At 71.3% G+C, this 57671-nt stretch carries 48 protein-coding genes (1 of these 48 running past the window's edge); 20 read left to right on the forward strand and 28 right to left on the reverse strand.

Translation table 11 applies throughout. From position 1 onward, the window contains the following. The coding region (locus ACWIFB_RS03465; protein WP_454057333.1) for an amidohydrolase family protein at positions 1 to 738 on the forward strand (738 nt) is incomplete at its 5' end. Between the two features lie 126 nt (positions 739 to 864). Here ACWIFB_RS03465 and ACWIFB_RS03470 read toward each other — a convergent pair. From ACWIFB_RS03470 to ACWIFB_RS03520, 11 genes are all read right to left on the reverse strand, one after another. Continuing rightward, positions 865 to 2418, reverse strand: a complete 1554-nt coding sequence (locus ACWIFB_RS03470; RefSeq protein WP_452099822.1) for an acyl-CoA carboxylase subunit beta — start codon at positions 2416 to 2418, stop codon at positions 865 to 867. Beyond that, on the reverse strand, positions 2415 to 7433 hold the full coding sequence (pks13, locus tag ACWIFB_RS03475) for a polyketide synthase Pks13 (RefSeq protein WP_454057334.1): 5019 nt from the start codon (positions 7431 to 7433) through the stop codon (positions 2415 to 2417). Before pks13 ends, ACWIFB_RS03470 begins: the two co-directional genes overlap by 4 nt. Before the next feature lie 90 nt (positions 7434 to 7523). Further along, entirely contained in the window at positions 7524 to 9479 is a 1956-nt protein-coding gene (gene fadD32 / locus ACWIFB_RS03480) for a long-chain-fatty-acid--AMP ligase FadD32 (protein WP_452099820.1), read from the reverse strand. A 164-nt stretch (positions 9480 to 9643) separates the two neighbouring features. Next, a complete protein-coding gene (locus ACWIFB_RS03485; RefSeq protein WP_454057335.1) occupies positions 9644 to 10609 on the reverse strand; it encodes a cutinase family protein in 966 nt (321 codons plus the stop codon). Between the two features lie 139 nt (positions 10610 to 10748). Next, on the reverse strand, positions 10749 to 11240 hold the full coding sequence (locus ACWIFB_RS03490) for a DUF732 domain-containing protein (RefSeq protein WP_454057336.1): 492 nt from the start codon (positions 11238 to 11240) through the stop codon (positions 10749 to 10751). Continuing rightward, positions 11237 to 13180: an alpha/beta hydrolase-fold protein gene (locus tag ACWIFB_RS03495; RefSeq protein ID WP_454057337.1), complete on the reverse strand. Its 1944-nt coding sequence runs from the start codon at positions 13178 to 13180 to the stop codon at positions 11237 to 11239. The genes ACWIFB_RS03490 and ACWIFB_RS03495 overlap by 4 nt, the downstream gene beginning before the upstream one ends. A 270-nt stretch (positions 13181 to 13450) precedes the next feature. Then, a complete protein-coding gene (locus ACWIFB_RS03500) occupies positions 13451 to 14593 on the reverse strand; it encodes an alpha/beta hydrolase (RefSeq protein WP_452099816.1) in 1143 nt (380 codons plus the stop codon). Positions 14594 to 14778: 185 nt separating this feature from the next. Continuing rightward, positions 14779 to 16842 (reverse strand): arabinosyltransferase, encoded by a 2064-nt coding sequence (locus ACWIFB_RS03505; protein WP_454057338.1) that lies wholly within the window; start codon positions 16840 to 16842, stop codon positions 14779 to 14781. Between the two features lie 13 nt (positions 16843 to 16855). After that, positions 16856 to 17890 carry a decaprenyl-phosphate phosphoribosyltransferase gene (locus ACWIFB_RS03510; RefSeq protein WP_454057339.1) on the reverse strand — a complete coding sequence of 345 codons (1035 nt, stop codon included), beginning with the start codon at positions 17888 to 17890 and terminating at the stop codon, positions 16856 to 16858. Next, complete coding sequence (locus tag ACWIFB_RS03515; protein WP_454057459.1) at positions 17890 to 18456, reverse strand: phosphatase PAP2 family protein; 567 nt, start codon at positions 18454 to 18456, stop codon at positions 17890 to 17892. Before ACWIFB_RS03515 ends, ACWIFB_RS03510 begins: the two co-directional genes overlap by 1 nt. 82 nt (positions 18457 to 18538) lie before the next feature. Continuing rightward, positions 18539 to 20539 (reverse strand): glycosyltransferase, encoded by a 2001-nt coding sequence (locus tag ACWIFB_RS03520; RefSeq protein WP_454057340.1) that lies wholly within the window; start codon positions 20537 to 20539, stop codon positions 18539 to 18541. 171 nt (positions 20540 to 20710) lie between these two features. On the opposite strand from ACWIFB_RS03520, the gene ACWIFB_RS03525 reads away from it, so the two are divergent. Then, entirely contained in the window at positions 20711 to 21433 is a 723-nt protein-coding gene (locus ACWIFB_RS03525; protein WP_452099812.1) for a peptidylprolyl isomerase, read from the forward strand. A 132-nt stretch (positions 21434 to 21565) separates the two neighbouring features. Here ACWIFB_RS03525 and ACWIFB_RS03530 read toward each other — a convergent pair whose 3' ends face one another. Beyond that, positions 21566 to 23017 carry a DUF5129 domain-containing protein gene (locus ACWIFB_RS03530; protein ID WP_454057341.1) on the reverse strand — a complete coding sequence of 484 codons (1452 nt, stop codon included), beginning with the start codon at positions 23015 to 23017 and terminating at the stop codon, positions 21566 to 21568. A 79-nt stretch (positions 23018 to 23096) separates the two neighbouring features. Here ACWIFB_RS03530 and ACWIFB_RS03535 point away from each other — a divergent pair, with 79 nt between their 5' ends. Continuing rightward, positions 23097 to 24371 carry a hypothetical protein gene (locus ACWIFB_RS03535; RefSeq protein WP_454057342.1) on the forward strand — a complete coding sequence of 425 codons (1275 nt, stop codon included), beginning with the start codon at positions 23097 to 23099 and terminating at the stop codon, positions 24369 to 24371. 151 nt (positions 24372 to 24522) lie between these two features. Here ACWIFB_RS03535 and glf read toward each other — a convergent pair whose 3' ends face one another. After that, entirely contained in the window at positions 24523 to 25722 is a 1200-nt protein-coding gene (glf, locus tag ACWIFB_RS03540; protein ID WP_295650709.1) for a UDP-galactopyranose mutase, read from the reverse strand. Between the two features lie 559 nt (positions 25723 to 26281). On the opposite strand from glf, the gene ACWIFB_RS03545 reads away from it, so the two are divergent. Continuing rightward, positions 26282 to 28279, forward strand: a complete 1998-nt coding sequence (locus ACWIFB_RS03545; protein ID WP_454057343.1) for an N-acetylmuramoyl-L-alanine amidase — start codon at positions 26282 to 26284, stop codon at positions 28277 to 28279. Between the two features lie 302 nt (positions 28280 to 28581). On the opposite strand, the gene ACWIFB_RS03550 is transcribed toward ACWIFB_RS03545, so the two are convergent. Together ACWIFB_RS03550 and ACWIFB_RS03555 are read right to left on the reverse strand one after the other, a co-directional pair. Next, the gene (locus tag ACWIFB_RS03550) at positions 28582 to 29472 is read right to left on the reverse strand and encodes an HAD family hydrolase (RefSeq protein ID WP_452099808.1); all 891 of its coding nucleotides are present in this window, start codon (positions 29470 to 29472) and stop codon (positions 28582 to 28584) included. Beyond that, positions 29469 to 30335 (reverse strand): lysophospholipid acyltransferase family protein, encoded by an 867-nt coding sequence (locus ACWIFB_RS03555; RefSeq protein WP_452099807.1) that lies wholly within the window; start codon positions 30333 to 30335, stop codon positions 29469 to 29471. The genes ACWIFB_RS03550 and ACWIFB_RS03555 overlap by 4 nt, the downstream gene beginning before the upstream one ends. A gap of 67 nt (positions 30336 to 30402) precedes the next feature. On the opposite strand from ACWIFB_RS03555, the gene ACWIFB_RS03560 reads away from it, so the two are divergent. After that, complete coding sequence (locus ACWIFB_RS03560) at positions 30403 to 30918, forward strand: PaaI family thioesterase (protein WP_452099806.1); 516 nt, start codon at positions 30403 to 30405, stop codon at positions 30916 to 30918. Between the two features lie 151 nt (positions 30919 to 31069). Here the strand turns inward: ACWIFB_RS03560 and serS are convergent, their stop codons facing one another. After that, entirely contained in the window at positions 31070 to 32332 is a 1263-nt protein-coding gene (serS, locus tag ACWIFB_RS03565; RefSeq protein ID WP_452099805.1) for a serine--tRNA ligase, read from the reverse strand. A gap of 88 nt (positions 32333 to 32420) precedes the next feature. Then, on the reverse strand, positions 32421 to 32768 hold the full coding sequence (locus tag ACWIFB_RS03570) for an ankyrin repeat domain-containing protein (RefSeq protein WP_230931205.1): 348 nt from the start codon (positions 32766 to 32768) through the stop codon (positions 32421 to 32423). A 205-nt stretch (positions 32769 to 32973) separates the two neighbouring features. Between ACWIFB_RS03570 and ACWIFB_RS03575 the strand changes: the two genes are divergently transcribed. Next, positions 32974 to 34029: a septum formation family protein gene (locus tag ACWIFB_RS03575; RefSeq protein WP_454057344.1), complete on the forward strand. Its 1056-nt coding sequence runs from the start codon at positions 32974 to 32976 to the stop codon at positions 34027 to 34029. A gap of 22 nt (positions 34030 to 34051) precedes the next feature. Continuing rightward, complete coding sequence (locus tag ACWIFB_RS03580) at positions 34052 to 34402, forward strand: metallopeptidase family protein (RefSeq protein WP_295650728.1); 351 nt, start codon at positions 34052 to 34054, stop codon at positions 34400 to 34402. Positions 34403 to 34414: 12 nt separating this feature from the next. Here the strand turns inward: ACWIFB_RS03580 and ACWIFB_RS03585 are convergent, their stop codons facing one another. Genes ACWIFB_RS03585 through ACWIFB_RS03595 form a run of 3 tightly spaced genes read right to left on the reverse strand, consistent with a single transcriptional unit; the run spans position 34415 to position 36617 of the window. Then, on the reverse strand, positions 34415 to 35074 hold the full coding sequence (locus ACWIFB_RS03585; protein ID WP_454057345.1) for a histidine phosphatase family protein: 660 nt from the start codon (positions 35072 to 35074) through the stop codon (positions 34415 to 34417). After that, on the reverse strand, positions 35071 to 36003 hold the full coding sequence (pheA, locus tag ACWIFB_RS03590; RefSeq protein ID WP_452099803.1) for a prephenate dehydratase: 933 nt from the start codon (positions 36001 to 36003) through the stop codon (positions 35071 to 35073). The genes ACWIFB_RS03585 and pheA overlap by 4 nt, the downstream gene beginning before the upstream one ends. Positions 36004 to 36023: 20 nt before the next feature. Further along, positions 36024 to 36617 (reverse strand): hypothetical protein, encoded by a 594-nt coding sequence (locus tag ACWIFB_RS03595; protein ID WP_452099802.1) that lies wholly within the window; start codon positions 36615 to 36617, stop codon positions 36024 to 36026. 82 nt (positions 36618 to 36699) lie between these two features. On the opposite strand from ACWIFB_RS03595, the gene ACWIFB_RS03600 reads away from it, so the two are divergent. The 3 genes from ACWIFB_RS03600 to ACWIFB_RS03610 all read left to right on the forward strand — a co-directional run bounded on the left by ACWIFB_RS03600 (position 36700) and on the right by ACWIFB_RS03610 (position 39949). Then, positions 36700 to 37392 carry an APA family fibronectin-binding glycoprotein gene (locus tag ACWIFB_RS03600; protein ID WP_454057346.1) on the forward strand — a complete coding sequence of 231 codons (693 nt, stop codon included), beginning with the start codon at positions 36700 to 36702 and terminating at the stop codon, positions 37390 to 37392. A gap of 82 nt (positions 37393 to 37474) precedes the next feature. Continuing rightward, positions 37475 to 38275, forward strand: a complete 801-nt coding sequence (locus ACWIFB_RS03605; RefSeq protein ID WP_454057460.1) for a CPBP family intramembrane glutamic endopeptidase — start codon at positions 37475 to 37477, stop codon at positions 38273 to 38275. A 108-nt stretch (positions 38276 to 38383) separates the two neighbouring features. Continuing rightward, positions 38384 to 39949: an LCP family glycopolymer transferase gene (locus ACWIFB_RS03610; RefSeq protein WP_454057347.1), complete on the forward strand. Its 1566-nt coding sequence runs from the start codon at positions 38384 to 38386 to the stop codon at positions 39947 to 39949. A 39-nt stretch (positions 39950 to 39988) separates the two neighbouring features. Here the strand turns inward: ACWIFB_RS03610 and ACWIFB_RS03615 are convergent, their stop codons facing one another. The 4 genes from ACWIFB_RS03615 to ACWIFB_RS03630 all read right to left on the reverse strand — a co-directional run bounded on the left by ACWIFB_RS03615 (position 39989) and on the right by ACWIFB_RS03630 (position 43807). After that, entirely contained in the window at positions 39989 to 41020 is a 1032-nt protein-coding gene (locus tag ACWIFB_RS03615; protein ID WP_454057348.1) for a hypothetical protein, read from the reverse strand. Between the two features lie 161 nt (positions 41021 to 41181). After that, entirely contained in the window at positions 41182 to 42090 is a 909-nt protein-coding gene (locus ACWIFB_RS03620) for a DUF5926 family protein (protein ID WP_452099798.1), read from the reverse strand. Further along, positions 42083 to 42958, reverse strand: a complete 876-nt coding sequence (locus ACWIFB_RS03625) for a glycerophosphodiester phosphodiesterase family protein (protein ID WP_452099797.1) — start codon at positions 42956 to 42958, stop codon at positions 42083 to 42085. Before ACWIFB_RS03625 ends, ACWIFB_RS03620 begins: the two co-directional genes overlap by 8 nt. 3 nt (positions 42959 to 42961) lie before the next feature. Beyond that, positions 42962 to 43807 carry a DUF4328 domain-containing protein gene (locus tag ACWIFB_RS03630; RefSeq protein WP_454057349.1) on the reverse strand — a complete coding sequence of 282 codons (846 nt, stop codon included), beginning with the start codon at positions 43805 to 43807 and terminating at the stop codon, positions 42962 to 42964. A gap of 77 nt (positions 43808 to 43884) precedes the next feature. On the opposite strand from ACWIFB_RS03630, the gene ACWIFB_RS03635 reads away from it, so the two are divergent. Next, the gene (locus ACWIFB_RS03635; RefSeq protein ID WP_452099795.1) at positions 43885 to 44271 is read left to right on the forward strand and encodes a DUF488 domain-containing protein; all 387 of its coding nucleotides are present in this window, start codon (positions 43885 to 43887) and stop codon (positions 44269 to 44271) included. A 204-nt stretch (positions 44272 to 44475) separates the two neighbouring features. Continuing rightward, complete coding sequence (locus ACWIFB_RS03640; RefSeq protein WP_230930860.1) at positions 44476 to 44679, forward strand: cold-shock protein; 204 nt, start codon at positions 44476 to 44478, stop codon at positions 44677 to 44679. Positions 44680 to 44791: 112 nt separating this feature from the next. On the opposite strand, the gene msrA is transcribed toward ACWIFB_RS03640, so the two are convergent. Further along, positions 44792 to 45469 carry a peptide-methionine (S)-S-oxide reductase MsrA gene (gene msrA, locus ACWIFB_RS03645; RefSeq protein WP_452099794.1) on the reverse strand — a complete coding sequence of 226 codons (678 nt, stop codon included), beginning with the start codon at positions 45467 to 45469 and terminating at the stop codon, positions 44792 to 44794. A 102-nt stretch (positions 45470 to 45571) separates the two neighbouring features. Here msrA and ACWIFB_RS03650 point away from each other — a divergent pair, with 102 nt between their 5' ends. Beyond that, entirely contained in the window at positions 45572 to 45745 is a 174-nt protein-coding gene (locus ACWIFB_RS03650) for a hypothetical protein (protein ID WP_230930861.1), read from the forward strand. Positions 45746 to 45770: 25 nt separating this feature from the next. On the opposite strand, the gene ACWIFB_RS03655 is transcribed toward ACWIFB_RS03650, so the two are convergent. Further along, entirely contained in the window at positions 45771 to 46211 is a 441-nt protein-coding gene (locus ACWIFB_RS03655) for an NUDIX hydrolase (RefSeq protein ID WP_452099793.1), read from the reverse strand. A 205-nt stretch (positions 46212 to 46416) separates the two neighbouring features. Between ACWIFB_RS03655 and ACWIFB_RS03660 the strand changes: the two genes are divergently transcribed. The 3 genes from ACWIFB_RS03660 (at position 46417) to ACWIFB_RS03670 (ending at position 50217) form a co-directional block, all read left to right on the forward strand. Continuing rightward, on the forward strand, positions 46417 to 47019 hold the full coding sequence (locus tag ACWIFB_RS03660; RefSeq protein ID WP_452099792.1) for a superoxide dismutase: 603 nt from the start codon (positions 46417 to 46419) through the stop codon (positions 47017 to 47019). A gap of 243 nt (positions 47020 to 47262) precedes the next feature. Next, positions 47263 to 49356 carry a neutral/alkaline non-lysosomal ceramidase N-terminal domain-containing protein gene (locus tag ACWIFB_RS03665; protein WP_454057350.1) on the forward strand — a complete coding sequence of 698 codons (2094 nt, stop codon included), beginning with the start codon at positions 47263 to 47265 and terminating at the stop codon, positions 49354 to 49356. 93 nt (positions 49357 to 49449) lie between these two features. Further along, entirely contained in the window at positions 49450 to 50217 is a 768-nt protein-coding gene (locus ACWIFB_RS03670; protein ID WP_230930865.1) for an SDR family NAD(P)-dependent oxidoreductase, read from the forward strand. A 249-nt stretch (positions 50218 to 50466) separates the two neighbouring features. Here ACWIFB_RS03670 and ACWIFB_RS03675 read toward each other — a convergent pair whose 3' ends face one another. Beyond that, the gene (locus ACWIFB_RS03675; RefSeq protein WP_454057351.1) at positions 50467 to 52161 is read right to left on the reverse strand and encodes a TM0106 family RecB-like putative nuclease; all 1695 of its coding nucleotides are present in this window, start codon (positions 52159 to 52161) and stop codon (positions 50467 to 50469) included. Between the two features lie 124 nt (positions 52162 to 52285). On the opposite strand from ACWIFB_RS03675, the gene ACWIFB_RS03680 reads away from it, so the two are divergent. Both ACWIFB_RS03680 and ACWIFB_RS03685 read left to right on the forward strand, forming a co-directional pair. Next, complete coding sequence (locus tag ACWIFB_RS03680; RefSeq protein ID WP_454057352.1) at positions 52286 to 53128, forward strand: DUF6474 family protein; 843 nt, start codon at positions 52286 to 52288, stop codon at positions 53126 to 53128. Further along, positions 53125 to 53739 (forward strand): copper resistance CopC family protein, encoded by a 615-nt coding sequence (locus ACWIFB_RS03685; protein ID WP_454057353.1) that lies wholly within the window; start codon positions 53125 to 53127, stop codon positions 53737 to 53739. Before ACWIFB_RS03680 ends, ACWIFB_RS03685 begins: the two co-directional genes overlap by 4 nt. A gap of 280 nt (positions 53740 to 54019) precedes the next feature. On the opposite strand, the gene ACWIFB_RS03690 is transcribed toward ACWIFB_RS03685, so the two are convergent. After that, complete coding sequence (locus ACWIFB_RS03690) at positions 54020 to 55585, reverse strand: succinic semialdehyde dehydrogenase (protein WP_454057354.1); 1566 nt, start codon at positions 55583 to 55585, stop codon at positions 54020 to 54022. A gap of 125 nt (positions 55586 to 55710) precedes the next feature. Here ACWIFB_RS03690 and ACWIFB_RS03695 point away from each other — a divergent pair, with 125 nt between their 5' ends. Next, positions 55711 to 56505, forward strand: coding sequence for a MerR family transcriptional regulator (locus ACWIFB_RS03695; RefSeq protein WP_454057355.1), 795 nt, complete (start codon positions 55711 to 55713; stop codon positions 56503 to 56505). A gap of 117 nt (positions 56506 to 56622) precedes the next feature. Then, positions 56623 to 57671, forward strand: the start of a protein-coding gene (locus ACWIFB_RS03700) for a heavy metal translocating P-type ATPase (protein ID WP_454057356.1). It continues 1087 nt past the right edge of the window; the window shows 1049 of its 2136 coding nt (coding positions 1-1049); the start codon lies at positions 56623 to 56625; the stop codon falls past the right edge of the window.

Below are 57671 nucleotides of genomic sequence, written 5' to 3' on the forward strand. Positions count from 1 at the left end.
GACTCGGTCGACGAGGCCCGCCGCCACGTGCGCGGGCTGCTGCGCGATGGCATCGACGTGGTCAAGGTCGCCTCCTCCGGCGGCGTCACCTCCCCCTCGGACGACCCGGACTGGCTGGGTGCCCGCGTCGACATCGTCTCCGCGCTGGTGGAGGAGGCCCACAACTACGGTGGCCGCAAGGTCGCCGCCCACGCGATCGGCTTCGCCGGCATCCAGGCCGCGGTCCAGGGCGGCGTGCACAGTGTCGAGCACGGCTACGCCCTCAACGACGACCTGCGCCAGGAGATGGTCGAGCGCGGACAGTTCCTCGTTCCCACGCTGATCGAGACCCTCAAGCCCGACACCGCCACCCCGCAGGCCAAGGCCAAGAGCGACAAATGGCACGCGCTCGCGCACGAGTCGCTGCAGGCCTCGGTCGAGGCGGGCATCAAGGTCGCCGTCGGCACCGATGCCGGTCTGGTCCCCGATCACGGCGCCACCCTCGGTGAGCTGGGCGCCCTGGTCAAGTTCGGCGGCATGTCCCCGATGGACGCCATCGTCGCGGGCACCTGCACGTCCGCGGAGCTGTGCGACCTGGGCGACAAGCTCGGCACCCTGGAGGCGGGAAAGCTCGCCGACGTCGTCGTCGTCAAGGGCGATCCCCTCGCCGACATCGACTCCCTGGCCGACCACAGCAACATCCTCCTGGTCCTCAAGGAGGGCCGCACCGCCAGCAACCGCGGCGCCTACGCCCTCTGACCCACGCAACCCCGCACCGACGCCACGAGCCGGTGACCGCCCCACGCGATCACCGGCTCCCGGCGTTGGTGCATGTCCCTGCGACTCGGCGCCCACCCGGCGGGCCGGATCGCGCGCGAAGACCGATCAGAGCGGCGCGATGGGGTGCTTGCGCGGCGGCTCGTTGCGGATCTTGTCGCGGAGCTGCTTGAGGGCACCACGCAGGATCAGACGCGTCTCGGACGGCTGGACCACGGCGTCGATGTAGCCCCGCTCGGCAGCGGTGTACGGAGTCGCGATGAACTCGTTGTACATGTCGATGAGCTGCTGACGGAGCTTCGGGCCCTCCTGCGGGCCGGCCTCCTCGATCTGCCGACGCTGCAGCAGATCCACCGCGCCCTCGGCACCCATCACCGCGATACGGGCGGTCGGCCACGCGAAGTTGAGGTCGCCGCCGAGGTTCTTGGAGCCCATCACCGCGTACGCGCCGCCGTAGGCCTTGCGCACGACGAAGGTCACCTTGGGAACCGAGGACGCCGCGACCGCGTAGCCCATCTTGGCGCCGCGGTGGATGATGCCGAGCTTCTCCTGCTGGACGCCCGGCAGGTAGCCCGGGGTGTCCACCACGTAGACGATCGGGATCGAGTAGGCGTCACACAGCATCATGTGCCGGGTGGCCTTCTCGGAAGCGTCGATGTCCAGGGCACCGGACAGGTGCAGCGGCTGGTTGGCGACCACGCCGACCGGCTCGCCGTCGACCCGGGCGAACCCGGTGATCATGTTGGGCGCGAACTGGCCGGAGGTCTCGACGAACTCGCCGTCGTCGAACATCCGGATCAGGACGTCGTGCATGTCGTAGGCCGCGTTGTCCGAGTCCGGGATGATCTCGTCGAGCGCCAGGTCCGACTCGGTGATCTCCGGCTCGAGACCCGGATTGATCAGCGGTGCCTTCTCCGCGGCCGAGGACGGCAGGAAGCTGAGCAGGTTGCGCACGTACATGAACGCCTCGTGTTCGCTCACCGCGACGTGGTTGACGTTGCCGTTCTTGGCCTGCTGCAGCGCCGAGCCGAGATCTTCCATGGAGATCTCCTCGCCGGTGACCTGCTTGATCACGTCGGGGCCGGTGACGAACATGTACGCCTGGTCCTTGACCGCCACCACGAAGTCGGTGGTCACGGGTGCGTAGACGGCACCGCCGGCGCACTTGCCGAGCATGATCGAGATCTGCGGGATGTACCCGGACGCCGGGTACTGACGCTTGGAGATCTCCGAGTAGTAGGCCAGCGAGGTGACGGCGTCCTGGACGCGGGCGCCGCCCGAGTCGTTGATCCCGATGATCGGGCACCCGACCTTGAGGGCGAAGTCCATGATGGCGCAGACCTTCTTACCGAAGCCCTCGCCCACCGAGCCGCCGAATACCGTGTTGTCGTGCGCGTACACGACCACCGGGCGGCCGTCGATGGTGCCGCGGCCGGTCACCACGCCGTCGCCGTACGGGTTGTTCGGGTCACCGGGCGCCTTGGCGAGCTGCCCCATCTCCACGAAACTGCCCGCGTCCAGGAGCTCGGAGATGCGCACCCGCGGCGGGGTCAGCCCGGCGGCATCCCGCTTGGCCTTGGCCCGCTCACTGCCCGGGTCCTGAGCCTGCTCGGTCTTGACCCGCAGTTCCGCGAGCTTGTCCGCGGTGGTCTTCGCCGTCACGCGTGGGATCCCTTCAGTACTTCGGAGTCGAGCTCGGAGAGCCGACGTGCCAGATGCTTACCGACCGTACCGACCACCGGCTCGTCCACCACCGCCAGGTGGTCACCGGACAGAGGAACGATCTCGAGATCGGTCACGATCGCGGCCCAGCCGCCGTCCGGGTCCACGTGCGCGTAGCGGGGCTCGAGCTCGATCGCGCCGTCGTGCATGCGCTCAGCCCGGTAGATGACGAACGGCACCTCTGCACCGGTCCCGGACCAGGAGGCCAGGTCGGCGCTCTGCAGGATCCGGTTGTCGACGAAGCTCGCCCGCTGGTGCTCGATCACGCCGCCGCCCATGGCGTTGGCCTCCGAACCGAGCGCCTCCAGCAGCATGGTCAGGACGCCGTCCTCGCCGTGCTCCTCGAGGAACTCACGCGGGACCTCGACGTCGAGACCATAGGTCTTCTTGGCGAACTCCGAGTAGCGCTTCCAGCGCGCCTCGGCCTCGTCCAGCGTGTCCGGCACCGGCTCCGACGGCTGCACGGTGTCCAGCAGCACGACCAGCGCGATCTCGTCGCCCGCCGCACGCAGCTGGTGCGCGACCTCGACGGCCAGCGCGCCGCCGAACGACCAGCCGCCCACGGCGATCGCGCGACCGCCGGCGAGCTCGCGGATGCGGTCGAGGTAGCCGGCGGCCCGCTCGGGCAGCGGCCCCTCGGTGCGCTCGACGCCGTAGACGGGCGTATCCGCGGCAAGACGCTCGACGAGTGGCTCGTACACGAACGAGGAACCGCCGGCGGCGTGGAACAGGAACAGCGGCGTGCGCTCCGCGGAGCCCTCCCGCAGCACCCGGATGTTGCCCTCGATCGCCGCCTCCGTGAACGGCCGCAGCAGGTCGGCGACGTCGGCGATCGTGGTGGCGCCGGCCACCTGCCCGGCGGTGATCTCACCGCCGGAACGCTCGGAGAGTCGGGCGGCGAGCGCGGCCCGGGTCGGGTCGTCGAGCGTCGGGAGGGTGCCGGTCACGCCGGGGGCGGCAGCACCGGTGACCACGGCCCACGCACCGAACGCCATGCGCTCGGTGTCATCGCGCGGGGCGATCGCGATCGCGGCGTCGGTACCGGCGCCGACGTCGGCGTCGGCGCCTGATTCAGTGCCGTCGCGCAGGGCGGCCACGTCCACCGCGCCCTCCCCGCGAGCCTGCTGGGCGGCCAGCTCGCCGACCTGCTCGGGGTTCTCCACCGCGAACGTCACCATGTCGGCGACATCGTTGAGCGAGGCATCCCGCATCGCCTGCAACTCGAGCGGCGGGATGGAGAACTCGTACTCGACCCGGTTCTTGATCCGCACCGCCATGAGCGAGTCCAGGCCCAGGTCGAGCAGCGGCAGCTCGCGCGGCAGGTCGTCGGGGCTGTACCCCATCGAGGAGCCGATGATGCGGGCCAGTCGGTCGGAGAGCGCCTCCCCGGTGTCCGGGCTCCAGCGACCGTCGGTCTCGTCGTCCTCCCCCTCGTCCACCACTGGGGCGTCGGACTCGGTGGACACGTAGGCCAGCTCCTGCGCCGAGCCGGGCTCGATCGGCGTCCCGCCGCTCACCGCGCACTCGGCGACCAGTTGGAACGACGACGCCGGCGCGTCACCCACGTGCGCGTGCACCTGCAGCGACGCACCACCCGGGTGCGGCGTCATGGTGGTCGTCACGGCGCCCGACGCCGGCAGCAGACCGGGCCGGTTCACGGCGGTGAGCGTCGCACCCTCGACCACCGACGCGGCCGCGGCCGTCATCAGCGCGTCGACGCTCGGCACCACCTCGGCACGGACCTGCCAGGCGTGGCGGCCGTCCGGCAGCGCCACGTGCGCGCCCGGCATGCGACCCTCGCCCGACCCGCCACCGGCGGTGACCGTCGGCCACAGGGTGCGGCGCTTCCAGCGGGTGCCAGGCACCGCGGCGTAGCGGCCGGCGCCCGTGACGTGCCCGTGGAGCATCTCCACCACCGACGGCATGTCGATCGAGTGCCCGTGGACGTACAGCTGCGCGATCGCGCTCAGCAGCGTGTCCGCCTCGGACTCCTTGCGCTTGAGCGTGTACAGCAGGTTGGGCTCCATGAGCCCGGCGTCGAAGCAGGTCGCGGCGATCGACATTGCGGCGACCGGATTGGGTGCGAACTCGAGGAAGGTCACGTAGCCGGCGTCGACGGCCTTGCGCACGGCGTGGGTGAACCACACCTGGTGGCGCATGCCCTTGACCCAGTACTCCTCAGCGTGGATCGGTCCGTCGCCGGCGCGATAGAGCACCTCGCGATCGACCGACGAGAACAATGCCGAGGTGAGCGGGCGCGGCTCGAGGCCGGCGATCTCCGCGGCGAGCTCGCCGAGCAGCATGTCGACGTCCGAGGTGTGGCCGGCGCCGCGGACCTGGAGCTGACGGGCGAACTTGCCCTGCTCCTCGACCCAGGTCACGAACTCGGCGACCGGCTTCGCACGCCCACCGACCGTGGTGTGCGTGGGCGCGGCGTAGACGGCCGGCTCGATGGAGGCGAACTGCGGGTTGTCGGCGATGATCTGCGCGACCTCGTCGGCCGAGTACTCGACCAGCGCCATCGCGCCTGCCTCCTCGTCCGACACCTGCTGCTCGGCATCACCCATGAGACGCGAGCGCACGCAGATCACGCGCACCGCGTCCTCCAGGTTCAGGCCGCCCGTGGCGTACGCGGCGGCGACCTCACCCATCGAGTGGCCGATCACGGCCTCGGGCTTGGCGCCGAGCGCCTTGAGGGTGTCGATGAGCGCCACCTGGATGGCGAAGATGCCGACCTGCGCCGTCTCGACCCCGTAGGTCACCGAGTCGTCGAGGAACATCTCGGCCATGCGGTAGCCGGCCTCGAAGTCGATGAGTTCGTCCACCGCGTCCAGGCACGAGGCGAACAGCGGGTTGGACAGGTACAGCTCCTTGGCCATCTTCCGGTGCTGCGCACCGAATCCGGCGAACACCCACACGTCGCCGGTCCCGGCGGGCGCGTCGGCGCTGAACACACCGGGGCCGGGATCGCCGGCGGCGAGGGCCCGGAGCCCCTCGACCAGCTCGGCCCGGGTGTGGCCCACCACGGCACCACGGGAGCGGCCGTGGTTGCGGGTCGACAGGGTGCGGGCGACGGCGCCCAGGTCGACCGAGTCGTCCTGCTTCTCGAGCCAGTCGGCGATCTGACCGGCCGCGGCCTTGCGGCGCGAGGGCAGCGAGCCGGACACCACGAGCACGGTCGCGGGCGCGCCGGCCGCGGAGGTGCCGGTGGTCGCCAACTCGTCGGCGTTGTGCGCGACGGCGTCGGCCACACTGCGGGCGATGGAGTCCTCGGCGGGCGTCTCGGCTGCGGTCTCAGCATCGGCTGCGGTCTCAGCGTCGGCTGAGGTCTGCGCGTCCACGACGTTAACCGGGGTGGGCTGGTACTCGGCCACCACGACGTGCGCGTTGGTGCCGCCGAAGCCGAAACCGGACACGCCCGCCAGGGCGCGACCACTGTAGCGGGGCCACGGCGTCGTCTCGGTGACCACGCTGAGCCGCGCGGTGTCGAAGTCGATGTACGGGTTGGGACCCGCGAAATTGAGGGTCGGCGGGACCGCGTCGTGGCCCATGCCCAGGATGATCTTCGCCAGACCGGCGGAACCGGCGGCCGACTCCATATGGCCGAAGTTGGTCTTGGCCGAACCAAGCAGCGTGGGCTTCTCAGCATCGCGTCCACGGCCGAGGACCTGCCCGAGCGCGGTGGCCTCGATCGGGTCGCCGAGGATGGTGCCGGTGCCGTGGGCCTCGATGTAGTCGACCTCGCGCGGGTCGACGCCCGCGTCTGCGTACGCCTGGCGCAGCACGGCGACCTGGGCGTCCGGGTTGGGCGCGGTCATGCCGTTGGAGCGGCCGTCGGAATTGACCGCCGAACCCTTGATGACCGCGAGGATCTGGTCCCCGTCCCGCTCCGCCTCGGACAGGCGTTTGAGGATGAACACGCCGCCGCCCTCGGCTCGGCAGATGCCGTTCGCGTCCGAGGAGAAGGCCTTGATGCGCCCGTCCGGGCTGAGCGCGGCACCGGTCTTGGCGAAGCCCATCGTCGCGGCGGGCGCGAGCATCATGTTGACGCCGCCGGCGACGGCGAGGTCGGACTCGTGCAGGCGCAGCGAGTTGACGGCCTCGTGGATCGTGACCAGCGAGGTCGAGCAGGCCGTGTCCAGGGTCATCGAGGGGCCGCGGAAGTCGAACGTGTACGACACGCGGTTGGAGATGATCGAGTTGGAGGCGCCGGTGACCGCGTACGGGGAGGCCGCCGCGGAGTCTGCGGTGAGGAAGACCTGGTAGTCGCTCGAGGACGAACCGATGAACACGCCGACCTCGCGACCCTTGAGGTCACTGGCGGGCAGGTGGGCATTCTCCAGCGCCTCCCAGGTGAGCTCGAGCGCGAGCCGCTGCTGCGGGTCGACCATCTCGGCCTCGCGGGGGCTCATGCCGAAGAACTCGGCGTCGAAGTCCCGCACCTCGGAGTCGTCGAGCCAGCCGCCCCGGTCCGGAGCCTCGGACAGGACCTGCTGGACATAGGCGTCACCCGCCCACTCCGACCAGCGCGTGGCCGGGCGCGGCGAGGTGGCGTCGCGACCTTCGGCGAGGAGCTCCCACGTGGCCTCGGGCGTGTCGGCGCCGCCCGGGAACCGCGTGGCCATACCGATGACCGCGACGTCGAACTCCATACCGGCCCCGCGCTCACGGAACGTGTGCAGATCGACCGGCTCGTCGGACTCCACCGGCCCGTTGATCACGTACTCGGCGAGGGTCGCGACGGTGGGATGCTGGTAGGCGACGGTCGCGTCCAGTGGGCGGCCGAGAAGGTCCTCGAGGTCCGCCGACAGGGTCACCGCGTCGCGTGAGGACAACCCGTACTCCTCCAGCGACCGGTCGTCGGTCACCTTGGAGATGTCGAGGCCCGTGGCCCGGCAGACCCAGCCCCGCAGCCACTCGCGGAGCTCTACTACCGTCATCTCGCTCTGTGCCATCTGGGTGACTCGCCTTTCCTCGGGTGTCATCCGGGGTGTCCCGCGCCGCGGGGCACCCGTGGTGCCTTCTGCCAGCCCGGCCGCCGGACGCTATTCCGTCGGCAGGTCGGGGAAGGCGGTCTGCTGGTGTCCCCCGCGTAGCGTCCCGTCGACGTACGCGGTCTTGCATGCACGGCGCGCGATCTTGCCGCTCGACGTGCGTGGGATCGAGCCGGCGGGCACCAGGAGCACGTCCTGTGCCGTGACGCCGTGCCTGGCGGAGATCGCCGAGCGGACCGCGTCCGCGATGGGCCCGGGGTCCGCCTTGCCCGCGCCGGGCGCGCGCTCGCCCACCAGCACGAGCGTCTCCGAGGAGTCATCGGCCGCGATCTCCGCGCCGTTACGGGCGTCGATCGGCAGCTGGTTGGCCGGAACCGAGAACGCGGCCACGAAGCCGGGACGCAGTGCGTCGGACACGTCCTGCGCCGTGTTCTCGAGGTCCTGCGGGTAGTGGTTACGACCCGCGACGATCACGAGGTCCTTGACGCGGCCCGTGATGTAGAGCTGGCCGTCGACGTACGCCCCGTAGTCTCCGGTGCGCAGCCAGCGCCCGTCCTCGGGGACCGAACCGAACTCGCGGACCGTCTTACTGCCCTCGGGCAGGCGCTCGGTCAGCGTGTTTCCGAAGGTGGCCCGGGACTCCTCCGGGCGATCCCAGTAGGCGCCGCCCACGTTCGTGCCGTGGAGCCAGATCTCGCCGACCCTGCCCTCGGGCAGTTCGCGGCCGGTGCCGTCGTGTTCGCCGGTCGTCTCGTCGATGTTCGCGTCGACGATCGTCGCCCACTGGCTCGGCGCGACGTACCCGCAGGCGACCTGCGGGATCGCGTCGTCGTTGCCCTCGACCTGAGCGGGGTCCAGGACCGTCATGAGGCCCTTGTTGAGATCTCCCCGGTCGACGTGGATGACGATCGCCTCGTCGTCCTTACGCGGTGAGGACACGAACAGCGTCGCCTCCGCCATGCCGTAGGACGGCTTGATGGCGGTGGGGGCCAGCCCGTACGGGGAGAACGCCTCGTTGAACGCGCGCATCGACGCGGGCGTGACCGGCTCCGAACCGTTGATGATGCTGGTGACACCGGACAGATCCAGTGGCTCGCCCTCCCGCGGCAGGCCCCGGCGGGCGGCGTGCTCGAACGCGAAGTTCGGTGCCGCGGCGAACACGCCGTCGACGCCCCCTTCGCCCGCCGCCTCGGCCAGCTGCGTGACCCAGCGGCCGGGACGCTGGACGAACGCGCGGGGGCTCATCACCGTGATGGTGGCCCCGCCCATCGCGGGAAGGATCACCGTGAGCAGGCCCATGTCGTGGAACAGCGGCAGCCAGGTGACGCCGCGCGAGGCGCGGCTCAGCCCGAGGCCGTCGAAGAGCTGCATGACGTTGGTGACGACGTTGCGGTGGGTGATCTCCACACCGGCGGGCACCCGGGTGGAGCCCGAGGTGTACTGCAGGTAGGCGATGTCGTCCGCGCCGAGATCAGGTCGGTCCCATCCGGCGCCGAGCTCGTCGGGGATGGCGTCGACGGCGACGGTGCGCGGACGCTCGCGCGCGGGCAGTTCACGGAACAGCTTCCGGACGCCCGCCGCGGACTGGGTGGAGGTGAGGATGACCGTCGGCGTGCAGTCGCCCAGGACCGCGTGGAGACGGTCGTGGTGGCCGGGTTCGTCCGGGTCGAACAACGGCACGGCGATGAGCCCGGCGTGGATCGCGGCGAAGAACGACACGATGTAGTCGAGCCCCTGCGGGGCGAGGATCGCCACCCGATCGCCCGGCTCGGCCACCTGCTGCAGCCGGGCCGCGATGGCGTAGAGGCGGTCGCCGAACTGCGACCACAGCAGCTCCTGAACCTCGCCTTCGCGGGTCTTCGAGTAGTCCATGTAGCGGTAGATCAACCCGTCCTGCGCCGGGTCCTGACGGGCGGCGGAGACATTGGCCTCGACGAAGTCGACCAGAGTAGTGCGATCGGGGATGACAATCGCCCCGCTGGCGTCGTGGTACTGCTCGAACTCCACGTTGCTCCGTTCCGATCCGTGTCTGATGGTCGACGTCGCCGACCGCGGACATGCGGGTGCACTGACGACAGGCTTGGTCGATCTTACAGCGTGCCCCAGGCCACCTCCGAACTCCGAATCTACGCGCGCGGTCGGCGTGTCGAACCGCGACATGCAGAGTTCGTCTACCCGTGGGCGATCTCCGGCGCACCGTCGGTGAGCTCGCGGATGTGACCGATCGTCCATTCGGGCACCGTCGTGCCGATGATGACGTCAGGGTTCGTCGCGTACAGCGCGTGGACCGCGTTGTTGGCGACGAACTCCTGGAAGCGGGCCGCGCCGTCGACCACGTTGAGCGGGGCGTTACAGATGAGGTCGCGGGAGTCGCAGATCTGGGCGGTGCGGTCCGCGAGCTCCCCGAACCCGCCCGGCCGGACGCCTGTCATGGTGGCGCCGGCGATCAGCTGTGTGAACCCGGTGACCGGCTGCAGGGAGATCTCCATCCCCTGGCCGTTGCCCGGGTTCAGGCCGGGCGACTGGCCCTCGCCCGGCAGGCGGCGCCCGTCCGCGATGAGGACCGAGCCCAGGACCCGGTCGGCCGGGACCGGGCCGTTGCCGGTGCCGATCTCGTTCGTCAGGTCGCCGGCGATCACGGCGCCCTGGGAGAAGCCGAGGAGGATGAAGGAGGTGTACGGGCAGTGCTCGTGGGTGGCGGCCATCTCGGCGCGCGCCCGCTCCGTGCCCTCGGCACGGCTCTGGTCGTAGGTGATCTCGTCGGGCCGCTGCGGGTTCCGGAACTGGGCGACGTACGGCACGGTGTAGACCTCGAGTCGGTCGCCCGGGTACTGCTCGGACAGCGGATCGGTGATCGTCCGCAGGAGCGCCTGCGGCAGGAACGTCGGGTTGTGCGGATCGTCGGTCGGGCTGCTCTCCCACGTGCCCGGCACGGCGAGGAGCTGCACATCGGCACAGTCCGCCGGCTGCGCGATCTCGGGCGTCTCGGGAGGGGGCACGGGCCCGTCCGGATCGGTGGGCAGGCCACGCTGTCCGATCCACCATCCGACGCCCAGCACCACCAGGACCACCATCACGAGCGCTCCGATCGAACACCCGAGACGGCGGCCGTACCCTCCACGGGATCCACGAGCCACGATTCGTACTCCTTCCCGGCCACCTCACAGGCGATGTCCGTCAGTGACCGATGCCCGGTTCAACGCACGGGTGGCCCCGCGGGTTCCGGAACCGGCCGAGACGTGGCGACCCTCACGCGCCGCCGCGGGACGCCTCCGGCTACGGGCAGAGCTGGCCGGCGGAGGCGTCCACGACGATCCGGGACACCTGATCGACCTCGAGATCCGAGTAGCCGCCCGCCACGATCTGGCCCGCGACCGCGTCGGCGATGGTCGTGGTCTCCTCCGCGGCACCGCCGGTGGTCCGGATCCGGCAGATGGTGTTCCCCGCAGCGACCAGCGGATCCTGCAGCTCCCCGGTCTCGATGCCCTCGCGGTCGAGGGTTTCGAGGTAGCCGCGTTCCCGCGCCCCCACGGCGGGGCCGTCGAATCCGGAGGCGTCCGAGGCGACGGGGGCGGGCGCCTCGGTGAACCGGCCGGAGTCCTCGGAGGCAGGCACCCTGGAGGAGGTCGGGGCGCTACCCCCGGGCGGTGGGGCCAGGGTCTCGGAGTCCGGTACGCCGGACACGGTCGAATCGCCGCCACCACAGGCCGCGAGCATGCCGCCGGTGACGATCAGGGCGGCACCCAGGGCTGTCGCGCGCGCCCTCACGAGATCTCCGCCCGGCCGCCTGAGACGGTGATCTGGCCACCCTCGAAGTCCATCACCTGGCCGTCACGCGTGGTGCGCACCGGGCCGGTCGGATAACCGAGGCGGCCGCGTTCGTAGTCGACCGTGCCCCAGGCGTCGAAGATCGGACCGCGCGGGACAACGTGGGCCCCGGTGCCACGCGACCAGTAGATGTAGCCACCCTGGAAGCGGCTGAACGCACCGCCCCGCGTGCTCAGTGCGATCTCGTCGGTCGTGGGGTAGCCCAGAGCCGAGTTCTCCGCCCCGGCCTCACGGTAGGTCTTGAGGATCTCGCCCTCGACGACCTTCGGCCCGGTCTCCTCGGACCAGTAGACCGTGCCGCCCTGGAAGCCCTGGACGACGCCCGGCTTATTGGGGTTGGCGATCTCGTCGGTGGTCGGGTAGCCGAGGTCTCCTCGCTCGGCCCCCTGGTCCTGCCACATGGCGCGGATGGCGCCCCGGACGGCGTGGGCGCCGGTGGTGGGCGACCAGTAGATGACGCCGTTCTGGAAGTCCGAGTACCGGCCCTTGCCGTCGGGAGTCGTGTTCTCACCCGAGGTGGGTAGCCCGAGCGAACCGGCCGGGCCGTCCTCGGACTGGTAGGCCGCGCCGATCGCACCGAGGACCGAGTGCGCCCCGGTCTGCTGCGACCAGAACACCTGGCCGAAGCGGAAGTTCGTGGCCTTGCCGCCGCGGACGTCGTACTCGTTGGTCAGGCACGGCCCCAGACCCGGCTCACGCTCGGCCAGGCGGGCGATCTCGCCCTCGGCCGCGCACGGGGGCTCGACGTTCGCGATGCCCACCGCGGTCGCGTACTGCGGCCACGCCTGGGTCATCTCGAACTGCCAGTAGGGCCACGTGTGGGTCCCGGAGGGCCGGAAATTGGCAGTGACGTTGACCCCGGCCTCGCGGGCGCGGTTGACGAAGGTCTGGGTGGTCATCCGCGACAACAGCTCGAGGCCGTAGCCCGGGAAGTTGGTGGGGATCCCCGGAAGGCCGGACGGCTCGTCCCAGGGTCCGGTGTTGCCACTGCCGGCGGAGACGTACACGGTCTGCTCCCGCATCTTGGCGGCGTGGAGCTTGGGATCCTGCTCCTGCCAGCGCGGCGAGCCGAGCGGGCCCCACATGCTCTCGGCCGGGTAGCCACCGGCGTCCTGCATGGCGACCTTGATGGCCTCCGGCATGCCGAAGCTGGTGGTGTCGAGGAATCCCGAGTAGCTGGCCGCGAACTGGAAGTAGTCCGGGTACCGCTGGGCGAGCATCATCGCGGCCGTGCCGCCCATGGACAGGCCGGCGACCCCGTGCTTGTCGCCGACACGCCATTCGCGCTGCAGCAGCGGCGGGAGCTCCTGCATCAGGAAGGTCTCCCACTGGTACTGCTCGCCCTTGGCGTCGGCGACCCAGTCGGTGTAGAAGCTCGACTCGCCGCCGATCGGCAGGACGATCACCGCGTTCTTGGCGTCGAAGAACTGCGAGATCTTGGTCTCGAGGGTCCAGCCACTCGCGTCATCCCGCGCCCGCAGGCCGTCGAGGAGCAGCAGCGAGGGGTAGGTGCGGTCCGGCTCGGAGTTCCACGTGGCCGGCAGCATCAACTGCACCTGCACGGCCTCGTCCATGGCCGGCGACTGCACCCAGAGCGCGACCCGGTTCGCGGACTTCCACTCGACGCGGTCCAGCCGCACACCGGCCGGCAGGTCGTCCGGCACCTGCAGGGTCGGCGCGTCCGGAGCGTTCTCCGGGTTCGGCGCGGGAGTGGCCCGCGCCGGGGCCTCCTGGCTCGGGCTCGGGCGGACGGGCGTCTCCTGGGCGCCGGCGAGGGGCGTCACGACGAGGCCGGAGCCCACCATGCCCGCCACGAGCGGTACCGCGACGAGGGACGCCCACCGACTGCGGGGGCTCACATATGCGCTGGGGGTCGCCATGGTGTCTGTTCTCTTCCTTGCCGCGTCGACTGGAAACGGATCCCGTGAGTGAACGGCCGGCATCGGCCGGCGGCTCCGGACTCCGGGGCCCTGAGTCCATGGCGCGTCCGTGGTTTCCCCTTCCACGGCCGAGCCCGGCGGCCGGATACGACCGGGGCCCCGCACGTGAATCTACGCGCGGGGCCCCGGTGTGACGGGTGAGGACTCGCTGGGATCAGCCGAATCCGTCCATTATTCGTCGGAAGACGTCCCTCGGGACGCCGCCGACCATCAGTAGGTCGAGTACGCGTCCATCACGTCGAGGATCTGAGTGGAACGGGCGTCGATGAGGTCGTCGTTCCAGTAACCCCAGCCGTGGATACCCGTGGCGCGGTAGTTGAAGACCGCCCGGTTGGACGCGGCGTTCATGGTGTTCTGGAACGCCAGGGTCGAACCGCGGGACAGCCCCTCGAGGATGACACCGTTGAACGTGTTGAACACGCCCTGCAGGCTGGACGGCTGGTCGTACTGGCCGGGGATCGCCGAGCCGGCGGTGACGTACATCGGGATATTCCGCAGCTTGTCGGCGTTGAGCAGCGGGTCGTTCCTACCCCAGGCCGGGGAGCCCGGCAGGCCCCACATGGCGAACGGATCACACTTGCACTGGTCGAACATCGCCAGCGGGATCATTGAGTACATCCCCGGGGCGGTCGGGTTCATGTAGCCGGAGAACACCGAGACCTGCTTGAACTGGTTCGGGTGGTTGGCGGCCAGCGTCGCGGCCGCCGAGCCGCCCATCGACAGACCGGCGATGGCGTTGTTGTTCGGGGACACGCCGAACTCCCGCTGCAGGTAGCCGGGCAGCTCCTGCGTCAGGAACGTCTCGTACTTGTACTCGAGCAGGTTGCCGCCCAGGTTGATGGGCCGCTCCCAGTCGGAGTAGAAGGAGACCTGGCCGCCGACGGGCATGACCAGCGTGATGTTGTCCATGAGGAAGATGCGCTGCGCCTGGGCGTCGTGGGTCCAGGCGTTCCAGTCATCCCGCGCGCGCAGACCGTCGAGCAGGTACAGGCCCGCGTTGCCGCCGCCCTGACGCGCCGGCTGGACCTGCACCTTGATGTGCCGGTTCATCGACGGCGACCAGACCTCGCACAGCTGGACCCAGGACTGGACCGCGTCGTAGACACAACGGTCGCCGAGGACGCCGCGCGTGCCGTCCGGGTCCTCATTTCCACCGAACGCCATGGCAGCCGGGGCAGCGGCCGGGGCTGCGGCCGGCGCCCCGGCCGAACCGGCGGAGCCGAGGCTGGCCGACGAGCCCGGCTCGGTCGCCTGCGCGTTGACGAGGGCCGGGGCGCCAGCCATGAGCCCGGCGGCGGTCGCCATCGCGGTGAGCCCGGCAGCGAACCTGCGCCGGAGGGTGGAATGGGACATTCGTTGGTTCCTTTGTTCGTTCCTGGTGCCCCGGGAGGCATCGGTGACGTCCATCGGACCGACCCCACCAGGGAGGGCCGGAACTGCGACATGAATACTGTCGCGCACTATGGGACAGGTGTTACAGGTCGGGGACCATTTTGATCCCCTGCCGTTACCGTTCCGAGACAACAGCAGGCGCCACCCTACCTAGTGCCCTGATACTTCTCCACTTCCTCCGGCATGGGCAGACCACACCTCTGGACCTCGTATGCAGGGATTCTGTTCATCCGGTACTCGGCGAATGAGAATGCGTTCACGAGGTTTGACCACCGTCGCTCAGGCGTCAGCGGCGCGGAATACGACTCGATGAGCGCCTGTGTCGCAGAACACTGCAGAGCCACCTCGGCCTGGTTCACCCAGTTGACGTCGATCCACCGGGGGAAGTTCACAGGATCCTCCACCACCCCCGTGGACGCCATCACCCAGTCGTACGGGAGGAACTTGTCGTGCCCGATCCGCCCGTCCTCCATGCGGTCCGTGTGGGCGGCCAGCGGCGAGGCGAGGCCCACGGTGTCGTAGACCTTGACGTCGAGCGGCAGATTCATGCTCGTCATGCCGAGGTTGAGGAACACCACGGTCTTGATCGGGTCGTCGGGCAGCTCGAACGGCGCCAGCCCCGGCATGGGCCGGTCATACGACACCACATCCCAGCGGTCCTGGAACCCCGGCACCGGCAGGAACACCGCGCCCGTCCGGTTGGTCGAGACGTCCCGCACCAGCGCGCGCATCCGCGGGAAGTCGAGGTAGTCCTCCGCGAGCAGCGGGTGGCGGTGGCCGGTGCGCTGGATGTAGAACTGGCGCTCGTCCACGATCCCGGCAGCCGTGATGGACTCGGGCTCCTCGCGGAAGGGGTCCTGGGTGACCTCGACGGTCACCGCCCAGCCGACGACGACGAGCCACGCCGCCGCGACCACGGGCACCGCCACGCGGCGCACCCGCCCGTCCTGCTCCCCGCGCGGCGGCCCGATCGGCAGCGGCACCACCGAGACCGGCAGCATGAACAGGAACAGCGATGGCAGGAGCACACGGCCGTGCATGAAGTCGCCGCCGACGCGGGTGACGTAGAGCAGCATGATCAGGGCCACCACGAGGAACGCGACGGTGACGACCGGGGTGGAGCGCACCCCGCCCCGTAGACGGTTCAACCGGCTGACGTCGTTGTCGTCGTCGCCCTGGTCGCCGTGGGCGTCGGCGTCGTGCTCGTCGTCGTGGGTGTCGGCGTCGGCGTCGCCCCGATCCACCCCCGCGCCGGCGGATCCGCCCCCCTTACGGAAGTAGCGGATCCACGCTCCGGGTCGCGCACTCGTGACCGCCCAGAGCGAGACCAGGCCCCCGACCAGCACCACCGCGATCGGCACCAGAAGCGCATACGGCGACAGCAGATCCCACAGGTACTCCAGGCCGCGACCCCACTTGGAGCCGCCCGCGTCCTTGGCCACCGCGGTGAGCGGGTACGGCAGCGCGTAATACGACATGCGCCACAGCTGGTAGAGCACGGGCACCGCGCCGGCGATCGCCACCAACCAGCCCAGATGCCGCCACGACTGGCGCGCGGCCGCCATAAGCGCGAGGAAGACCGCCGCCGCGATGGCCATCTCCGGCCGCACCAGCGGACCCAGGCCCGCGATGAACGCCAGCGCCGCCATGCCCGGGGCGGGCAGACCGAACCGATACTCGCGGTGCCCGGCCCGCGCCCACAGCTGCATTCCCAGCCACATGACGCCGATCCAACAGATCACCAGCCCCGTCTCCAGGCCGGAGCTGGCGAAATCGCGAGCCGGGGGCAGCATCACGTAGATGAGCACTCCGAACGGCAGCAGGAGCATGGGCACGCCGGCGGGGGCACGGCGGGTGCCGCGGTACATGACGCGGGTACCGAGCATCGCGCACACCACCGCGGCCATGCTCAGGGTGAGCGCCAGGCCCAGGGCGACGAGCTCGAGCCGGAAACCCACGACCTCGTGGGTGAGGTAGATGAGATAGGTCCACAGCGTGGAGGTGTTGGACTCCACGCGCTCGCCGGCGTTGAACACCGGCCCGTTGCCCGCGATGAGGTTGCGGACGGTACGCAGGACGATGAGGCCGTCGTCCGCGATCCACCGCCGCTGCCAGGCTCCCGCGAAGAAGATCGCCACCACCACGGCCACGCCGGCCCAGAAGGCCGTCCCGGACCACCGGCGAGACCTGCCCGCCGCCACTTCCGTCATCGCCAGAGCCGGGTCAGACGGCCGGGACGATGTAGACGCCGATCACCACGGCCAGCACCCACAGGGCAGCCAGGATCTGCAGGACCCGGTCGCCCAGGGCGATGTCCTCCGGCTCGCCGGCCTGGGCCGCGTCGACATCCACGGCGTAGCGCAGGACGGCGATGGTGAACGGGACGATCGAGATCTGGAGCCAGACCGCGGCACCGGCCGGCTGGCCCGGATCCGAGCCGCGGTCGTAGGCCCACAGTGCGTAGCAGAGCACCAGCACGGTGGCCGACAGCGTCCACACGAAGCGCAGGTAGGTGGGCGTGTAGCTCTCGAGCGCCTTGCGGATCTTGGCGCCGGTCTTCAGGTGCAGGCTCAACTCCGCGTACCGCTTGCCGGCCGCCATGAAGAGCGAGCCGAAGGCCATGACCAGCAGGAACCACTGCGAGATGGCGACTTCGGCCGCCGCGCCGCCGGCCACCGCGCGCAGCAGGAAGCCGGACGAGACGAACGCGATGTCGAGCACCGGCTGGTGCTTGAGGCCGAAGCAGTACATGAGCTGCAGCACGATGTACACGGCCACGACGATCGCCAGCGCCGGATGTGCGAAGAGCACGGAGATGACCAGCGCCGCGATGATGAGCACCACCGCCATGCCGTACGCCAGCCCGACGGGCAGGACGCCGGCGGCGATGGGGCGGAACCGCTTGGTCGGGTGGGCGCGGTCCGCCTCGACGTCCATCGCGTCGTTGATGAGGTACACGCTCGAGGCGGCCATGCAGAAGGCCACGAACGCGATGAAGACCGAGAACAGGACCGACGAGTCGGTCAGGGTCTGCGAGCCGGCCGCCGCGGGGGCGGCGATCACGAGGACGTTCTTGACCCACTGGCGCGGACGGAGCGCCTTGATCATCCCGTCGAGGAGGTTCTTGGGCGGGGCGCCCTTGGCCTCCTCCTCCGCCTCCGCGATGTCGTCGATCTCGTTGGCCGTGTGCGGCTCGGCGCCGAAGAGTTGGTGATCTCCCCCGCCCCGGGCTGCCGGGGCTCCGGTCTGATCGGTCATCAATTCTCCTCGGGATTCGCAGTGGTGCCTGGGCCCGCCTCGGCTTCGCGCAGCGCCTCGGGCAACACGCGCTGGACGGCCGCGGTGGGCCATACAGCGCGGGTGAGCGCCGCGCAGCCCGCACCGACCGTGGCGCCGGCGAGCACATCAGAAGGGTAATGGACTCCGAGCACGAGCCTGGATGCCAGCATCACCGGCACGAGTGCCGGTGCGATCGGCACGCCGCTCACCGACCCCGCGAGCAGGGCGAACGCGGTGGTCGACGTGGCATGGGAGGAGGGGAAGCTCAGCTTCGAGGGCGTTCCGACGCCCACCGCCACGCTCGGGTGGTCGGGGCGCTTGCGCCGGACGACACGCTTGAGCACGACGGAGGTGGCGTGCGCGCCGAAGGTCCCCACCCCGACCATCGCCCACCTGCCCCGGCGGGCGGGGTCGAGCACCATTCCGGCGCCGGCGATCGCCATCCAGCCGAGGGCGTGCTCACCGACATGCGAGAGCGTCACGGCGGCCTCCCGCGACCCGGGCACGGCCAGCAGTCGGCGCTGGATCCCGGAGAGTAGCCGCACCTCGCCGGTCGGCACGGGGATCTCGACCGTCGGGGCCGCCCCATGCCCGGCGGAGGCTCCGGCCGTGGCCGGCGTGGCGGGGTCAGGCGTCGAAGACACGGCTCCAGGCCTCCTTGCTCACGAGTTCGGCATGCGCCCGGCGGTAGCGACGGCGCATCTCGGGGAACCGACGGTACAACTCACGATGCAGGGCCGCGGATTCCTTGAACAGGGCTGCGGCCTTGTCGCGGTCGCGCTTGCGGTAGACGACTCCGCGGCCGTCCGCGGTGGTGACGGTGGCGCCGTCGACGCGGCTGAGCGAGTACCAGCGCGCCTCGACGGGCGGGAAGTTGGCCTGGGGCACCTCGTGGTGCGCCTTGTCGTCGCGGGACAACGTGTGGGCCAAGCCCTTGGCCAGGGCGACGACCTTGCGCGCCTTGCCCTTGGGCTCGGTGTGGATGCCGGCGGGCCCGCCCGACGGGGCGGGTAGGTCGACGGCGGAGGGGACGACGACGGCGTCCGGGAACCCGGCGCGCATCGACCGGACCTTGGGCAGCGCCGTGGGCAGCAGCTCGTACAGCGCCTCGGGGCCGCGCAGGAAGTCGCGGATCGCCTCGATCTGGATGGCCACGGTCGAGTATTCGAGGCACACCAGGTGCTTGACCAGCGCCTTGAGGCTGGACTGCATGATCCCCTTGTGGTCGCCGTCGTGGTAGAGCGAGGCCACCACGAGGCGGTTGCGCAGGTGGAAGTACGCCTGCCAGTCGATCGCGTCGTCCTTGTCGGACCACGCCATGTGCCAGATCGCCACGCCGGGCATGGTGACGGTGGGGTGCCCGGCCCGGCGGGCGCGGAGCCCGTACTCGGCGTCGTCCCACTTGATGAACAGCGGCAGCGGCTGTCCGATCTTCTCGGCGACCACACGCGGGATGAGGCACATCCACCAGCCGTTGTAGTCCACGTCGATTCGGCGGTGCAGCGGCTTGGGGTTGTCGCGGTCCGTCAGCGGGTACGTGGAGAAGTCGTAGTCGTAGTCCGCGTGCGGGGCGGCGGTCCACATGAAGTCGTGGCCGCCGACCACCTCACCCATGGTGTGGAGGTGGCTGCGCTCCTGCAGGTTGAGCATCTGCCCGCCGACAAGCATCGGCACGGTGGAGAACCGGGCGAAGGCCAGCGCGCGCAGGATCGAGTCGGGCTCGATCTCGATGTCGTCGTCCATGTACAGGATGTAGGGCGAGTCGGTGAGGCGACGGGCCTCGTACATGATGCGGCTGTACCCGCCGGATCCACCGAGATTGGGCTGGTCGAAGATCCGCAGCCGGTCGCCCAGCGCCTCGGCGGCCTCGGTGAAGCCCGGCTCGTCCCGCACCTTGCGGTCGCCCTGGTCGGGCATGAGCACCGCATCGATCACGGCGTCGACCTGCGGATCGGAGGTCAGGGCCTCCAGCGCGGCCACGGCGTCGCCCGGGCGGTTGAAGGTGGGGATGCCGATCGTGACGCGTCGGTCGTTGGGCACCTGCACCGACGGGTCGGGCCGGCCGTCGGGTCCGGCGTCGGGCCGGGTCTCCGTCGCGGCGACGGCCGAGTACCAGCCACCGGCCAGCAGCTCGACGTCCGTATCGGAGGTGAGGTCGAACCAGATCCAGCCGCCATCCTCGAACGGGCCGAGGTCGCAGACGAACTCGACCGTGGTCACGCGGTCGGTGTCGCCGGGGCTGCCCACGACGTCGCCGGTGATCGCGATGCGCGAGCCGTCGATCTTGGACCGGTAGAGGTCCACCCGCCCCGCGCCGCGGACGGTCAGGCGTAGGACGACGGAGTCCAGCACGGTCCACCGGCGCCAGTACGCGGCGGCGAACGCGTTGAAGTAGGTGGCGAACGAGACCTCGCTGTCCGCGCCGATGCTCAGCGTGGTGCGGCTGGACGAATGCGCGCGCCGGGCGTTGGTGGGCGCCTCCTCCAGGTACAGCGACCGCACGTCCAGCGGCTCGCCGGCCCGCGGCAGGATGATGCGCTGCAGGCATTCCAGGCCACGCGGGTCCGCAAGTGCTGCGACCGACCGCTCGATCTCGCCGCCTGCCTCGTGGTGGCCTCGGTGTTCCATGTACGCGCGTCCCCGTCCCGACGGCCGGGGCCGCCCTCGTCCACGTTGGATAACCCACGCCCTCGCTTCTGCGGGGCGAAAGCCGCATCGATCGTACCCGGCTGGCACGATCCGCCACCTTCACCACGCGCCGAGGACCACCGGTGGGCCCGCAGGGCCTAAGTTCATTCCATGCGCATCCACACCCACGCCCGTCCTCGTCCGACCCTCCGCACCGCACTGGGAGTGCTCGCCCTGGCCACTCCGCTGGCCCTCGCCGGTTGCAGCTCGGACGAGCCCGCCCCGGCAGCCGAGTCCGGGGGTGGCGCCTCCACCGCGGCCGTCGAATCCGGCAGCGGCGACGCGACCGTCGAGTGCCCGCCCGCCGAGGGCGCGGACGAGCGGACCACGGACTTCGACTCCGCTCCCCCGATGTGCCTCACCCCGGGCGTCGACTACTCGGCGGTCATCACCACGGACGCCGGCGCGGTCACCGTCGACCTGCTCGAGGACAAGGCCCCGGAGACGGTGAACAACTTCGTCTTCCTGGCCCGCAACAAGTTCTACGAGGGCGTCACATTCCACCGCGTGATCCCCGGCTTCATGATCCAGGGCGGCGACCCGCAGGGCACCGGAGCGGGCGGCCCGGGTTACGAGTTCTCCGACGAGCTCCCCGCGGCGGGCGAGTACGAGATCGGCTCCATGGCCATGGCCAACGCCGGCCCCGATACCAACGGCTCGCAGTTCTTCATCGTCACCGGCGACTCGGGCGTCTCCCTGCCCCCGAGCTACAGCCTGTTCGGCACCGTCACCGAGGGCATGGAGACGGTCACGTCGATCGAGTCCGACGGCAGCCCCCAGGGCGCCCCGTCGACCACGCACACCATCGAGTCAGTGGAGATCGTCGAGCGCTGACGGTCCGTCGCCGCACGAGAAGAGCGTTCCGCACACGTTGTCCGAGTGGCGGTGTCCGGAACGTTCTTCTCGATGGGGCGACGGGTGATGGGGCGACGGGTGGTGGGGCGGCGTGCCACGAGGGCGGCGGGGTCAGTACCCGCTGGACCCGCCACCGCCGGAGAACGACGCGTTCGAGTACCCGGTGTTCGTGGAGCTCGACGCCTGCGCCGCCTGCACGTCGTGGGAGTGCCAGCTCGAGGCCACGTAGAACGGCACGAAGCCGTTGTAGCCGTAGCCTGCGCGCCAGTCGCGGTCGTACAGCCGCGGCGCGTGGCGGTCGCCGGCGTCCGCGGCGGCCTCGACGTCCGACATCTCGCGCTCGCGGATGGCTTCGACGACCAGCCGGTAGTCCACGACCAACCGGGCGTAGCGATCCATGAAGTCGGTGGCGCCGGTGTCCCGGGCCAGGTCGTCGGCTCGTGCCTCCAGCTCCCTGGCCTCGGACGACAGCCTCGCGTCCTCGGCACCCAGCGCGGCGGCGCCCATGTCCTCGCGGAGCTCGCCCAGCTGGCGGCGCCGCACGTCGGCATCGCCCTGCTCCATGCGGAAGAGCTGATCGATGTTCTTCTCCGCCGTCTCCATCTGGTCGACAGTGGTGTGGGCGGTCTCGATGTCGGCGGCCGCCGCCCGGAACTCGGCGTCCGCGGACTCGGGCCGCAGGTCGCCGATCCGGCCCATGATCGCGTCCACCTCGAGGAACCGGTCCCGCACGTCGGCCCATTGCCCACGCAGTTCGTCGTCGGCCAGCGGAGACCGCAGGGAGTTGGCTCGAACGTCCAGCCCGCCGAGCTCGCCCGCGATCCGCCCGTATTCGCGAGAGATCCGGTCGTAGCGCTCCCGAGCAGTGGCGGCCTTCTTCTTGCGGACGCCCGCCACGGCAGCACCGATGGCACCCGCACCCACCACTCCCGCACCGCCGAGCGCCCACGGCAGCCAGGACGGCATGCCCTCGAATTCGGCCGCGAGGACCGTGGGATCGGCGGCGGCCTTCGCCCCTGCGAGCAGTCCGACGGCGGTGTTGTCGCGCCGCATCGGGTCCTTCATCGCCTCGAGTGAGCCGTCCAGGTGCGATCCCTCGAAGAGGTCCATGGCCACGCACACGTCGTCGCCGCAGTAGAGGCCGACGTCGCGCGCCTCGGCGTCGTTGGACACGATCAGCGTCCCCGGCGCCCACTTCTTCCGGTCCTCGGCCAGCAGGTCCGGACGCTCGTCCTCGGCGAACTCCAGGGTCGTGTCGTTGAGGTTGCTACCCCCGTCGTCGAAGACCAGGTACTCGACGTGCCGCACCTGCGGCGGGAAGTCGATCCGCGGCGTCTCGGTGCGCAGCAGGTCGTCGTCGCCGGCCGACAGCAGTCCCGCGCGGTCGGTGACGCCCACCGACACCGTCGTCGCGGGCGCGGTCTCGGCGGGAGCCGGCGCGGAAGCGGGCGCCTGGGCCCGTGCCGCGGGGCCGCCGGCGAGGTGCCCGGCCGAGAGCAGGAACAGCGCGGCGCCGACGAGCGCCACGAGTAGTCGGAGCACTGGCGAGGTCGCTCGTGTCATGCCGGAAGCCTAACCCCCGCGGGCGATCGATCCCCCGGCCTCAGGTCCGCCCGAACTCGAACCGGGCTACCTTTGGCCCATGCTCGTCGTGGAAACCCTCATCGCCGTCACCATCGCGTTGACCACCGCGTTCGGCGGCCTCGTGGCGGATGACATCATCAGCGCGGACGGCTCCTGCACCATCTCCGGCATCCCGGATCTGTGGTCCCACCACTGCACATCGCAGGCGCGGCTTGCGTGGTTCCTGGGCTCCGCCGGACTCCTGATCGCGATGATGGCGCTGCGGCACTGGATGATCAACCGCAACGGCACGCTGTACTACCTGCGCCTGCTGCCGGCCGCCTCCGCGGATCACCTTCGGGGCGCGATGGACATGGCTCGGGCGCGTAGCCTCGATTTCCGCACGGCCACCGGCTGGTTCGGCGCGGTGGGTGACGTCCTGGACCTGCGCGCCGACGTCGCGCGGGTGTCCGACGAGCTGGAACGCGCGATGAACGACGACGACGAGGCCACCGGCTACCTGTTCGCCCCCAATCTCTCGTTCCCCGCCGCGCTGTCGGTGGGCTACGACGTCCTGTTGCGGGAGCGGACCTCGCTCGCCGAAGTGCCGGAGGAGCCGCGGTCGACGCGAATCCCGGGCGGGGACACCGGGATGCGGACGGTGTACTTCGACGATGGTTACGACGAGTGGTCGTCGCGCGACTGGGCCACCCACCACGAGACGCCCGACCCGGACATCACGCTGACGACCGTCGTGGAGCCGCGCGTCGACCGCCACGAGGTGAAGCGGGTCTGGCTGTCGTTGCGACTGGGGCCGACCGGGCCGGTGTCCGAGGTCGACGCGCAGTATCCGCTGCGGGACACCTGCGACGTGGTGATCGTGGCGGGCCCCGTCGAGAGCGTCGGCGGGGAGGTGCACCTGCGTCCGTGGGAGCTTCCCGTCGGCCGGTGGATCCCGGGGTCCAGCGGGCGGAAAATAGACCCGAAGGCCTTCGCCACCCTGGTGGTCGAACTATCGGGAGCGATCGAGCACGTCCTCGACGACTACCCGGAGGCGACCGTGCTGCTCTGCGGCGACCTGCCGCGCTCGGTGGGGTTCGCGCTGGGCTTCGTCATCTCCGAGCGCAAGGACAACCAGATCATCGGTAAGCGACCGGACCTGCACCTGCCGCAGCCGGGCGATTCCGCCGCCGAGCGGATCCAGGCGCACGCGGAGAACGCGGGCCTGAGTTCGCTGAGCCGCTTCTGGGCCTCCGTGACGCCGGTGCTGGTCCATCTCGGTGAGGCCCGGCCGACGCTGGTGCACCCGGCTCAGCGGGCCGAGATCGTGGCCGCCCTCGCCGAGCAGCCCTAACCTCGGCGGCCCAGGCATCCTCAAGAGAGTTCGGCCCACATCAGCCGAGTAGATGTGTGCCGAACCCTCTGCTCGACGCCGGCGGGGCTGGGCGGCGACGGGGCTGCGCGGCCCGCTCAGCGGCGCATTGCGTCAGGTCGCGGGCACCGCGTCAGTCCGCGAGCGGCGCCCCGTCGCGCAGGTGCGGCGCGAGAGTGTTCTCGAACATGGTCAGCGCGGAGGCGATGGCCATGTGCATGTCGAGGTACTGGTAGGTGCCCAGGCGGCCACCGAAGAGCACCTTGTTGGCGGCGGTCTCGGCCTTGGCCCGGTCGCGGTAGGCGGCCAGCCGCTCGCGGTCGGTGGACTCGTTGATCGGGTAGTACGGCTCGTCGTCGCGCTCGGCGAAGCGGCTGAACTCGCGCATGATCACGGTCTTGTCCGTGGGGTAGTTCTTGCGCTCCGGGTGGAAGTGGCGGAACTCGTGGATGCGGGTGAACTCGACCTCGGCGTCGTTGTAGTTCATCACCGGGGTGCCCTGGAAGTCGCCGGTGGGCAGGACCTCCATCTCGAAGTCCAGGGTGCGCCAGCCGAGTTCGCCGTCGGCGTAGTCGAAGTAGCGGTCGAGCGGGCCGGTGTAGACGACGGGCGCGTCCGGGCTCGCGGCGCGCACGGCCTCGCGGACATCGAACCAGTCGGTGTCGAGCACCACGTCGATCTTCTCGTCCGCCGCCATGTTCTCGAGCCACGCGGTGTATCCGTCGACCGGCAGTCCCTCGTAGGTGTCCGAGAAGTAGCGGTTGTCGAAGTTGTAGCGTACGGGCAGCCGGGTGATGTTGCCGGCGGGCAGGTTCTTGGGGTCGGTCTGCCACTGCTTGGCGGTGTAGCCCTTGATGAACGCCTCGTACAGCGGGCGCCCGATCAGCGAGATGGCCTTCTCCTCGAAGTTCGCGGCCTCGTCGGAGGAGAACTCGGCGGCCTGCTCGGCGATGAGCTCGCGCGCCTCGTCCGGCGAGTAGTAGCGGCCGAAGAACTGGTTGATCAGGCCCAGGCCCATGGGGAACTGGTAGGCGGTACCGGAGTACATGCAGAACACCCGATGCTGGTACCCGGTGAAGTCGGTGAACTTGTTGACGTACTCCCACACGCGCTCGTTGGAGGTGTGGAACAGGTGGGCGCCGTACTTGTGGATCTCGATCCCGGTCTCGGGCTCCGCCTCCGAGTAGGCGTTGCCGCCGATGTGGTGGCGCCGGTCGAGCACGAGGACGCGCTTACCGAGCTCGGTGGCCGCCCGCTCGGCGACCGTCAGACCGTAGAAACCCGACCCCACCACGATGAGGTCGTAGGTGCCCCACTGCCGCTCGTCCGCCATCGTCGACTTCCCCTTCGCTGAAGACTTCTGTGCCGCGGCGGTTCTCCGCAGCCGTGTCAGTAGGCCGCGCGCCGATCGGCGCGGGTCCTTCGTTCCCAGGGTATCCGTCGGGTCGGGGGGTGGTTAATGGCGCGCCGGTAGTGGGCGACCAGAGCGGGGTCGGGCAGAGGGGCGGAGCAGGGTCGACGACAACGACGACGACACCGTCGGCGACCGCGGGAACGCCCACATCGGACGAGTTCGCCCATCCCGCGGCGCGCCGGGGGCATCTGATCTGCCGATGACCGCCGACCGCCGGTATCCGCTCACGGCGCTGGTCGGACGTCGTCGTCGTCGTACGCCGGTTCGAAACTACACGCCTGTCATCCCAAAATTCACTTCCGTACCACTTGGTTTCACGCGTTTCTTGGCTAACATTGACCCCGTTCGTCACATCTGCCCCACTGACCGCGGCCCGCCCGCGGCCGGCGGGGTGGGGTGGGAGAAGTGGTCAGCGGCTCCACGCCGCGGGCCGCAGACACCTGATCTGGAGAAGCCCTTGAGCACACGACGCCGCCCTATGCATTTCAGCGGTCGACGCCGGACCCTCGCCGTTGCGGTGGCGGTCGCGGCGTCCGTCGTCACCCCCCTCGCCGTGTACGGGCCTGACCAGTTGGTCGAGTCCTCCGACGACATCACCACCACCGCCGGCACTGGTCTGCCCACCGGCGAGGTCCAGGTTCCGCTCGCCGAGGCGCCCGCCGCGGCCGGCGTGAACCGGGACATCGCCGGCGGTCAGTCCCCCGTCAAGGAGGTCACCTCCGAGACGCCGTTCTCGATGATGGGCGTCACCTGGAAGGGAACCCACCCCGAGGCCGTCGCCAACGTGCGTGCCCAAAACCCGGACGGCTCGTGGGGCCCCTGGTTCGAGGCCGAGTCGGTCGACGCCGAGGGCGACAGCACGACAGGCACCGGCGGCACCGAGCCCGTCTACCTCGGCCTGGACACCACGGCCGTGCAGATCGCGCTCAGCGGCGTCGACCTGTCCGACAGCTCCCTGGCGGATGCGCCGGACGCGGATGCCGAGGCGCCCGCCGGCTCCGACGACGACGCCAAGGCTGATGCCGACACCGCCGAGACGCCGGCCGACGAGGACATCGCGGCCCGCACCGACACGCCGGCCGCCGAGACCGCCCCGGAGCGCGCGAGCACGCCGGCCACGCCCGCGTTCGACGCGGCGCCGCCGGTGCCGACCCGCTTCGCGGACATCAAGCCGGTCGCCGAGAGCAGCGAGCTCGACGCGAGCACCGTGCAGGCCGTGCTGCTCTCCCCCGACTCCACCCCGACCCCGGACCCCGACGCGTTCGCCGACGTCTCGGCCACCGGCGGGACCGGCACCGACGGCGATATCGCCGCGAAGCAGCCCTCGATCATCACCCGTTCGGGCTGGGGCGCCAACGAGTCCCAGCGCTGCCGCAACGCGACGTACGACGACTCGCTCGCCGCAGCAACCGTCCACCACACGGCCGGCAGCAACAACTACTCCCGCGAAGAATCCGCAGGAGTCATGCGCGGCATCTACACCTACCACGCCCAGAGCCTGGGCTGGTGCGACGTCGGCTACAACGTGCTGGTCGACAAGTACGGGCAGGCCTTCGAGGGCCGCCACGGCGGCCTGAGCCGCAACGTCCAGGGCGCCCACGCCGGTGGCTTCAACGGCAACACGTGGGGCATCTCGATGATGGGCGACTACTCGACCCTCACCCCGCCCGACGTCACCATCCGTAAGGTGGGCGAGATCCTCGGCTGGCGACTCTCGGTGGCCGGTATCGACCCCAAGGGCTCCGACACCCACTACTCCGAGGGCACCTCGTACACCAAGTACGGCTACGGCACCTCCGTGCGACTGCCGAACATCTTCGCCCACCGCGACGTCGGCCTCACCACCTGTCCCGGCGACGCCGGCTACGCGAAGATGGGCCAGATCCGTGACATCGCGGCTTCCTACGCCAAGGGTGGCGGCGGCGGGGGCGGAGCCGCCCCGTCCAACCCCGACTCCGGCTCGCCCACCGGCGGAGGCGGAGGCTCGCAGGCGCCCGGCATCAACAAGGCTGACATCCAGGAGGCCGTGACCTCCGCGCTTCGGACCGTCCTGAACGGCGGCCGGATCGACGTGCCCGCCCTGACCCGCGCCCTCACCGGCGGCATGACCCTGGCGGACATCCCGTTCGACACGGGCTCGGTCGGCGATCTGGTCGGCGGCGACTTCGCGGCGCTCGCCGCGCAGTTCGGCGGGCCGCTGGGCAAGGTGCTGTCCGGGATCCAGAAGTTCGGCGACGTCTCGCTGGTCAAGCACGAGAACGGTGCGCTGTACTCCTCCCCCGGGACCGGAACCCATCCGGTGTGGGGCGTGATCGGTGACGCGTGGGCCGCCCAGGGCTTCGAGCACGGGCCGCTCGGCCTGCCGGTGTCCAGCGAGGCGGAGCGCGAGGACGGGACCGTCGCCCAGCGCTTCACCGGCGGCACCCTGGTCTACGACCCGGCCACCAAGGAGATCTCGGTCGAGCCGAACCCGTAGGACCTCTCAGACTCGCGGACCGGCTCCCACCAGGTGTGCCCGCCTCCCCACCACGGGGCGGCGGGCACACCGGGGAAGTGGTGGGGACCGGTCCGTGCTCTATTTCGTCGACCCGCTCGGCTGCCGGCCACACCTCCCTGGCATCCGCGCCAGCGCCTGCCGGCATCCGATCCCGCGCCCGCGGGCATCCGTTCCCGCGCCTGAACTCCCGCCCCTCGAAGTGAACTCCCGCTCGCGCGCCGGCAGGAGCGGCAGTTCATCGAGGCGCGCGGCTGTGCGCCGGGTACGCAGGAGCGGGTGACTCAGACCCACCAGCGGCGCAGCACGTGCGCCAGACCGGCGTCATCGTTGCTCAGCGTCACCTCGTCCGCGACCGCGTGGACCGACGCGATCGCGTTGCCCATGGCTACCCCGTGATCTGCCCACCGCAGCATCTCCACGTCGTTGGGCATGTCGCCGAACGCCACGGTCACCGGGACGATCCGCTCGGTGACGCCGCCGCCGGACCCTCCCCCGCCGGCCCGCGTGAGCGCGGACGCCGAACGCGCCGAGGCCGGGATCGCCACCTCGCCTGAGGTGAGCGCGGTGAGACCGCTGGCCTTGGTGACCCCGCGGGGGGCGAACTCGATGAGCCCGTCGGTCGTCGAGAAGGTCATGTCCGCGAGGTGCTCGACGGCCCCCTCCAGTGCGCCGGCCATGTCGGCGCTTGGCATTCCCGGCACCCGGGCGAGGAGCTTGAGCACCGGCTCGGACAGAACCTCGTCATGCCCCACCTCGAGGTGCTCGAGGCTGATCCACGCGTGCTCGTAGTCGGGACTCGCGACGAAGTCCGCGTCGGCCGCGTCGCGCCCGAGCCGCTCGGCCGCGATGCCGCTTCCCGGCAGGCGCTCCCGGAGGATCCCGTCGAGCTCGACGAGAGCGTCCGGCTGCAGGAGCGTGGTGGCCAGGAACTCGCCGCTGTCGGTGTCCATGATCACCGCGCCGTTCGCGCAGACCGCCAACGGCGCCACCGGGAGCTGGTCGACGATCTGGGACATCCATCGCGGCGGCCGGCCCGTGGCCAGGACGAACGACGCGCCGTCGGCCACGATATCCTCGACGACCGCCCGGTTGGCGGCCGGAACGAGATGGTCACTGCCGATGAGGGTGCCGTCGACATCCGAGGCGACGAGCAGAGGTCTGGAGGAGGTCACGGAACGTTCGGACCACCCGTCACGGGGTCGCCGTCGTCGGTCTCCCGGGGTTCACCGGATCGCGGGGCCGCACCGCCCGCCGGCGACCCACCGCCCTGCGCGGCGTCCTTCTCCGCATGGCGCCGCAGTCGCTCGGCATGCTCGGCCTCGTCCTGCACCGACGCCTCCTCGAGTGTCGGCGCCGATCCCCCGAGGCGCGCCGGGACCCAGCTCGCCCCCGCCGGGTAGGGGCCGTACCGCTCGGCGTACTCGTCCTGCAGCCGCTCGAGGGTGGCCTGCATCTGCGCGCGGACCTGCGCGGTGCACTCGGCGGCGGGCTCGTAGGCCTCGATCGGCTCGCTGACCTCCATCATGACGGGCACCCGGGGCCGCAGCAGCTTCTTGGGCAGGCCCTTGGTCCACACGCGCTGTGAGCCCCAGATGGTCACCGCGAGGATCGGCACGCCGGCCTCGAGTGCCATTCGCACCGCGCCGGACTTGAAGTCCTTGATCTCGAAACTGCGGCTGATGGTGGCCTCGGGGAACACGCCCACCAGCTCGCCGGCGCGCAGCCGCCTGACCGCCTCGTCGAACGAGTGCTTGCCGGCCGCCCGGTCGACGGGGATGTGCCGCAGCTCGCGCATGATCGGACCCGCGACCGAATGGTCGAACACCTCGGCCTTGGCCATGTAGCGGATGAACCGCTTGTGCTCACGCGCCGGGATGCCGGCGTAGACGAAGTCGAAGTACCCGGTGTGGTTGATCACCACCACCGCGCCGCCCTTTTCGGGGAAGTGATGCTCCCCGCGCATGGTGATGTCCAGACCCTGGACCTTGAACATCGTGCGGGCGAACCCGATGATCCCCGTATAGAGCAGCTCCACGCCCCACAGCGTAGCGGCCCACGCCGCGCTCGGCCCGCCGTGTCCGTGGCCGTGTAGGTTCGGCGGCGTGGACCACGCCCCCTTCGACTCGGTCGATCCCGAGTCGCATAGCCGCCGATACTCCTGGGCCGCCACGCCCGCCGACCCGTCGGAGCGCGTGCACGCCGGCCTGGCGGCGCTCGAGGAGATCATCCGCGGCGAGCGCCACCTCTCCCCCGGCGCACACACCCTCGGGGTACGCCTCACCGCCGCCGCGGAGGGCTCGGTGACCATGACCGCCACGCCCGCCGAGTGGGCGCTCAACAACGGCGGCACCGTCCACGGCGGGATCGTCTCGGGCTGGGTCGACTCCGCGCTCGGCTATGCCACGGCCACCGTCGTCGAGCCGGGCGTCGGCTACAACACCCTCGACCTCACCGTCCGCTACATCCGTGCCCTGCGCCTCGAGCGCACGCCCGCGACGATCAGCGCCGAGGTCGAGCACGTGGGCCGGTCGACGTGCGTGGTGCAGGCCAAGGTCACCGACACCGACGGCCGCACGTGCGCCAGCGCGAGCGGCGTGATGATGCTATTCCGCCCCTGACCGGGGTCCGCGCGGACCCCGGCCTCGGCCCCGGCCCCGGGCAGAGACGCTCCCCGGGGATGAACCCCCGCTCCCGCCGGTGCGCACGCGGGAGCGCACCCGGGGAGCGGATCCGGTCCGGACGAGCAGGCGTCGGAGCGGATGCCGGGTGTCAGCGGAGGGGCTCGAGTACGTCCTTGCCGACGAACGGGCGCAGCGCCTCGGGGACCACGACCGAGCCGTCGGCCTGCTGGTGGTTCTCGAGGATCGCCACGAGCCAGCGCGTGGTCGCGAGCGTCCCGTTGAGGGTGGCCGCGGTCTGCGGCTTACCGGTGGAGTCGCGGTAGCGCACCCCGAGGCGGCGGGCCTGGAAGGTGGTGCAGTTCGAGGTGGACGTGAGCTCGCGGTAGGCGTCCTGCGTGGGGACCCAGGCCTCGCAATCGAACTTGCGCGCGGCCGAGGAGCCCAGGTCGCCGCCGGCGATGTCGATCACCCGGAACGGCAGGCCCATGGCCTGCAGCATCTCCTTCTCGAAACCCAGCAGGCGCTGGTGCTCGGCGTGGGCGTCCTCCGGCTTGCACCAGGAGAACATCTCGACCTTGTCGAACTGGTGGACACGGATGATGCCGCGGGTGTCCTTGCCGTGGCTGCCGGCCTCGCGACGGAAGCAGGAGGACCAACCGCAGTAGCGCTTGGGGCCCTCCGACAGGTCGAGGATCTCGCCCTGGTGGTAGCCGGCCAGCGCGACCTCTGAGGTGCCGACCAGGTACAGGTCGTCGGCCTCGAGCTTGTAGACCTCGTCGGCGTGGGCGCCCAGGAAGCCGGTGCCCTGCATGATCTCCGGGCGCACGAGCACCGGCGGGATCATCAGGGTGAACCCGTTGGCGGTGGCCTTCTGCGCGGCGAGCTGCAGCATGCCCAGCTGCAGGAGCGCGCCGTAGCCGGTGAGGAAGTAGAAGCGGGCGCCGGAGACCTTGGCGCCGCGCTCCATGTCGAGCAGACCCAGCCTCTCGCCCAGCTCGAGGTGGTCCCTGGGCTCGAAGTCGAAGGTCGGGATCTCGCCGATCCGCTCGATCTCCACGAAATCGTCCTCGCCGCCGGCGGGCGTGCCCTCCTCGACGACGTTGGACAGCAGCCGCTGGATCCGGTCGACCTCGGCGGCGGCGGCCTTCTCCGACTCCTCCGCGTCCTTGACGGCCTGCTTCAGCGCGCCGGCGGCCTCCAGCAGCGCCGGGCGCTCCTCGGGCGAGGCCTGGCCGACCTTCTTGCCGTGGGCCTTCTGCTCACCACGCGCGGTGTCGGCGGCCGCGATGGACGTCCGGCGGGACTCGTCGGCGGACAGCAGCTGGTCGACCAGCGTCGGGTCCTCGCCACGGGTCCGCTGGGAGTCGCGGACGAGGTCGGGGTTCTCGCGGAGCAGCTTGAGATCGATCACGGGCCCCAGCCTAGCGGCCCCGTCCCACCCGACGATCCGGGCTCCACCTCACATTCCACCCCGCGCGGAGCGACTCGAGACCGGTGGCTCAGACGCCGAAGAGCTCGAGGAAGGCGTCCTTCTCGAACATGCGCGCCGTGTCGATGGCGGTGGGGACGCCACCGTTCGGGTCGGCGCCGGCCTCGAAGAGGATGCGGACGACCTCGCCGTAGCCCTTGAACACGGCGCCGGCCAACGGGGTCTGACCGCGATCATTGGCCCGGTCCACCTCCGCGCCGCGCTCGACGAGCGCCCGGACGGTCTCCGGGTGCCCGTTGTAGGCCGCCAGCATGAGAAGCGCGTCACCACGCTCGTTGGTCAGATCCGGGGTCACGCCCGCGTCGACGTAGGCGGCGAGCCGCTCGGTCTCACCGTCTCTGGCCAGCTGGAACAGCATCTGGGCGAACTCGAGGACCTCCGGGTCCACGCCTTCGCGCGGCGAACGCGCACCGCTGTCGGTCCCGTCCTGCTGCTCGTGGTCGTGTCCGCTCATGTCCGGGATCCTATCGCCACGGCGGGATTACGGCATCATAGGAGCGATGACCCCCACCTCCCGATCCTCTGATCAAGGTCGGTCCCTGCTCCGTTCGCGGGGCGCGGTCATGGCCTCACTCGTCGCGATCCTCTCCGGCGCGGCGGTCACGGGCGCGCTCATGGTCTCGGCCATCAACGACCCGAGCTCCGACCGCGCCGGTCGAATCGCCGCCGTGGTGCCGCAGGTCGACCCGCGCACGCTGTCCGGCCCCGCCTATGCGGGTGCCACGGCGGGCACCTGTCTGACCTGGTCCGTGGACGCCGCCGACCAGGTGTCATCGTTCGACACGGTCGACTGCGCGCAGCCGCACCGGTTCGAGGTCGCGGCCCGCATCGACCTTTCCGAGGTCCCCGGGTTCGGCGACGACCAGCCGCTGCCGGACTCCGCCGACCTGGCCCCCGTCGGGACCGACCGCTGCCTGCCCCTCGTCACCGAGTACGCGGGCGGCCGCGAGGTCGATCCGGAGGGCCGCTTCACCGGTCTGGTCGTCCCGCCGTCGCAGGAGGGGTGGGACAAGGGCGATCACAGCGTGCTGTGCGGCGTCGCCGCGTCCGAGCTCGACGGGCGTTCGGCGCTGTCGACCGGACTGTTCGCCGAGGCGGATCAGCACCGCCGGTGGGAGCCCGGCACGTGCCTGGGGTTCACCGCCGAGGGGCTGCCCGGCGCGCCGATCCCCTGTGCAGAGGACCATTCGATCGAGATCGTGTCCGACCTCGACGTCTCCGGGATCTTCCCGGAGGGCCCCACCCCGCCGGAGCCGTCGGTGCAGTCCGAACTCACCGCGCAGGCATGCCTGGACGCCGGCATCGCCTACTTCGGGGACGGCGAGGCGCTTCGCCGCAGCACCCTCATCTCGACGCTGGTCAACCCGATCTCCGAGGTGTCCTGGCTCACCGGTAGCCGCACGGTCAACTGCGGGCTGATGAGGTCGGCGGATCCGGGGCCGTTCGCGGTACTGCGGGGCTCGGCGACGCAGGGCGTGCTGGTCGACGGCCAGACGCCGGTCGCGCCCACCACCACGATCATCCCGCCGCCGGGCCAGCAGCCGGGCGGTGAGGCCGGGGCGACGACAGGCGGCGACCAGAGCACAATCTCGGTGCCCGTCCCCGGCGGAAACCCGTGACGCCAGACGCGGACGGGGCCTCGTGAGCATCAGGGTCGACGAAGCCCGCTTCGAGCACCTGGTCGACGACGCGCTGGACTCGGTGCCGGACGCGTTGTTCCGGGCCATGGACAACGTCGTGGTGCTCATCGCCGACCGCAACCCTGACGAGCCGGGCCTGCTGGGCCTCTACGAGGGCGTGGCGCTGACCGAGCGCGACACCACCTATTCGGGATTCCTGCCGGACACCATCACGATCTACCGGGACGCGCTGTGCGACTTCTGCTCGACCGAGGAGCAACTGGTCCACGAGGTCGCGGTGACGGTGATCCACGAGATCGCCCACCACTTCGGCATCGGCGAGGAGACCCTGCACGAGCTCGGCTGGGGCTGAGCGCGGCCGCGCTCACCGGCCCGGAGGCCCCGTCCCGGGCCAGAACGCGGGCCGCCCCAGGTGGTCGCCCCACCGCTCGCACGACCAGCCGCCACCGTCCGGGGCGAGCTCGATGACCCCGCAGTTGGCGATGTGGTTGTCCAGGGCCCACTGCGAGGGCGCGGCGCCGGCGAACACGGCCATCATCCGCATGACCGCACCGTGCACCACCAGGACCACGTCGATCCCGTTGTCGAGGTACGACTCGCGCAGTTCGGCGACCAGCGGCATCGTCCGGTCCTGCACGTCGAGGGCGCTCTCCCCGTCGGGCAGGCTCGCGGTCAGGTCGCCTGCCTCGAGCCAGTCGCGCATGAGCCGGTTGTAGGCGAGCATCGCCTCGACACCGGTCTGCATCTCGTAGCGACCGGCCTGCACCTCGTAGACGCCGGGCACGGCCTGCGTCGGCAGGCCCATCTCGGTGGCGACGAGCCCGGCGGTCTCGCGGGCCCGGGCCGCCTCGGAACTCATCACGACGGTCGGGGAGATCCCGGAGCCGGCCAGCTCCTGCCCCACCAGCGCCGCCTGCTCGCGACCGAGCTCGGTCAGCGGCGCCCCCGGCAGCGCGGTGTCGAGCGCCCCGGCGACGTTGGACGGTGTCTGCCCGTGACGGACGAGGTGCAGGCGGGCGCTCATCCGACGCCCTCGCCGCGGCGGAGCCCCTCGAGCCAGGCCGTCTCGTCGGCGCGGTCCGGCGGCGGCGAACCGGCCTCCGCGAGATCGGCGACGGGCCACGAGCCCAGGTAGCGCAGGCTCTCGGTCCGGTGCCGCAGGGCGACGAGCGCCTCGGCGACCATCGGGTCGTCGATGTGGCCCACGAGGTCCACGTGGAACAGGTAGGTGAACCGCTCGACGCGTGTGGGCCGCGAGCCGATGCGGGTGAGATCGATGTCGCGGATCGACAACTCGGTCAGCGCCTGCACCAGCGAGTTTGGCTGATGGGGCAGTCCGAAGATCACGCAGGTCCGGTCGTGGCCGGTGCGCGGGGTGGGCGGCGCGGGCCGGCCGACCAGGACGAACCGGGTGCGGGCCCCGCCGACGTCGGCGATGTTCTCCGCGAGCGGGACGAGCCCGTTGATCTCCCCGGCGCGGGCGGGCGCGGCAGTCGCGTCGGCACTCCCGGCGGCGACCTCCTCGGCGCCGGCAGCGGTGGAGGAGGTGGTCTCGATACGCGCTTTCGGCAGGTTCTCCCCGACCCAGCGTCGGACCTGCGCGGCGGCCACGGGGTGGGTGCGCAGGACCGCCACGTCCTCCGCGGTGGTGCCGGGGCGGACGAGGATGGAGAAGACCACGTCGATCTGGGTCTCCGCGAAGATCTGGAGCCGGCCCCCCACCGCGAGGGCGTCGCTGGTGGGGTTGACGGTGCCGTCGACCGAGTTCTCGAACGGGACGCACGCGTAGTCGGCGTCGCCGGCGCGGACCAGGTCCAGCGCCTCGTCCGGGGTGCCGGCCGGTACGGCCCGGGCGTCGGCGAGGAGGGCCGCTATCCGGGCGTCGGCGCGGAATCGGTGCAGGGCGGCATCGGTGAACGTGCCGGGGGGGCCGAGGTAGGCGACGGTGACCACGACGACAAGCCTAGCCAGCGTCAGTCGTCGTCCACCGGGCTGAGGGCGGACTCGATGGTCGCGAGCTGATCATGCGGCACGAGCACGCACGTCACGACATCCCGGATCGCCTCCCGTGCCGATCGGGACAGGCCCACGATCCGGGCCGGGTCAGGCTCGGCGATCGCGGCCCGGATGTCTGCTCCGGTCATCGCGGCGACCGCGCCGGACAGCAGCGCCCACACCTGCGAGGCGTCGGCGCAGCGGGGCACGAGGCCCGAGCCGAACCCCACGCCGGCGTGGGAGGCCACCGCCAGCAGGTCCGCGAGGTGCGCGGCACTCTGGGCCTGATCCGGGCCGGGGGTCGGTGCGGCCGGGTCGGCGGGCGCCGCCGTGCCGGCGATCGCGGCAAGCCCCGGAGCCACGTCGACGACGGCCGGGGTCCCCCCTGCCAACACCTCCATGACCTCGTCGAGGGCCGGCTGCCCGGTCACCGGATCCGGCGCCACCACCACCGGCGCCGTGACCGACCACCTGCCCAGCACCTCCACGATCGAGGCCTCGTCCACCACGAGATCGTCCAGCAGGTCGGGCCGGGAGGGACCACGGCCGAGCAGTTCAAGCGACACCGTCATGGACTTAAGGTCTACACCGTGCGCCCCCGCCGCGTCCGCACAGCCCGACCTGGTGCCCCTGGCGTTGCTACGCTCTCCAGCGATGGGTTCCGACGACTCCACCGGCCCGGAATTCGCGGCCGACTACACCCCGGCCCCGGATGACGCCCCGGACGCCTCGCACCTCACCCCGGAGGAGAATCGGGGACCCCGCACGATCCACGTCGCGTTGGGGCTGCTCGCCCTGCTCATCGTGGTCGCGGTGGCCACGGTCCCCGAGTCGGTGCTGCCCCGTGACTCGACCCTGCACGGCGACTATCACCTCGACCAGGCATCGGGACTGGAGATCGTGGTCCCGGTGGGGTGGCGGGCCCGTGCCGACGCCGAGTTCGGCTCACTCGAGCTCGTGCCGGTCGGGTCGGGACGGGCCCCGGACACCCGCATCCTCGCCGGCGCCCTCGAGCCGGGTATCGCCGCCGCGGCGATCGCCGACAACGAAGGCGCCGCCACCGCTCTCGCCGAGACCATCCAGCAGTACGTCCTGGGCGTCACCGGCGTCCGGGACGACCGGCGCACCGCCACCGTGGAGAACGAGGCGGGATCCGGGACTTCCGTGTCATACGTGGTGGTACCCGACGACCCGGCCAGGCTCGACGCCGGAGGGCTGGTCTACACCGCGGTGTTCGGCGTTCCCGAACAGCGGTGGTGGGTGGCGTACGTGACCACCGAACAGCAGTCCTCCCCGGGCGCCCGCTGGATGGGGCGCATCGTCGAGCACGTGCGACTCCAGGACTAAGCGGGGCGCCGTCGTGAACGTGCAAGTCAGCACCAGCGAAGCCTCGGATCCCGCGCCCCGGCCCGGTGGGCTGCGACGGGCCCTGTCCCCCCGCGAGGCGTTCGCCCGGTACTCGGCGCGATTCGACCCCGTCAGCGACCCGCGTGTCCGGCGGCTGCTGATCGCCGAGGTCGTCGTCGTCCTCCTCGTCACCTTCGGACTGTCCGGCCTCTATGCCGTGCTCGACCTCGTCTCCGCGATGCTCGCGCCCACCGACCTGGCGGACCAGACCGCGGCGCTCAACGTCTCCCGTTCCACACAATCCTGGCTCGACCTCGCCTACCAGGCGCTCGGGGTGCTGCGGTTGACCGCGTGGGCCCTGCTGCCGCTGGTGCTGCTGGCGCACACCGGGGTCGGTGCGCGGGCCGTGGGGCTCGTCCGCGACCGGCCCTGGCGGCAGGTGGGGTGGGGGCTCGCGCTGACGGCGGTGATCGGGATCCCGGGCCTGGCGCTGTACCTGGGCGCGGTCGCGGCCGGTGTCAACCTGCAGGTCTCCGCGTCGGGGCTGACGGAGACGTGGTGGCGGCCGATCGTGCTGGTGCTCGCCGCGGCCGGCAACGGGGCGGCCGAGGAGATCCTCGTGGTGGGCTACCTGCTCGTGCGGTTGCGCCAGATCGGGGTGCCGCCCGCGGTCGCACTGATCGGGACCGCGGTGTTGCGCGGCTCGTACCACCTGTACCAGGGCTTCGGCGGCGGGGTCGGCAACCTGGCGATGGGGATCGTGTTCGCGCTGTGGTGGATGCGCACGCGCCGACTGTGGCCGCTGATCCTGGCGCACACGCTGCTCGATGTGTTCGCTTTCCTGGGATACGCGCTGATCGCGCCGCATGTGGCGTGGCTCTGACCCGTTCCTGGGCGACCGGCGCCGGGAGGGGATTTCTGCTGTGATGCTCGACTCGGCGGCGCGGCGCGGGACGCCGGGGGTGTACCCGGGCAAGTAGAGTCCGATCCCATGACCGACGACCCCAGGCGCCGGCACCTCACCCCTGAGGAGGCCGCTGAACTCCGGCGTCGCGCGCGCGAGCGCCGCGGGCACGCCGATCCGGGTGGTTCACGGGGCGCCGCGCCGCGGCAGGATCCCCGTGCCGCCGGTCCGCGTGGTCCCCGGTCCGCCGCACCCCGTGAGCCCCGCGATCCGCGTGGGGCGGCGCCGCGCGATCCGCGTGGGGCGGCGCCGTGCGATCCCCGTGCGGGCGCTCCCCGCGAGCCCCGCGACCCCCGGTCCGCGGCTCCGCGTGACCCCCGGGCCGCCGCGCCGCAGGATCCCCGCACCCGGTCCCTGCGCGGGGACGCCGCCCGCGACCCGAACCGCGCCGGCTACCAGCCCCGCCAGAACCCGGAGCCGCTCCCGCCGGAGGAACGCGCGCGCTACGCCGCGCAGCAGCGCCGGGACCCCCGCGCCGATCCGCGCCGGTCAGACCGCCGTGCCGACGGGCGCGATCCGTACCGCCAGCCGGTCGATCCCCGTGGTCGCCGTCGCGGCGGCCGTGACCCGCGCACCGGCGCCCCCATGGCGACGACGACGAGGCGCCGGCAGCGTCCCGCCCGGACGCCCCGTAAGCGACGCATCGGCCCGCTGGGAATCGTCGGGCTGGTGCTCGCCGTGGTGCTCACCCTCGGGGTGGTCACGGTGCTGTGGGCGGATTCGAAGCTGCAGCGGATCGACGCCCTCGGCGACTACCCCGGCCGCGGCGGCAAGACGCCCGGCACCGTCACGCTCCTCGTGGGCACCGACTCCCGGGAAGGACTGACCCCGGAGCAGCAGGCGCAGCTGTCCACCGGCTCGGAGTCCGACGCCGGCGGCAAGCGCACCGACACGATGATGTTGGTCTACACCCCGCGCGACGGCGATCGGACGATGCTCATCTCGCTCCCGCGCGACATGCTCGTCGACATCCCCGGCTACGGGGAGAACAAGCTCAACGCCGCCTACACGTTCGGCGGTCCGCCGCTGCTCGCCCAGACCCTCGAGCAGCAGACCGGGGTGCGCATCGACCACTACGCCGAGATCGGGTTCGGCGGATTCGCCGACATCGTCGACGCCGTCGGCGGGGTGGAGATCTGCCTCGAGGAACCCATCAACGACCCGTTCGCCGGACTCGATCTGGCCGCGGGGTGCCAGATCCTGGCCGGGCCGCAGGCGCTCGGGTTCGTGCGCACCCGGTACGGGTTCGCCGAGCAGGACCTGCAGCGTGTGCGGAACCAGCGTCAGTTCCTCGGATCGCTGATGCGGACCGTCATGACACCCGGCAATGTACTCAACCCCTTCACCGCCCTGCCGCTGCTCGACGCCGGCGCGGAGGCCGTCACCGTGGACACCGGCGACCACATCTGGAACCTCGCCTCGGTCATGCGCAAGCTCAGCGCCGACCCGCTGACCGTGACGGTCCCCCACGACGGCATGGCCTCGGGTTCGGTCGGCTCCTACCTGGTGTGGGGACCCACGACCACGGGCTTCTTCGACGCTGTGGCCGCCGGCCGCACGCCCGGCCCGGAGTACCTCGAGACCGGTCCCTGACTCCCCGGCCCGGCCGGGTCGATCGCGCCGTCGCGCCGATCAGCCTGCCGGGGTGATCGAGACGATGCCCCATGTGCCGCCGGGGGTCTCGGCCACGCGGACGCGCTGCCGGATGAGGACCGGGTCCGCCTCCGGCGGGAACTCCGTGAGGTCCACCTCCAGGAGCGTGGGCGCGAGTTCCCGCAGCTCCATGCAGTGGGTGGTCCCCTCCGCGAGGCGGTCGATCCCCTCGGTGCGCAGCTGCTCCTCGGTCATCCGGCTCGTCGGGGCGACCGCCTCGAACGCCTTCGCCGCGGACCGCTCGACGTAATAGGCGTGGTCGAACGCCAGCACCGCGCCCGTCGGGCTGTCCAACGAGCCGGGGCCCGAGCCCACCACGCGCCCGTCCTCGATCAGTTCCGCGCACCCCGGGTTCGCCCCGGCCACCGCCGCCCCCGCCGCGCCGCCCGTGGCCCCGCGTGTCACCACGTAGCCGAGCACCGCGGAACCGCCGAGGATCGCGACCCCGGCGGCGGCGAGCAGGGCGATCCGGACCGGCCGACGGTCCAGCACCGCGGTCGCGGGGACAGGCGCCGGCGCGGAGGCGGAGGGCACATCGGCGGGCGGCGGGGCGGGAACCTTCGCGTCCTCCGCGCTGCGGGTGGCCGGCGCGGGGGCCGGTCGCGGGGCGCCTGCCGCGGCCCGACCGGAGGTCGGCACGGGGGCACGCAACGGCAGCGTCGACAGGTCGTCGACCACCCGCTCCCCCGCGCCCTCGCCGGCCGCGGCGCCCCGACGATCCGCCGACGGTCCGTCGTGCGCCGGCGCGCCCCGGGCCGGCTGGCCGTCACCGGTAGCGGCCCGCGCCTGCGCACCGATCGTGATCCGGTTCGGCGGCGACTGCTCCTCCCGCTCCCCCGCGCCGGCTCGCTCGGCATCGGCCTGCGCGGGCCCCGCGGCCGACCGGGCCGGGGGCTTCGGGGGCGCGACCGAGGAGTCGGCGGCCGGGCCGGTACGAAGCCACGGCGGAACGGTCACTTCCGGGAGGACGGGGGCGGTGTCGTCGTCGTCCGAACCTGGTCGACCAGCCACGTCCTCGCCCTCCCCGCCCGACTCGTCCCACGTCCGGTGACGCGGTGATCCGTGAGGATCCTAAGCGGCGACGCGCCCCGCCGGGGACCGCATATACGAGAGGGCCGCGCCGACGCGGTGGTCGACGCGGCCCGGGGCCGACCCGTGGGGCCGGCGGGATGTCAGCGGAGAGTGACCTGACGAGCCCGGAGGCCGTCGCGCGAGGAGCGCTCCTCGGATGTCAGCGGGGCCTGGTTCGCCAGCGCCTCGCCCAGACGCGCGTCGAGAGCCTTCAGCCCGTCGGCCCACTCCTGGTGGTGCATCTCCGGATCCAGGTCGAACACCGGGACCAGCAGGCCGTGGGTGCGGAACGAGCCCGCGAAGCGCGAGCCCTCCCCCAGGTCGAGGGCGCCGGCGGAGTGCACGCGGGCGAGGGCCTCGAACAGCGCCTCCTCGTCCTCCGGGCGGACCCAGCGGATGTGGGCCTTCTCGCCGGCGTCGACCCACCACGCCGCCTCGATCCCCTCGGCCGACACGCGCGCCGACGGCATCATGACCTCGTTGGCGTTGCGGATCGCCTGCTCGATCTCCGGGCGCACCTCGACGCCCTCGGCGACCCACCAGGAGAAGTCGTTGTGGACCTCGATCTCCAGCGGGGCGTCGGCGACCACGACGTCGCCCAGGGCCGGGGTGGAGCCGTCCGGATGCGCGGCGCTCAGGGTCTCGCCATGGCCCGCGCGCGTGGCCCACTCCACGGCGTACGCGAGGTCCGCGGCGACGTCGGGGCCGTGGACCTGCACCTGCAGTCCGACGAACGCCTCGCCGCCCAGCTCCTCGTCGCGGACCAGGCCCGCGATGGCGCCGGGCAGGACCGTCGCGATGGTGACATCGCGGCCATCTGCGACCGTGGTCAGGCGCCCGGTGGCCGACGGCACGAACTCGCGCATGGCGACCATGTCGCACTCGCCGGCGAAGCCGACGAACGGACGCGGATCGACGCTCAGTTCCTCCCGCTCGGCCGCGCGTGCGGCGATCTTGGCCTGGCGGTTGCCGCCGGACTTGGGCTCGTTATGGCGATTCCTTCTACCCACGGCCACCACGATACGGTGCGCCACCGCTTCCCGCGCTCCCGGACCTCGGAGTTCTCCGTCCGGCCCGCCCGGGCCCGTCCAGCACGGCGAGCGCCCGCGACGGGACGTTGGTGCCGACCCACTCCACGCCGAGATCCCGGCACAGCAGCAGGTCGGCCGGGTCGTCGACGGTCCAGCAGTAGGTACCCATCCCACGCGAGCGCCAGTAGTCGACCAACCACGGCCGCGCCCGGATCGCCGCGATGCTCGGCCCCATCAGCTGCGCCCCGAACCCCTCGGCGGGCCACGACTTGAGCACGTTGCGCCGCTCGCGCAGCTGCACCGTCGGCACCGCGGGCGCGAGCTGCCGGAACCGTCGCACCGCCATCACGGAGAAGCTCATCATCACGGCCCGCGAGTCGGCGAAGGAGGCGGGCCGGTCCAGGCCGAAGTACGCGAGCTCGTCGCGCAGCGCGACCTCGACCCTCCCGCCTGAGGGCACCGGGTGCTTTGTCTCGAGGAACAGCTTGACGTGCGGGTACGCCTCGGCCAGTACGAGGAAGCTGCGGAGCGTCAACACGGGCTCGGGCGAGGAGTGGACGGGGTGCCACGACCCCACGTCGAGACCGGAGAGCTGTTCGAGGGTGCTGGAGTGCACCCACAGGTCGCGGTCACCGACGCGGGTGGTCCGCGGATCGTGCAGCAGCACGGGGACGCCGTCGGCGGTGAGTCGGACGTCCACCTCGAGCGCCTCGGCGCCCTGTTCGAGCGCCTGCTGGTAGGCGATGAGGGTGAGTTCGGGGAACTCGGCGGAGGCGCCACGGTGGGCGACGACCCCGCTGCGCGTGGGCACCGGGGACGGCAGGTGGGTGGCCTCGTGGACCGTCACGTCTCACTCCTTCCGGGATGCGGACTCCGACCCCACGATCCCCGCCGCGATGAACCGGCGGGTGAACCGAGGGGAAGGGTCGTTGAAACTCCGCATGACACCCCGTGTCTCGCGGAACGCCCAGGCGGCGGTGAGTGCCGCGACCATGGTGAGCAGGACGGTGTCGGCGGCGGCCTGGGGCCCGTCGCCGGTGCTCCTCCAGTAGGCCACCGCGACGGCCCCGACGTCGACCGCCCAGGCTGCCCACCAGCGGCGCAGTGCGGATCGGGACGGGGCGCGCGGGGACGCCCGGCGCAGTTCCTCCAGGTAGACGGGGAGGCGGAAGAAGTTGACGACGACGACGAGGCTGCCCGCCCACAAGCCGACCCGCGACCGGGGGTCCGTGCCGGGCTCGTACGCCCGTCGGCGTGCCTCGACGAGCCAGGCCGTGGCCGTGACGGCCGCGCTGACGGCGATCGCGATCGCGACGGTGCCGGTCACCCAGACCAGGGCGGTGGTGACCGCCTCGATCCACCAGGGCGCCACCCGGTCGGCGTACCAGGCCAGGGCGAGGTAGCGCAGGCCGTGGGCTACGGCGGTGGCGACGAACCAGGCGATGGCCGCGCCCGCGATGCCGGGGGCCGCGTCGGCCAACCGGGTCCGCCTCGGGGCGGCCGGCGGCTCGAGCTGCCTGGGGACCGCGACCAGCGGGAGTCCCCAGCGCGGGGTGGCCGGGTAGCGGGGCGTCCGCTGCCGCCACGCCGGCCCGGCGCGGTGCCGGGGGACCGGCGGGCGGGCCACCTGCGTCGGGGGGCGCCACGGCGGGTGCGCGACCCAGCGCCACTGCCCCTGCCGTCGCGGTGTGGTCATGCGCCCCATGCTGGCACAGCGCGGGCCGGCACCGTCGACGCTGGCCCCGAGGCGGGTCGGAGGCGCAGGATGGACGCATGGCCGTGACGTGCATCCGAGTCCACGACCTCGTCTCGGGCGAGGCCGATCCCGGCGGCGCGAGCGTGGTGCTCGTGGACCGCCTGTGGCCGCGGGGCGTGCGCAAGGACGCCTTCGCCCACGACGAGTGGTGCAAGGACGCCGCCCCGAGTCCGGAGCTGCGCAAGGAGTTCCACGGCGGGGACCTCGATTTCGAGGAGTTCTCCGAGCGCTACCGGGCCGAGCTCGACAGCGCCGAGGGCGCGGAGGCCGTCGACCATCTGGCCGGGCTGGCCGCTGATCCCGGGGTCGTGCTGGCATACGCCGCGAAAGACACCGAGCACAACCACGCTCTGGTCCTCGCCGAGGTGGTGCGGGCGGCCGCCCGCGGAGGCCGACACCATTAGTTCATGTACGCGTCATCACGAAGACGTGACGTAACGCCTCTTGGTATGTAGTGTCATTGCCAGTAGTTGAAACAGTACGTTGTATTTCTGTAGACCACCGTCCTCTCGGGGATGATGCGGCACCGCAGGGAAACACAGCTCGCTCTCTGCTGCATCACCTGGTGTCCCGACAAGCGGGGCACCGACTCTCGAAAGGACGCCACTATGGCTACCGGTACCGTGAAGTGGTTCAACGCTGACAAGGGCTTCGGCTTCATCGCCCCCGACGACGGCTCGGCCGACGTCTTCGCCCACTTCTCCGCCATCCAGGGCTCGGGCTACCGCTCGCTCGAGGAGAACCAGCAGGTCTCCTTCGACGTCGCGCAGGGCGCCAAGGGCCTGCAGGCGGAGAACATCACCGTCATCTGATCCGAGCATCCGGCCCCGTGACCTCACGGTGAGCTGAACTCGCAGGATCCGACAGAAGGGCCCCGCCCGGGAATTCTCCCGGCGGGGCCCTTCTGCATCCCTCCGGCCGCGATCAGGCCGGGCAGGCGACCCCGCTGCGCACGTGACAGTCGTAACCGCCGGGGTTCTTGACCAGGTACTGCTGGTGGTAGTCCTCGGCGAAGAAGTACCGCCCCGACCTGACCTCGTCCAGCATGCCGAGCTCGGTGGTCACCGACCCGAAGCCGGCATCGGCGAGCTTCTCGCCGTAGGCGTCGGCGATCCGGCGGGCCGCCTCGAGCTGTGCCGGGGTGGAGGTCAGGACCGCCGAGCGGTACTGCGTGCCCATGTCGTTGCCCTGACGCATCCCCTGGGTGGGGTCGTGCCATTCGAAGAACGTCGCCAGCAGCTTCTCGACCGGAAGCACCTGCGGGTCGAACACCACCCGGACGACCTCCGTGTGGCCGGTGCCGCCGGTGCAGACCTCCTGATACGAGGGGTTGGGAGTCCAGCCGCCGGCGTATCCCACCGAGGTGGTCCATACGCCGTCGAGTTCCCAGAGCACCTTCTCCGCACCCCAGAAGCAGCCCAGCCCGAGCACGATCGATTCGTGCCCGTCCGGGAACGGCGGGGTCATGGGATTGCCGGTGACGATGTTCGCCGACGCGACCGGGACCGGCTCCTGCCGGCCCGGCAACGCCGATTCGGCGTCGATGACCTCGGTCGCCGTACGCATCGCGGAAAGTCGGATCGCATCCTGTAGCCAGCCCATGCCGCCAGGGTAACCCTGTTCCGCGATCGTGACCCGGATGAGATGTGACGAGTGCCATAGTTCGCGTTAGGCTGACGCAAGTACGAGCGAGGGGGTCTCGACGTGTCAGGTTCCAAACCCGTCGCGCAGCAACTGCGCGACATCCTCGACGGCGAACAGAATCAGCCGTTCGAGGGTTCGGGGTGCAGCGACCACGTCCGGCGCCGCAACCTGCGGATGACCGTGACGGCCGCCCTCGTCCTCCTGGTCCTCCTCGTCGCGCTCCTCGCCGTCTGACCGCGGCCGGCAGCCACCACGGCGGCTACGTGAGGTGGTCGCGGGCCACGCGGACCAGCAGCGGAGCCCACGGCGCACAGTCCGACTCGTCGCGCGCGGCGATCTCCGCCATCTGCCCGGTCGTCACCCACCGCGCCTCGGCGATCTCGGCCCGGGGTCGCTGATGTCCGTCGACCCCTGCCGCGAAGACCTCCGACACCAGCCGGAAGCCGGGTTCGTTGGCGGTGGCCGTGGTGAACCGGCCGAGCGGCGTGAGCTGCCCGGGTGACAGCCTCACCCCCAGCTCCTCGTCGAGCTCGCGGATCGCGCACTCGAGCGGCGATTCGTCGCGCTCCCACTTCCCGCCGGGGAGCATGAAGCGATCGGTGCCCGCTTTGCGCACCGTCACCACCGCGCCGTCGGGTCGGGTCAGCACCACCGCTGACACGGAGATGACACGGCCGGCTGGCCTATCCGAGTGATCCACGCCCCCGATCATGGCAGTTCACCCCACGTCTCCGGGCCCACACACCGACGGACCGGGGCGCCGCGCGGCGGAGGGAGCCGGAAGCCGCGGGGACGGGGCCGACGCGACGGCTGCCGGATCACTATGGTGGGAAGCGGACGTCGTGACGGGCGACACGGGCGAGACCCGAGCGCAGCGCGTCACCCAATTGAAAGGACACTCCACTATGGCCGAGTACGTTCTTCCCGATCTCGACTACGACTACGGCGCTCTCGAGCCCCATATCTCGGGCGAGATCATGGAGCTCCACCACTCCAAGCACCACGCCACCTACGTCAAGGGCGCCAACGACGCCCTCGAGCAGCTCGCCGAGGCCCGCGAGGACGGCACCATCGCCGCCAAGGCCCCGCTGCTGAGCAAGAACCTGGCCTTCCACCTGGGCGGCCACACCAACCACTCGGTGTTCTGGAAGAACATGTCGCCGAACGGCGGCGGCCAGCCCGAGGGTGAGCTCGCCGCTGCGATCGACGCCGAGTTCGGCTCGTTCGACAAGTTCCAGACCCACTTCAACGCCGTGGCCACCACGCTGCAGGGTTCGGGCTGGTCCGTCCTGGGCTGGGACCACATCGGGCAGCGGCTGGTCATCCAGCAGCTCACCGACCAGCAGGGCAACATCTCCATCAACATCACCCCGCTGCTCATGCTGGACATGTGGGAGCACGCCTTCTACCTCCAGTACAAGAACGTCAAGCCGGACTACGTCAAGGCCTGGTGGAACGTCATCAACTGGGAGGACGTCGCCCAGCGCTACGCCGCTGCCAAGGGCTGACACCGCTCGTCCGACCCGGGCGGCGACGCCCCGCGCACGATCGAGCACCCCGGAGGCCGGGGTAGGACACGCTCCTACCCCGGCCACCGGCCGTGTGGAAGGCAAGTCCGGGTGTGCCGCGGGCCGGCCGGCCCGCAGAGAGAACCGCCGGACGAGCGTCCGATTGGGTACCGTCGCCCTGAACGACGTGACCTCGATCACCGGACCCGGGTCACCTGACGCCCACACACCCGGGGAGCCCCGATGACCGCCGACCAGACCCACGGCAGCCCGAGCACCGCCGACCCGAAACCCGCACGCCCGGCCACGGTCAGCCGCCGCACGGTACTCGGCGGGGCAGCAGCGCTCGGCGGGGTCGCGGCCCTGCAATCCGTTCTGCCACCCCTGGCGACCGCTCAGCCCACCGCCATGTACGTCGGCCGCGGTATCGGCGACATGACCGGAGAGCCGCTGGGTGCCGGATTCAACGGGTACGCGGACACCGAGCAGATCTCGGTCGGCCTGCACCTGCGGCAGCGCGCGCGGGCATTCATCTTCGCGGACTCGTCGTCGTCACCCCGGTTCCTCCACGTCACGGCGGAGATCGGGCTCGTCTTCCAGTCCATCCAACAGGAGGTCCTGCGCCGCCTGGCGGCCGAGTTCGGCAGCACCTACCACGAGGGCAACGTGGTCATCACCGCCACGCACACCCACGTCGCACCCGGCGGCACCTCCGGCCACCCGATGGTCGACCTGTCGATGTTGGGCTTCCGCCCGGTCACCTTCGAGGCCAACTGCGCCGGCATCGTCGACGCGGTCCGCATGGCGCACCACGACCTCGCCCCCTCGACCGTCGGGGTGACCACCGGCGCCCTGCGCGACGCCGGCGTCAACCGCTCGCGTGGCTCGTTCGACCGCGACACCCCCGAGGAGCGGGCGCACTTCCCCGAGGGCATCGACCCGCGCTCCCAGTCTCTCCAGATCACCCGCGGCGGCCGGCTCGTCGGCGTGCTCAACTGGTTCGCCACCCACGCCACCTCCATGACCTCGCACTCGCTGCTCGCGTCCTCCGATAACAAGGGCTACGCCGCCTGGCACTGGGAGCGGGAGGTCGCCGGGCAGGACTACCTCGCCGGCGGCACCCCCGGCTTGATCACCGCGTTCGCCCAGACCAACCCCGGCGACATCAGCCCCAACCTCGACCTCGAGCCCGGGCAGGGGCCGACCGCCGACGAGTGGCTCAACACCCGTATCAACGGCGAGCGGCAGTACGCCGCGGCGCGGGACCAGATCGGCCGCGGCGTGCGCGGACTCGGCGGCGGCATCGACGTGCGGCACACGTGGGTCGACATGTCGGCGGTGGAGGTGCGACCCGAGTTCACCGGTGACGGCCGCACCCATCGGACCGCCGTCGCGGCGCTGGGCGCATCGTTCGCCTCCGGCAGCCAGGAGGACGGCGGCGGTGGCGACGAACTGCCCTTCGCCGAGGGTGATCGCGGCGGCAACCCCGCGATCAAGTCCATCACCGACGTGGTGATCCCGGCCTGGCTCCGCGAGGCGCACGCCCCCAAGGACGTCCTGCTCCCCATGGGGCTGGTCCCGAACGCCATCCAGCGCGTCTTCCCGTTCCACCTGGTGCGGCTCGGCGGGCACCACCTGTTCGCCCTCGGGTTCGAGCCGACCATCGTGGCCGGACTGCGGCTGCGGAGGACACTCGCCGCGGAACTGGGCGTGCCCGAGGATCACGTCACCGTGCAGGGCTACTCCAACGCCTACGGTCACTACGTCACCACTCCCGAGGAGTACGCCGCACAGAACTACGAGGGCGGCGCGACCATCTTCGGCCCGTGGACTCTCCCGGCGATCCAGCAGGTCGCCGCCGACCTGGCCCGCTCCATGCGCGCGGGCACGCCGCTCGACCCCGGCTCCCCGGAGCGTGACCTCACCGGCCGGGTCCCCACCTCGCCGCTCGGCAACCCGCTCGTGGACACCCCGGCCCCGCTGCGGAACTTCGGCGACGTGCTCGACCCGCCGCAGACCGAGTACCGGATCGGCCAGCGGGTGACGGTCCGGTTCAGCGGCACCCACCCCAATTCCGACCTGCGCCGCGGCGACACCTACCTCGCTGTCGAGCGCAACGACGGCGGCCGCTGGGTGCGGGCCCACGACGACGGCGACTGGTCCACGATGATCGTGTTCGAGGGCCTGCTCACCGTCACGAACGCCCTGATCACCTGGGATATCCCGAACGGCACCCCGAGCGGCGAGTACCGGATCGTCTACACCGCCTCCGGCCGGGGAATCGACGGCCGACTCTTCCCCGTGCGGGGGCAGAGCCAGGCCTTCCACGTCCGCTGACGGCGGTTCTGGGACACTGGTGGGCGTAACACTTGCACTGCCTAGTAATTGCACTTCTCCAGTGCTTGACCCCCCAAGGAAAGGACATCGCCCGTGGACATCAAGGGTGCATCCGTCATCGTCACCGGCGCCGCCTCCGGTCTGGGCAACGCCACCGCGCGGTCGTTCGCCGAGAAGGGCGCCACCGTCTTCGGTCTGGACCTGCAGCAGTCCATCGACAAGGCCGTCGAGCAGGGCATCGACGAGGGCATCACCCTCATCGCCGCCGACGTCACCAGCGAGTCCGACGTCCAGGCCGCGATCGCCCGCGCCACCGAGGCCGCCCCGCTGCGCGTCGTGGTCAACTGCGCCGGCATCGCGCCGGCCGCCCGCATCGTCTCCAAGCGCGGCGTGCACGCCCTCGACCTGTTCCAGACCTGCATCTCGGTGAACCTCGTGGGCACCTTCAACGTCATGCGTCTGGCCGCCGAGGCCATGTCCACCCAGGACACCGTGGACGAGGACGGCCAGCGCGGCGTCATCATCAACACCGCCTCCGTCGCCGCCTACGAGGGCCAGGTCGGCCAGATCGCCTACGCCGCCTCGAAGGGTGGCGTCTACTCGATGGGCATCTGTGCCGCGCGTGACCTCGCCCAGTTCGGCATCCGCGTCAACACCATCGCCCCGGGCACCATCGAGACCCCGATGCTCAAGGGCCTGACCGAGGAGTTCCAGAAGTCCCTCGAGGCCGCGATTCCGTTCCCCTCGCGCCTGGGCCGTCCGTCGGACTACGCGCAGCTGGCCAACGCGATCGTCGAGCACGACTACCTCAACGGCGAGAGCTTCCGCATGGACGGCGCCCTGCGCATGGCCCCGCGCTGAGCAGCGTGCCCCCGCGCTGAGCAGCGCTCGCAGGCCCCCCGCGGCCGCGTGACGCGCCGCCGCCTCGGGTTGCACGACGCGTCACCGCAGTTGCACGACAGAATGCGCGAATTCCAGCCGGGATCTCGCGCATTCTGTCTTGCAGCCCGAGGGCGATGTCGTGCAACCCACGCGGGCGGTCCGGGCGGTAGCTGACGCGGCGGGCCAAGCGACAGCTGGCAGCGACAGCGGACAGCGGACAGCGGCGGATCACGGCATCCGCGAAATCCACTCCCGCACCGCCCGCGTGGCCCGCACGTCGTCCTCGTTGTAGGCCAGGATCCGGGCCCGGCCCGAGTCTCGCTCGACGCCCCGTGCGGCCTGCGCGTCGCGGTACCAGCCGATAGAGGCCTCGCCGCCGGCCTCGGGGTCGCGCCACGTGAACCCGGCGACCGGCGCCACGACCTTGAGGCCGAGCCCCGAGGTGGAGACGAACTGGCCGGTCACCGCCTCGTGCACGTCAACCCACTGCGGGGAGGACAGGAACCGCCGTACCTCGGCAACCGACGGCACCCCTTTGACGACGGCCCGCGTGCCCTCCGGCCCGAACCTCGACGCCGTCGACAACATCCAGCCGTTCTCCGCCGACTTGGAGTAGCAGTAGGCCCGGAACGTGCGCCCCTGGCCGGCCGCCCGGTCCCGGATCGCGGTGAGCCAGCGCCAGAACTCGGCGAACGACCGGCCCTCGTCCGGATCGGGCAGGCGGGCCCACGTGGCGAACGGGCGGTACCCCTCCTCCTCGAGTGGCCGCCCGTCGCGCAGCGTCAGCAGCGTGCCCCACAGGTAGGCGCCGTCGTCGAGGTGGCTCTCGAGATCCACGTCGACCTCGATGTCGGCCCGCGGGATGGACGGCCGGGCGACCTTGGGCACCACGACCTCGCCGTCCCGGTGCGCCCGCGCGCGCAACACGGCGTCCGCGAACGGCTCGCCGTTCCAGTCGGCCGGCCGGTCGGGACCGGCGTCCGCGAGCTCGGCCACGGTGCGGATCCCCACCGCGTGGAGGGGGCCCACCTGTCCGCCCCCGACGACGAGGCTGACGTCATCCGCCACGACCAGCCGGTCGCGGCAGCCCGTCACCGGCCCGTCCCGTCCCACCCATCCCTCCCACCAGGGGCAGGTGCGGCATTCGCCGATCCGGCTCGGGACGGTGTCCAGCTCGCCGCGCACGACCGCCAGCCGCGTGTCATGGGCGCGTCCGGCCGACTCGAGGACCGGCCGTAGGTCGTGCACCACCGAGCGAGACGACCCCAGTCCGAGCACCGCCCCCACCGGCTCCGCCGCGGCGTGGCCGACCGCCTCCAGCAGGTGCCACGCGTGGACCAGCCGGTCCAGGTCCCCGGGGTGCCGCCGCACCCGCAGGGTCGGATCCGGCGCCGGGTGCCAGTCCAGGAGCCGGGTGACCAGCGCCCGCGAGGAGCTCCCGCCGCGTCGCGGGTCGACCACCTTGTGATTGACCACCAGCACCGGGGCGTACCCGCCCCCGGGCACCGCGGCCAATGCGCAGCGCATGCCCTCCCGACCGGTGACCGGATCAGCGGGCAGGGCGGCACCCCACACCAATGTCGCCCCGTCGGTGAGCGCGTGCAGGGTCGCGGCGACGTCGTCGTCGTCGGGCTGATCCCCCGGCAGATCCGTCCAGTGGTCCCCCACCACGTCCACCACATACGCGTCCGAGGTCTGGTCGCCCGGACTCGCTCCGCGCAGCGCGCGCTCCCGCAGGCCCGCGCGGCGATCCGCGGCCGCCATCGCACGCAACCGCACGCCCTCGTCCACCGGCGCCCACCGCCACCAGCCCGGACCCGCGTCCCGCTCCCGGGCCACGCGGTGCAGACAGCGGGCCCCGGACGCCGGCCCCACCACCGCATCGTCGGGGGACCCTGGCGTGGCGTTCGCGGCATCCTCCATCACGGTCCATCATGGACCAGACAGAGCCGAACTGCCGCTTCCGTGCGACCGTCCGGTCCTGCGGCACCGGCAGTTCGCCTAGGCTGGTGGCCTGATGTTCGCGACGAGAGAAGGATCGACGCCCATGGGCAAGCTGACGACCTACCGCGACAAGCGTGCCGAGCTGAAGGCCCACGCCCGGGCCCTGAAGTCCACCGCGATGACCGAGGCGAAGCTCGCCGCCAAGGAGACCCGCGAGAAGGCCCGGGAGGCCCACCGCGTCGACCTGGCCGAGACCAAGGAGCGGGCCAAGCTCGCCCGTCGCAACGCGGACCGCAAGGCCCGGCGCGAGGAGAAGCGCGCCAAGAAGATGGACAAGCTGTCCCAGAAGTCCTCCAAGCGGGACCGTAAGGGCGAGAAGGCGCTGGCCAAGCAGGAGCGCGCCACCCTCAAGCGCGAGGGGAAGGTGCTGGCCAAGGACCGCAAGCTGGCGGAGAAGATCGACGCCGCCGGCCGCAAGCACGAGTACCAGCTCGCCGAGATGGAGCTGAAGAAGCTCGACGGCACCAAGATCGGCAAGGAGGACCTGCAGCGTTGGCTGGGCCTGGCCAAGATCGCCACCCCGGTCCTGCTGCCGATGATCTACAAGCTCGTCTCCAACGCGCAGTCCTCCGACTCGGGCTCGGCCGCCGGCGCCGTGGACCTCAAGTCGGCCGGCATCAACGCCACCGGCCCCGGTGCGGCGCTCGGTGTGCGCATCGTGCGGCTCGAGCAGACCCTCGACCAGCTCGAGGTCAACCGCGGCGGCGAGCGGGAGGTCACCGACTTCGTCGCGTCCACCCGCACCCGGCTCCAGGATCTGCGTGCCGCCGTCGAGGCCGCCGAGACCACGCCCACCGCGCAGCGTCGCGAGGTGCACTCCTCGATCTCCGGGGAGCTCGACCGGATCAACAAGGACGTGTTCGCGCGTCTCGGGGTGAAGCCGTGAGCGGATTCCGTAGGAGGCTCGGGGCCGTCGCGGCGGCCACGGCCCTGCTCGGAGGGGCGAGCGTCCCGGCCGTGATGATGGCGCCGGTGGCGGCGGCTCACTCGGTGCTGATCTCCAGCGATCCGGAGGACGGCAGCGAGGTCGCCGACTCACCCGAGCAGATCGTGTTGACCTTCAACGAGGAGATCAACCAGAACTTCGTGACCGTCGCCGTGACGTCCGCGGAGGACTCCACCAATCGGGTGTCCGGCGAGCCGACCGTCGCGGGCGAGACCGTGACCGCGCAGGTCGAGGACCTGGCGCCGGGAAACTACACCGTCGGCTACCGCGTGACGTCGGCCGACGGGCACGTCGTGAGCGGGTCCTCGGTGTTCAGCGTGATCGACTCGGGCGCCGGCGAGGGTGCCGACTCCACGGGTGCCGCCGGGAGCGAGGCGCAGCCCGGGAGCGGCGGCGACCAGAGCGTCGAGACCGAGGCCGGGGAGGCCGAGGTCGACGCGGCCGAGGAGTCGGCGTCCGACGAGGGCGTCAACCCGGTGATCTGGGTGGTCGCCGGCCTGGCGGTCGTGCTGATCGGCGGGGCGTTCTTCCTCTTGCGCCGCGGCGACTGAGGGCGCGCGGCCAACGCCGCGGCTGCGTGGCTGCGGCTGCGTGGCTGCGGCTGCAGAACCTGAATAGAGCAGAGGGGCAGCGTAACCGGCGATGGTTACGCTGCCCCTCTGACTTGCGCTGCCTCAATGGTCCATTTCGGGCGCGTAACCCCTGCACAAGCGTGCATTCTCCCAGCGCAAGTCAGCCAGCCAGCGCATCCGGCGCCGGATGCGCTGGCTGGCTGGCTGCTCGCGGTCAGTGCCGGATGCGCTGGCCGGCTGCAGGCAGGAAGCCCTCAGGTCACCGGGTCGGCAGGAACCGCATCGCGTTGGTGGCCGGCGCGAGCATCTGCTGCCAGCGCTTGCGCGGCACGAAGCCCGGCCCGCTCATGTTGATCAGACGCTGGGTGGCGATGGTCTGCGCCTCGGTGTACTTGAGCAGGCCCTCGTCGCCGTGGCGGCGGCCGACGCCCGAGACACCCATGCCGCCCATCGGGCCCGCGACCGAGCCCCAGCCGGCGACGTACCCCTCGCCGACGTTGACGGTGCCGGTCCGCAGCCGGGCGGCGATCTGCTCGCCCTCGGCGTCCGAGCCGGCGAACACCGACGAGTTGAGCCCGTACTCGGTGTCGTTGGCCTTGGCGATCGCCTCCTCGACCGAGTCGACCGGGTAGATCGACACGACCGGCCCGAAGGTCTCCTCCTCGTAGCAGGTGGCGTCCTCGGGGACATCGGTGAGCAGGGTCGGCTCGTAGAACAGCGGCCCCAGATCCGGGCGGGGACGACCACCGGCCAGCAGGCGGGCGCCCTTGGCCACGGCGTCGTCGACGTGCGTGGTCACCACATCCAGCTGGTCACGGGAGATGAGACTGCCCATCTCGGCCTCGAAGTCGTAGCCGGGCCCGACGCTCATCGCGCGCACCCGCGCGGTCAGAGTCTCGATGAGCTGCGGTGCGATCGACTTCTCCACGTACACGCGCTCGACCGAGATGCACAGCTGCCCGGAGTTCGAGTAGAACGCCCGGCTGGCGACCTCGGCCACCTCGTCGAGGTCCGCACCGGCGGTGACGATCATGGCGTTCTTGCCACCGAGCTCGGCGGAGTAGCCGATCAGCCGCTCGCCGCACTGACGCCCGAGCACCCGGCCGGTCGCGGTGGAGCCGGTGAACATCAGGTAGTCCACGTTCTCGACGATCGCGCCGCCGACGGTCCCGCCCGATCCGGGCACGACCTGGAACAGGTCCCGGGGCAGGCCGGCCCGGTAGAACATGTCGGCCGCGGCGAGCGCGCAGAACGGGGTGATGGACGCGGGCTTGATCACCACGGCGTTGCCGGCGGCCAGCGCGGCCAAGGCGTCGGTGGCGGCGAGGTTGAGCGGGTAGTTCCACGGCGCGATCACGCCCACGACACCCTTGGGCTGGCGGTGCACGACGGCCTTGGTCAGGCCCGGCAGCATGCCCTGGACGCGCTTGGGCGCGAGCAGGCCGGGCGCGGCCTTGGCGTAATGACGCGCGGTGATGAGGCAGTCGAGCACCTCCTCCTGCGCGGAGGCGCGGCTCTTCCCGGTCTCGGCCTGGACGATGTTCATCAGCTCGTCGCGGTTCCGCATGACCAGCTTGGCGAACCGCTCGAGGACGGCGACGCGGTCCTTGGGGCCACGCTCTGCCCACGCCACCTGCGCGGCGCGGGCCCGCTCGACGGCGGCCACCACGTCGTCGGCAGTGCCGGCAGGGATCTCGGCGAGCGGGTCGCCGGTGAAGACCTCGTTGATTGCCGCGACGGGGCGGCTCGTGGGGTCGGTGCGGAATTCGGGGATGGCGACAAGGTCGAGAAGACGGTCGTACACGCGGGTCGTGGGTCGGCTCATGCGCACGAGGCTACCGGCGAGTAGCAACGGATGCGTGTCCGAGGTCACGTGGGCGCGCCGCTTGCGGACTTGACCCTGACGTCGCGTCAGGCCCGAACCTCGTTGATGTGAGAGATGCTGGAGGAATGACGACTGGCGAGGGCCTCACCGTGGGTGCGGTCGCCGAGCTCGTGGGTGTGAGCGTCCGGACCCTGCACCACTGGGACCGGATCGGGTTGGCGCCGGCGAGCGGGCGGACGTGGTCGGACTACCGGGTGTATGACGACGACGACGTCGCCCGTATCCACCGCGTACTCGTCTACCGCGAGCTCGGATTCCCGTTGGCCGAGATCGGCTCCCTGCTCGACGACCCCGCCGCGGACGAGCACGCCCATCTGGCGCGCCAACGCGAGTTGCTCCTCGAACGGATCTCCCACCTGCAGGAGATGGTCTCCGCAGTAGACCGCCTGAAGGAGGCGATCACCATGAATGCACCGCTGACACCGGAGGACCGCGTCGAGATCTTCGGTACCGACTGGAAGGAGGAGTACCAGATCGAGGCAGAGCAACGCTGGGGCGACAGCCCGCAGTGGGCGCAGTCGCAGGAGCGCACGGCCCGCATGTCCAAGGCGGAGTGGAAGCAGGTCAAGGCCGACGCGGACGCGCTCAATGCCGACCTCGCGGCGGCCAAGCGTGTCGGCGTCGATCCGGCCTCGCCCGAGGCCGCCGAGCTGGCCGAGCGGCACCGCGCGTCGATCGCGCAGTTCTACGACTGCACGTATTCGATGCAGGTCTGCCTGGCCCGGATGTACACGCAGGACCAGCGGTTCGCCGAGACGTACGACGCGCTCGAGCCGGGTCTGACGCAGTGGCTCGTCGCCGCCGTCGAGGCCAATGCCCGCGCGCACGGTGTCGACCCGGAGACCGCGACCTGGGAGTAAGGCGTCATGTCGTCGGTAGGGGAATGGTAAAGCGAGCCCGGCGGGAATATACCCCCCTGGGGTATGGTTGGCGACGCGTAGGCACCCATCCCCGGAACCCAGGAGGCAGCGACCGTTATGGCCGACGACGAGGTCCGCACAGCACGGGCACATCACGGCGCCCGCGGCCACCACGAGCATCACGGTCACCACAGCGAGGCCGATGGCCACGATCACGGCAGCCACACCGGACACGGCCACCAGGGCCACGGCGCCGATCATGACCATGGAGACCACGTGCAGGTGTTCCGCCGCCTGTTCTGGATCATGCTCCTGCTCGGCATCCCGACGGTGGCGTTCTCGCCGATGTTCGGCTCCCTCCTCGGCTACGAGGTGAGTGGCTGGGGACTGTGGGTGGCCCCGGTCCTCGGCACGGTGATGTACGTCTGGGGCGGTCAGCCCTTCCTCTCCGGCGGCTATGACGAGGTGGGGGCCAAGCAGCCGGGGATGATGCTGCTCATCAGCCTCGGCATCACGGTCGCCTTCGTCGCCTCCTGGGGGTCCACCGTGGGCGTGCTCGGCCACGATCTGGAGTTCTGGTGGGAGTTGGCGCTGCTCATCGTCATCATGCTGCTCGGACACTGGGTCGAGATGCGGTCTCTAGCGCAGACCAGCTCCGCCCTGGACTCCCTGGCGGCTCTCCTGCCGGACGAGGCCGAGCGGGTCGAGGGCGACGCCGTCGTCGCCGTCGCGCCCGCCGAGCTGCGAGTCGACGACGTGGTGGTGATCCGCCCCGGTGGCAGTGTCCCCGCCGACGGCGTGGTGGTCCAGGGTGCCGCGAGCATGGACGAGTCGATGATCACCGGTGAATCCCGCACGGTCCGCCGCGCGGAGGGCGACCCCGTGGTGGCAGGCACCGTCGCAACGGATTCCGGCATCCGCGTCCGGGTCGGTGCCGTGGGAGAGGACACCGCACTCGCCGGCATCCGCAAACTCGTCGCCGATGCCCAGAATTCCTCCTCCCGGGCACAACGCCTCGCCGACCGGGCTGCCGCCTGGCTGTTCTGGTTCGCACTCGGGGCCGCGCTGATCACCGCCGTCGTGTGGACGATCGTCGGCACCCCCGACGAGGCCGTGATCCGCGTGATCACCGTGCTGGTCATCGCCTGCCCCCACGCCCTCGGCCT

Source organism: Dietzia sp. NPDC055340 (genome assembly GCF_053645335.1).

Bases quoted from the DNA above. Each gene is read 5' to 3' on its own strand.
- pks13 (WP_454057334.1), bottom strand. From the start codon at position 7,433: ATGGCACAGAGCGAGATGACGGTAGTAGAGCTCCGCGAGTGGCTGCGG.
- ACWIFB_RS03495 (WP_454057337.1), bottom strand. From the start codon at position 13,180: ATGGCGACCCCCAGCGCATATGTGAGCCCCCGCAGTCGGTGGGCGTCC.
- ACWIFB_RS03500 (WP_452099816.1), bottom strand. From the start codon at position 14,593: ATGTCCCATTCCACCCTCCGGCGCAGGTTCGCTGCCGGGCTCACCGCG.
- ACWIFB_RS03505 (WP_454057338.1), bottom strand. From the start codon at position 16,842: ATGACGGAAGTGGCGGCGGGCAGGTCTCGCCGGTGGTCCGGGACGGCC.
- ACWIFB_RS03510 (WP_454057339.1), bottom strand. From the start codon at position 17,890: ATGACCGATCAGACCGGAGCCCCGGCAGCCCGGGGCGGGGGAGATCAC.
- ACWIFB_RS03520 (WP_454057340.1), bottom strand. From the start codon at position 20,539: ATGGAACACCGAGGCCACCACGAGGCAGGCGGCGAGATCGAGCGGTCG.
- ACWIFB_RS03525 (WP_452099812.1), top strand. From the start codon at position 20,711: ATGCGCATCCACACCCACGCCCGTCCTCGTCCGACCCTCCGCACCGCA.
- ACWIFB_RS03530 (WP_454057341.1), bottom strand. From the start codon at position 23,017: ATGACACGAGCGACCTCGCCAGTGCTCCGACTACTCGTGGCGCTCGTC.
- ACWIFB_RS03535 (WP_454057342.1), top strand. From the start codon at position 23,097: ATGCTCGTCGTGGAAACCCTCATCGCCGTCACCATCGCGTTGACCACC.
- glf (WP_295650709.1), bottom strand. From the start codon at position 25,722: ATGGCGGACGAGCGGCAGTGGGGCACCTACGACCTCATCGTGGTGGGG.
- ACWIFB_RS03545 (WP_454057343.1), top strand. From the start codon at position 26,282: ATGCATTTCAGCGGTCGACGCCGGACCCTCGCCGTTGCGGTGGCGGTC.
- ACWIFB_RS03570 (WP_230931205.1), bottom strand. From the start codon at position 32,768: ATGCTGTTCCAGCTGGCCAGAGACGGTGAGACCGAGCGGCTCGCCGCC.
- ACWIFB_RS03575 (WP_454057344.1), top strand. From the start codon at position 32,974: ATGGCCTCACTCGTCGCGATCCTCTCCGGCGCGGCGGTCACGGGCGCG.
- ACWIFB_RS03585 (WP_454057345.1), bottom strand. From the start codon at position 35,074: ATGAGCGCCCGCCTGCACCTCGTCCGTCACGGGCAGACACCGTCCAAC.
- ACWIFB_RS03595 (WP_452099802.1), bottom strand. From the start codon at position 36,617: ATGACGGTGTCGCTTGAACTGCTCGGCCGTGGTCCCTCCCGGCCCGAC.
- ACWIFB_RS03600 (WP_454057346.1), top strand. From the start codon at position 36,700: ATGGGTTCCGACGACTCCACCGGCCCGGAATTCGCGGCCGACTACACC.
- ACWIFB_RS03610 (WP_454057347.1), top strand. From the start codon at position 38,384: ATGACCGACGACCCCAGGCGCCGGCACCTCACCCCTGAGGAGGCCGCT.
- ACWIFB_RS03630 (WP_454057349.1), bottom strand. From the start codon at position 43,807: ATGACCACACCGCGACGGCAGGGGCAGTGGCGCTGGGTCGCGCACCCG.
- ACWIFB_RS03635 (WP_452099795.1), top strand. From the start codon at position 43,885: ATGGCCGTGACGTGCATCCGAGTCCACGACCTCGTCTCGGGCGAGGCC.
- ACWIFB_RS03640 (WP_230930860.1), top strand. From the start codon at position 44,476: ATGGCTACCGGTACCGTGAAGTGGTTCAACGCTGACAAGGGCTTCGGC.
- msrA (WP_452099794.1), bottom strand. From the start codon at position 45,469: ATGGGCTGGCTACAGGATGCGATCCGACTTTCCGCGATGCGTACGGCG.
- ACWIFB_RS03660 (WP_452099792.1), top strand. From the start codon at position 46,417: ATGGCCGAGTACGTTCTTCCCGATCTCGACTACGACTACGGCGCTCTC.
- ACWIFB_RS03665 (WP_454057350.1), top strand. From the start codon at position 47,263: ATGACCGCCGACCAGACCCACGGCAGCCCGAGCACCGCCGACCCGAAA.
- ACWIFB_RS03675 (WP_454057351.1), bottom strand. From the start codon at position 52,161: ATGGAGGATGCCGCGAACGCCACGCCAGGGTCCCCCGACGATGCGGTG.
- ACWIFB_RS03680 (WP_454057352.1), top strand. From the start codon at position 52,286: ATGGGCAAGCTGACGACCTACCGCGACAAGCGTGCCGAGCTGAAGGCC.
- ACWIFB_RS03690 (WP_454057354.1), bottom strand. From the start codon at position 55,585: ATGAGCCGACCCACGACCCGCGTGTACGACCGTCTTCTCGACCTTGTC.
- ACWIFB_RS03695 (WP_454057355.1), top strand. From the start codon at position 55,711: ATGACGACTGGCGAGGGCCTCACCGTGGGTGCGGTCGCCGAGCTCGTG.